This window comes from Streptosporangium sp. DT93 (assembly GCF_049844535.1).
GTDB lineage: Bacteria > Actinomycetota > Actinomycetes > Streptosporangiales > Streptosporangiaceae > Streptosporangium.
Genome location: NZ_JBNCLF010000021.1, coordinates 1 through 56,284, shown reverse-complemented (window position 1 = coordinate 56,284; position 56,284 = coordinate 1). Strand labels below are relative to the sequence as shown.

The following is a 56,284-nucleotide window of genomic DNA, read 5'->3' as shown; positions in this document are numbered from 1 at the left end:
ATCACCGTCCTGGACGGCGCCCCGCGGATCGGCGGCAAGCTGCACGCCGCCGAGGTGGCGGGCGTCACGGTGGACACGGGGGCCGAGGCGATGCTCGCCCGGCGTCCCGAGGGCAAGGACCTGGCCGGGGCGGTCGGACTGGGCGAGCAACTGCGGCTTCCCGGCACCACCCGGGCGAGCATCCTGAGCCGCGGGACGCTGCGGCCCATGCCGAAGGGGCACGTCATGGGCGTGCCGTCGGACCTGGTGGCGCTGGCCAGGTCGGGCGTCCTGTCCCCGGGCGGCCTGGCCCGCGCGGGGCTGGAGGCCGTCCTGCCGGCCACGCGCATCGGCGCCGACGTCTCGGTGGCGGCCTACATCCGCGCCCGGATGGGCGGCGAGGTGGTCGACCGGCTCGTCGAGCCGCTGCTCGGCGGCGTCTACGCGGGCAGGGCCGAACGGCTCTCGCTGGACGCCACCATGCCGAGGATCGCCGCCGCCGCCCGGTCGGAGCGGTCGCTGCTCGCCGCCGCCCGGCACATCTCCGCCGACGCGCCCAAGGACGCCGGGCCGGTCTTCACCACGCTGCGCCGGGGGATGGGCAGCCTCCCCGAGGCCGTCGCCGCGGCCTCCGGGGCGGAGATCAGGACCGGGGTCACCGTACGGGAGCTGCGGCGGACCCCGGAGGGCTGGCTGCTGGTGACCGGCCCGGTCCCCGCGCCGGAGACCGTCGAGGCGGACGCGGTGATCCTCGCCGTACCGGCCCCCGCGGCGAGCAGGCTGCTCGCCGGGGAAGCGTCCTCGGCCGCCGCCGAGCTGGCCCGCATCGAGTACGCGAGCATGGCCATCGTCACGCTGGCCTACCCACGCGAGGCGTTCCCCCGGCCGCCGGACGGCAGCGGCTACCTGGTGCCGGCCGTGGACGGGCGGACGGTCAAGGCCGTCACGTTCAGCTCGGTCAAGTGGCCGCACCTGGCCGAGACCGGCCCCGGCCTGATCCTGCTGCGCTGCTCGATCGGCCGGGTCGGAGAGGAGACGACGCTCCAGCGCGACGACGCCGAGCTCGTCGCGGCGGCCACGGCCGAGATGGCCGGCGTGATGGGCGTGCGCGGGCCGGTCCGCGACTCGCGGGTGACCCGCTGGGGCGGCTCCCTGCCGCAGTACGAGGTGGGTCACCTCGACAGGGTGGCCCGTATCCGCTCGGCCGCCGCGGCCCTGCCGGGGCTGGCCCTGTGCGGCGCCGCCTACGACGGGCTGGGCATCCCCGCCTGCGTCTCGACCGCCCGCACGGCGGCGGCCCGGATACTGGACCACCTGGATCCGACGGGAGAATGGCACGGCAGGACCGATTCGCTGACGAAGGGGTGAGGACGACGGACGTGAACCCGCGGCCCAAGGCACGCGACCTGAACGAGGTGATCCGTTACACGATGTGGTCGGTGTTCAGGATGAGCGAGCGCTGTCCCGGGCACCGTGAGGGCATCGCCGACGAGGTCGACGACCTGATGGACCAGATGGCGCGCAAGGACGTGGTGACCCGCGGCCTGTACGACGTGGCCGGCTTCCGCGCCGACGCCGACTTCATGTTCTGGTGGCACGCCCCGACGGCCGAGGACCTGCAGGAGACCTACTCCCGCTTCCGCCGCACCGGCCTGGGACGGCTGTCGGAGCCGGTGTGGTCGGCCATGGCGCTGCACCGCCCGGCCGAGTTCAACAAGTCGCACATCCCGGCCTTCCTGGCCGAGGAGGAGCCGCGCGCGTACGTGAGCGTCTACCCGTTCGTGCGTTCGCTGGAGTGGTACCTCCTGGACGACGCCGACCGCCGCCGGATGCTCGCCGAGCACGGCAGGATGGCCCGCGACTACCCCGACGTGCGCGCCAACACCGTCTCCTGCTTCGCGCTGAACGACTACGAGTGGATGCTGGCCTTCGAGGCCGACGAGCTGCACCGGATCGTCGACCTGATGCGCACCCTGCGCGGCGCCGAGGCGCGGCGCCACACCCGCGAGGAGATCCCCTTCTACACGGGCGTCCGCAAGCCCGCGGGCGAGCTGATCGCGGCGCTGCCCTAACCGGGCACCGCCGCCGGACGCCGCTCCGGCCGTGCCGCCGTGCCGCCGTGCGCCGGGGCGGCGAGGGCGGCGAGGGCGGCACCGTCCTCCGGCCCCGTCCCGCCGGTACGCGGCGGGACGGGAGGTGCTCCGGGGAAAGAACGCGCCCCCTGTGGCGACCGGACGAAAATAATCTCGCCAAGGTCTCTTTACCGTCCCGTGAATTTGCCATACTCGGGGAAAATCACCTGTCGATGTGAGGCCAAGGGTGAAAAGGGGCGAAGCTCTGGCACGATCCAGGCGGCGTGCTCGAGGGCGCCGGAGAAAGCAGTCACGCTCACGCGTCCTCGACGTCTCGGCGGGCATCGCCGCGCTGGCGGTGGGCGCCCTCGCGATCGGCGGGGTGTGGTTCCCCGACGAGGCGGTCCCCGGGAGCGGGACGGCCCGGGCGTCGGCCCCGAACGGCCCGGTCCCCGCGGCGGCGACGCCCGCGGCACCCGCGGGCGGCACCGTGGTCGCCGCCGAGGTGGACGGCCGGAACGCCGCGAGCGCGAAGAAGGACGCCGAGGAGCGGGCCAGGGCCGAGAAGAAGCGGCAGCGGACCAGGGAGACCGAGGCGTCGGGGCCGTCCAAGCACACCGACAGGGACGCGGTGGCCTACTTCAAGGGTCACAAGGCGAGCAAGAGGGTCAAGGACATCCGCATGGTCGGAGGCTATCTCCGGATATATACCGACCTGCCGGAGTCGGCGGACAACTCCAAGCAGGCCGTCAAGCTCTGCGAGGCGGGGGTCGACTACCTCGTCGGAGAGCTCGGCACGCCCAGCCCGGTGGTCTTCGTTCAGGCCGAGTTCGGGGAGAACGGCAATCCGGTCCTGGCCAACATGCTCGGCCCGGACGATCCCGACTGCCGCCTGACCTATCCACGGCCGGGGAAGTAGCCCGCGCCGCGCCGCGTGGAGGTCACCCGGACCCTGGTCCTGCCGCAGATCGCGCAGCGCTGGGTGATCACCTGGCCGATGGTCTCGACGACCTCCCACCTGTGGCGGAGATGCACGGAGACTCCTTAGGGAGACACGCTTCGGAGACCATCGAATACTACGCGTGATGTGGCCCGCCCTCTTCCGGACGGGACCGGCCTCCCGGCCGCTCACCGCCGGTGGACGCCGGCGGGCGAGCGGCGGTGGTTCACCCTGCGGGTTCCAGCCTCAGGGAGACCGAGTTGATGCAGTAGCGATCGTCGGTGGGCGTGCCGTAGCCCTCTCCGTGGAAGACGTGGCCGAGGTGCGAGTCGCAGGTCGCGCAGCGCACCTCGACGCGGGCCATGCCCATCGACCGGTCCTCGATCAGCGTCACCGCCTCCGACTTCGACGGCTCGTAGAAGCTCGGCCAGCCGCAGTGGCTGTCGAACTTCGTGTCGGACCTGAACAGCTCGGTGCCGCAGGCCCGGCAGCTGTAGACGCCCACGGTCTTGGTGTCGACGTACTCCCCGGTGTAGGCACGCTCGGTCCCGGCCTGGCGGAGAACGCGGAACTCCTCGGGGGAGAGCTGGACGCGCCACTCGGCGTCGCTCTTTAGCACCTTTTCCATCCCACCAGCCTATGCGGTGAGCCGGATGCCCGGCGGAACCACCCGGGGGCGCGAGGCCCTGAAGAGGCGCCCGGGGCGGGATGCGGGAAAATCTTGACGGGTGAGGCATCCTTTGGTGCCCGTTCCCGCGTCTTCCCTTATGGGGAGGTGTATCACCTTCCCGTTGAGGGGTCAGACCATCTGTCCGGCGGTTCGCGCTCTGCGGACCGGCCGGAGCCGCCGTCCGGGTGGCGCGCCAGCGCCTGAGCCCGGCGAGCAACAGGTGGCCGTGCGTCCGTCCCGTCGAGTGCCCGGTCCCGCCGCCGTGGCGGCTCCGGGGCGGACCTACCCGTCACAGGCCCACCCGGACGATCACGGCCCCTTCCGCGGACCAGGTCCGGACGATCGCGGCCTCTCGCGCGGGTCAGGTCTGGATGATCGCGGCCTTCTCCCTGGTGTACTCCAGCACGGCGTCGTGCCCGTACCCGGAGTCCTTGACGCCGCCGAACGGCAGCCCGGGGGGCATCTGGCGGAAGGTGTTCACCCAGACCGTGCCGGTCCGCAGCTCGCGGACGAACCGGTGGGCGCGGGCCAGGTCGCGGGTCCACACCCCCGCCGCGAGCCCGTACGGGGAGTCGTTGGCGATGGCCAGCGCCTCGTCCTCGGTGTCGAAGGGGAGGGCCACGGCCACCGGGCCGAAGATCTCCTCCTGGCAGACGCGCAGCCGGTTGTCCGAGGTCGTCAGGAGCGTGGGCGACACCCAGTACCCGCCGGGCAGCGACGGGACCACGTCGGCCCCGGTCCGCCCGCCGAACACCTGCTCGGCGCCCTCCTTCTCGGCGATCTCCAGGTAGGAGACGACCCGCTCGTACTGGTCGGCGGAGACGATCGGGCCCATCGTGGTGGCCATGTCCATCGGGTCGCCCAGCCGGACGTTCGAGGCGATCTCGGCGATCCGCCCGATCATCTCCTCCCAGATCGGCCGGTGGACGAGGATGCGGGACCCGGCCACGCAGACCTGCCCGGCGTTGCCGGTGTAGACCGAGTCGACCGTCACCCCCCGGGCGGCGGCGTCCAGGTCGGCGTCGGAGAAGACGATGTTCGGCGACTTGCCGCCGAGTTCGAACGTCAGCGGCTTGAGGTTGTCGGCCGAGGCCCGGGTGATCGCCTGCCCGGTCCGGGTGGAGCCGGTCAGGCTGATCCTGTCGACCCCGCGGTGGCGCACCAGCGGGTCGCCGACGTCCTCGCCGAGACCGCTGACGATGTTGAGCGTGCCGGGCGGGAGCACCTCGGCCAGCAGCTCCCCGAGCCGCAGCACCGAGGCGCACGCCTGCTCGGCGGGCTTGACGATCACCGTGTTCCCCGCCGCCAGCGCGTAGGCGGCCTTGGCGGAGAACGTCGAGATGGGGGAGTTCCACGGGATGACACAGAGCGCGACCCCGTACGGCTCGCGCCGGGTGAGCCCGAGGCTGTTCGGTCCCAGGATCACGGTCTCGCCCTTGACCGCGTCGAGCGCCTGGCCGGCCGCGATCTGCCACAGGTGGGTCATGCCGGGAAGGTCCCTGTTGAGGGTGTCGCGCAGGATGCGCCCGTTGTCCCTGGTCTCGATCCTGGCCAGTTCCCCGGCGTGCCGGGCGAAGACCTCCGCCACCTGGCGCAGGTGGTGCGCCCGGCGCAGCGCGGGCAGGGCCGACCAGGCGGGGAACGCCTCCCGTGCCGCCGCGACGGCGGCCTCGGCGTCGGCCCTGCCGCTCGCCGGGACGCGGGCCCAGACCTCGCCGGTGGCCGGGTCGACCGAGTCCAGCGTGCGGCCGCCGGCCGCGGCGACCAGCCGGCCGCCGATCAGGTTGCGGTACTCGTTCACTCGTCACTCCCGCGTCAGCCGTACCGGAAACTTGCCCAAGCGTACGCTTGCTCAAGGGAGGAGCGGAAGCTCGGCGTGCGGAGAGGGCTCGGCGCGGGATGGCGTGGGGCCGGTGCGAGAGACGGCGTGGAGGCGGTACGGGGGCGGTGTGAGGGGGGGTCAGCCCCGGCGGCGCCCCAGGACGAACGACACGTTCACGGCGACGATTCCGACCCACAGGAGCACCAGGATGAACGCGAGCAGCGACTCGCCCAGGTCGGAGTAGGTGATGCCGATCGTCGCCGGCACTCCGGCCACGAGGGAGACGATGGCCAGCGCCAGCCGCTGCCCGGCGTCCACCGAGGGAGCGACCGCAGGGGCCTTGGCGGGGGCACGCGCGGCGAGCCGCTCGTCCACCCGCCTGTCGATCTCCTGGTCCATCTTCTCCAGGAAACCCTCCACGAGAGAGTCTTCGTAGTCCGGGCCGAGATCCCGGCGGGCCGCGAGCGAGGCGCGGAGTTCGTCACCGGAGGAGGATGATGATCGTTCCATGGTCGAGATATATCGTTTCGACAGTGATATGTCCAGCCGGCACCGTTCCAGCGCGGACGCCGGGGAGCCGATGCCCACCACATGCCACGCCATCGGCCTCCTCCCCGCCCCGGCCGCCGGCTCCGCCGTCGGCGTCACCGTCACCGATCTCGCCGCCGGTCGTGCCGGCGACCCCGACGCCCGCCCCGCCCCGTCGCTAGCCCGTCTCGGCGCCGTCGTGTCCCGAGGGCTCCGCGCCGCCGCGGACGTAGCGCAGGAAGAGGAACCCCTCGTCCCGCAGGACGTGCGCCAGGCGCAGCCGGACGAGCGAGGACGGGCCGTCCAGGAGCCGGGCCGAGTCGCCGCCGATCAGCATCGGGCTCACCGTCAGGCAGAGCTCGTCGACCAGGTCCGCTCCGGCCAGTTGCGCGTTGATCCTGGGGCCTCCCTCGCAGAGCATCCGGCCCAGCCCGCGCCCGGCGAGCTCCCGTACCGCCAGCGCGGGGTCCACCCGGTCGTCCCCGGCCACGATCACCTCGGCGTGCCGGGCCGCCTCGCGCCGTCGCTCCACGGGCGCGGCCTCGCAGGTGACGACGATCGTCCGGGAGTCCGGTGCCGCCTCGGTGAAGAGCGGGCCCGACAGGTCCAGGTCGAGGCCGCGGGTGATCACCGCGACGGGCGGGACGGCCGGCCGGCCCTCGCGCAGCTCCCGCCACGACGGCTTCGGCCGGGCCGGGCCGTACCCCTCGGTCCGTACGGTCGCCGCCCCGGCCACGATGACGTCGGCCAGGCCGCGCAGCACGTGGAAGACCCGGCGGTCGCCGCTGCCGGACAGCTCGCCCGAGCGTCCCTCGAACCAGGTCCCGCCGTCGGCGCTGGCGACCATGTTGAGCCGCAGGCACGGGGCGGCCGGGTAGGCGTAGGCCCGGGCGAGGTCGATCTCCGTCGACGGGCCGGGATGGATGAGGCGCACCGTCCCAGCTTCGCACGGGAGGCCGCGGTGAGTTCTCCCGGCGCGGGCGATACCGGATGTGATGGCCGGTAGTGACTTCGGGCGCCGGAAGATACATGATTCCTCCACCGGGAAGAGGGAGAAATGCGTGGGCCTGGTCGCGATCGTGACATGGTTGATCACCGCGATGGTCGGTATCTACCTGCTGTACGTGTGGCTCTCCGGGGGAGGGCTCCGACAACAGGCGACCAAGGTCACCCGTTTCCCCACGCTGCTGATCTTCACCCATCCGGTCCTGGCGATCTCCGCCCTGGCCTGCTGGGTGGTCTACGTGCTCACCCTGGAGCGGATCTTCGCCTGGCTCTCGTTCGGGGTGCTCACGGCCTCCGCGCTGCTGGGGTTCACCATGTTCACCCGCTGGCTGGGCGGCGGACGGCACGCCCGCGGCGCCGAGCAGCGCTTCCCGGTCGTCGCCGTCGTGCTGCACGGCGTGGCCGGGGTGACGACGTTCGTCCTGGTCCTGCTCACCGCCGCGGTCGCGTCCGGGGCCTGAGAGAGACGGTCGCGTCCGGGGTCTGAGAGACGGTCGCGCCCGGGGCCGGAGCCGCGGTCGTCTCCGGCGTCCTGGGCCCGACCGCGTCCGGTGTCCGGGGTCCAGGGCCGCGCGGGGCTCCGGGACCCGTCCCGGGGAGCTCAGGACCTGCCGCGCGCGCAGCTCAGGATCTGCACCGAGCGGGAGGTCACCTTGACCGAGCTCTCGGCCGGCCAGTGCTCCTCCGAGGCCGGAGGACCCTGCGGGGAGCCGACGACGACGCCGACGGCATCGGCGCCGTCAACGACGTCGGCCGCGCCGACGGTGTCGTCGGTGTCGTCGGCGGTGTCCAGCACGCGGTGCCACCGCTCGCCGTACCTGCCCTGGGGGAGGGCGAAGATCATGTCCTCGTGGTGGGCGTTGATCAGCAGCAGGAACGAGTCGTCCACGATCCGCTCGCCGCGCGTCCCCGGCTCGGTGATGGCGTCGCCGTTCAGGAAGACGGTCAGCGACTTGGCGTACCCGGTGTGCCAGTCGCCGGCCGACATCTCCTCCCCGGCGGGGGTGAACCACACGATGTCGCGGGTGCCGTCGGCGGCCTTGTGCCCGTGGAAGAAGCGGCGCCGCTGGAACACCGGGTGCTCGCGCCGCAGCGCGGACAGGCGCCTGACGAAGCCGAGGAGGTCGCCCTCCCGCTCGGCCAGCGACCAGTCGATCCAGGAGATCTCGTTGTCCTGGCAGTAGGCGTTGTTGTTGCCGTGCTGGGTCCGGCCGAACTCGTCCCCGGCCAGCATCATGGGAACGCCCTGGGAGATGAACAGGGTGACCAGGAGGTTGCGGCGCTGGCGGCGGCGCAGGCTCATGATCTGCGCGTCCTCCGTCGGCCCCTCGACCCCGCAGTTCCACGACCGGTTGTCGTCGGTGCCGTCCCGGTTGTCCTCGCCGTTGTCCTCGTTGTGCTTGTGGTCGTAGGAGACGAGGTCGTTCAGGGGGAACCCGTCGTGGCAGGTGACGAAGTTGATCGAGGCCACGGGGCGGCGGCCGGAGACGGCGTAGAGGTCGGCGGACCCGGTGAGCCGGGAGGCGAACTCGGGCAGCGCGGACCCGCTGCCGCGCCAGAAGTCGCGCACGCTGTCGCGGTACTTGCCGTTCCACTCCATCCACAGCGGCGGGAAGTTGCCGACCTGGTAGCCGCCGGGACCCACGTCCCAGGGCTCGGCGATCAGCTTGACCTGGGAGATCACCGGGTCCTGCTGGATCAGGTCGAAGAAGGCGCTCAGCCGGTCGACGTCGTGCAGCTCCCGGGCGAGCGCGGAGGCCAGGTCGAACCTGAAGCCGTCCACGTGCATCTCCAGGACCCAGTAGCGCAGCGAGTCCATGATCAGTTGCAGGGCGTGCGGGGAGCGGACGTTGAGGGAGTTGCCGCACCCGGTGTAGTCGAGGTAGTAGCGCCGGTCCCCGTCGTGCAGCCGGTAGTAGGCCCTGTTGTCGATGCCGCGGAAGCCCAGGGTGGGCCCCATGTGGTCACCCTCGGCGGTGTGGTTGTAGACCACGTCCAGGATGACCTCGATGCCCGCCTCGTGCAGCGCCCGCACCATGGCCTTGAACTCCTGCACCTGCTCGCCGCGCAGGCCGGAGCGGGCGTAGCCGGCGTGCGGGGCCAGGTAGGCGATCGTGTTGTAGCCCCAGTAGTTGGTCAGCCCCCGGGCGACCATCGCGTGCTCGGGCACCGACTGGTGGACCGGCATCAGCTCCACCGCGGTGACGCCCAGGCTCAGCAGGTGCTCGATGACCGCGGGGTGGGCCAGGCCCGCGTACGTGCCGCGCCGGTCCTCGGGGACCGCGGGGTGGCGCATGGTCAGCCCGCGCACGTGCGCCTCGTAGATCACGGTCTGGTGGTACGGGGTGCGGGGGGAGCGGTCGTCGCCCCACTCGAAGAACGGGTTGATCACCACGTTCTTCGGCATGAAGGGAGCGGTGTCCTCGTCGTTGCGGCTCCCCGGATCGGTGAACCGGTAGGAGAACATCGCCTCGTTCCACACGACGTCGCCCTCGACGGCCTTGGCGTAGGGGTCCAGCAGCAGCTTGGAGGGGTTGCACCGGTGCCCCTGGGAGGGGTTGTACGGGCCGTGGACGCGGTAGCCGTACCGCTGGCCGGGCTGGACGCCCGGGAGGTAGCCGTGCCAGACGAACGCGTCCACCTCGGTCAGCTCGACGCGCTCCTCGGGGCCGTCGTCCGGGAAGAGGCAGAGCTCGACCCGCTCGGCCACCTCGGAGAAGAGGGAGAAGTTGGTTCCCACGCCGTCCCAGGTGCTGCCGAGCGGATAGGACTGCCCCGGCCAGACTTCGCGCATATGACCCTATTCTCCTCTGATCCGCCCCCCGTGCGAAGGGTGTTCTTGCTCCTGTCACTTTAAGGTGGCAATGAGGAGTTTTGTCCGGGTATTTAGGTATGTTCTCCGTGACCTCGCCGGACCACCCGTATCCCTGGGGCACGAGCGGCCGTACGGGCGCCGCGATCGGGCCGGCCCGGACCGCCCCGGACCTCGCAGGACCTCGCCGGACCTCGCCGGAACGGCCCGGACCGGACCGGCCTCGCCGGGCCAGACCGGGCAGGACCGGACCCGATCGGGCCGGCCTGGGCCTGAACAGACCGGGCCGGGCCTGAACAGGCCGGATCCGGCCGAGCCGGCCTGAGCCGACCCGGACCGGCCGCGGGCGGGGAAAGCCGCTCTCAGCTCAGCAGCTCGGCGTTGAGCGTGATCGTCGTGCCGGTCAGGGCCTTGCTCACGGGGCAGTTCGTCTTGGCGGTCTCGGCCGCCTCCTGGAACTGCTCGGCGGTCAGGCCGTCGACCTGGGCGCGGACCGACAGGACGATCCCGGTGATGCCCTCGCCCGGCTGGAAGGTCACGTCGGCCTTGGTCTCCACCGTCTGGGGCGGCGTGCCGGCCTGGGCGAGCCCGTGGGAGAGGGCCATCGAGAAGCACGAGGAGTGCGCCGCGGCGATGAGCTCCTCGGGGGAGGTCTTGCCGTCCGGCTCCTGGGAACGCGAGGCCCAGGTCACGTCGAAGGTGCCCACCCCGGAGGTGTCGAGGGAGACGTTGCCGGAACCGTCGAGCAGCGCGCCCTTCCACTGGGTCGTCGCGGTACGTGTCGTCGCCATGGCGATTGTCCTTTCGATCATGAGGCGTTGGCCATGAACGACCCTACCGCCGGGCCCCCCGGAGACCGTCGGCCGGTCGAAGGACCGCGCGCCCGACGAGCGTGTCCAGGTCCACGCCGGTCAGAAGCCGCGCCCGACGAGCGTGTCCACCTCCAGGTCGATCGGAAGCCCGCGTCCGATGAGCGTCTCCAGGCCCAGGCCCGTCAGAGGACCGCGCGCCCGACGAGCGTGTCCAGGTCCAGGCCGGCCGGGAGCGTGCCGAAGGCGTGACCCCCCTCGCCGGACAGCCGGGAGACGCAGAACGCGTCCGCGACGGCCGCCGGGGCCAGCCGCACGAGCAGCGAGCCCTGCAGCACCAGCGCCATGTCCTCGGCGACGCGCCGGGCTCGGACCTCCAGGTCGGTGGGGTCGTCCAGCGCCTTGCGCAGCCGGTCGGCGGCGCCGTCCAGGTGCCGGTCGGCCCCGGCGGCGAGCGAGACCTCGTCGAAGAACGCCTCCCGCGCCTCGGGCTCGCGGCCCAGGGCGCGCAGCACGTCCAGCGCCGCGACGTTCCCCGAGCCCTCCCAGATGCCGTTGAGCGGGGAGTCGCGGAACAGCCGGGGCATCTGCGACTCCTCCACGTAGCCGTTGCCGCCCAGGCACTCCAGCGCCTCGGCCGCGTGCACGGGCGCGCGCTTGCAGACCCAGTACTTGCTCACGGCCAACGCGGTGCGGCGGAGCGCGGCCTCGGCCCGGTCACCGGCGATCGCCCGGTCGGTGGCCCCGGCCAGCCGCGTCATCAGCACGGTCGCCGCCTCCGACTCCAGCGCCAGGTCGGCCAGGACGTTGCGCATCAGGGGCTGGTCGGCCAGGTGCCTGCCGAACGCCTTGCGGTGACGGGCGTGGTGGACCGCCTGCGTCACGCCGTACCGCATGCCGGCCGCCGAGCCGATCACGCAGTCCAGCCGGGTCATGTTGACCATCTCCAGGATGGTCCGCACGCCCCGGCCCTCCTCGCCCACCAGCCAGGCCGTCGCGCCGTGGTACTCCACCTCGGCGCTCGCGTTGGACCGGTTGCCCAGCTTGTCCTTCAGCCGCATCAGGTGCACGGCGTTGCGGGTGCCGTCCGGCAGCACCCGGGGGAGCAGGAAGCACGACAGCCCGCCGGGCGCCTGGGCCAGGACCAGGAACACGTCGCACATCGGCGCGGAGTTGAACCACTTGTGACCGGTCAGGACGTAGCTCCCGTCGCCCGCGGGCTCGGCGCGGGTGGTGCCGGCCCGCACGTCGGAGCCGCCCTGCTTCTCGGTCATCGCCATCCCGGCGAGCACACCGCGCTTGCCGAGCGGCGGGCGCAGCCCGAAGTCGTAGCTCCGCGAGGCCAGTGCCGGCTCCCACTCGGCCGCCAGCGCGGGACTGTGGCGCAGGGCCGCGATCGAGGCGTACGTCATCGAGATCGGGCAGCCGTGCCCGGACTCGACCTGGCTCCAGACGTAGAACTTGGCGGCGCGCGCCACGTGCGCGCCCGGCCGGGGACTCGCCCAGGGGGTGGCGTGCATGCCCGCCTCGACCGCCACGGTCATCAGCTCGTGCCAGGCGGGGTGGTACTCCACCTCGTCGATCCTGTGGCCGTACCGGTCGTGGGTCCGCAGGACGGGAGGGTGCTCGTTGGCCAGCCGTCCCCACTCCTGGGCCTGCTCGGAGCCGGCCTGAAGGCCGAGCCGCCGCAGCTCCCCGGTGGCCCAGTCCGCACCCTCCCGGATCACGCCGTCCATCAGCGCGGCGTCGGCGGACACGTCGTGCCCGGCGAGCGGGCGGGCCTGGTTGAAGACGTCATGGGTCACGTTCGGCCTCCGCTGAACTTGTCCGGCACTTCACCGGTCTCTCCCTATCTCAACACCCTTTCGCAGGACCTACGTATGCGGTTGTGGCGATGTGTCCCGTTCGGCGGAGAGGGGAGGGCGGGGCCGTCCACGGGCCCCTCCCTCCCCCTCCGGGACCGGCGCCGCCGCCGGATCGGGCGGCGGCGGCCGGGTCAGAGATTCTTCACCAGGTCGCGGGCGTAGTCGTCGTCCTCGTCGCTCTCGGCGAGCACGCGCTCGACGCCCCGCCGGGCACGCTCGTCGCCCCGGGTGGCCAGGCCGCGGGTGGCCTCCGCGACAGTGTTCAGATCCTCGTCCTCCAGCCGGGCGGCCAGCGCCTCGCGGATCTCCTCGCCGTCCTCGGCCAGCCCCGCCAGGCCCATGGTCGCCCAGTCGCGGACCTCCGGGTCGGGGTCGCGCGTCATCGAGACGAGCAGCGCCAGCCCCTCGGCGTGGCCCGGCGGCAGCACCGCGGCCAGCGCGGCCGGGTCGGCCTGGGTACGGGTCCAGCCGCCGGCGGTGACGATCTCCAGTACCTCGGGCAGGGCGCGGGGGTCGGCGTGGTGGCCCAGGGCGCCGAGCACCGAGCGCAGCACCCGCTCGTCGCCCTCGGTGGCCGCCATCCGCCGCAGCACGGGCAGGGCCTCCTCCAGGTAGGGCTTCTCGCCCTCGGCGAAGCCGAACTCGGCGAGCACGTCCACGGCGAACTCCCGCTTGCGGGGGTCCTCGCTCGCGCACAGCCGCACCGCCGCCTCGAAGGTGTCCCGGTCGCCGCGCCGGCTCAGCGAGCTCGCCACGGTCCACCAGGTCTCGGCCTCCTCGTCGACGTCCCGGTACGGCATCGCCCGCTCCACCAGGTCGTCGAAGGGGAGCCGCTCGCCGGTGGCGTCCTCCAGCAGGGTCGCGACGGCCGCGTGCCCGCGCTGGCAGGTGAGCTCGGCCTCCCGGGTCCCGTCCGGGCCCACCGCCGCGACCGTGACCAGGTCGGTGCCGTCCTTGGCGCGGCTGCGGCCCACCACGAACTGCGAGCCCTCCGGGGCCTGCTCGGTGAGCTGCTCCAGCAGCGCGCTCTCCAGCTGGGTGCCGAGCCAGTCGTAGGCGATGGAGAGCGGGGTGTCGCCGTCGCCGTCGGGCCGGCCGGCCTCGGCGTCGTGCTCCAGCAGCGCCCGCACCACGCCGAGCGCGCCGCGCCGGGAGGCCAGGGTCAGCGCGGTCTCGCCGCTGTCGTTGGCCTCCTCGGGGCTCGCCCCGGCCGCGAGCAGCACCCGCGCGGCGTCGGCCCGCCCGTTGGCGGACGCCCACAGCAGCGCGGTCCAGCCCCCGGCCTCCCGTCCGGCCACGTCGGCGCCGGCGGCCAGCAGGGCCGTGACGACCTCGTCGTGGTCCCAGGCGGAGGCCACGCAGAGCGGCAGGCCCTCGTCCTCGCCGCCGCTGATCCGGTTGGGGTCGGCCCCGTGGACCAGCAGCGCGCGCACGACGGCGACACGGCCCCGGTTCGACGCCAGGTACAGCGCGGTGGGCTCTTCCGCGCCCTCGGGGTCGGCGCTCGTCCCGCCCTGCAGCAGCAGCTCGGTCCGCTCGGCGTCGTCGGCCGCCACCGCGTCCAGGAGTTCTCGGTACATGCCTCCGGATCATAGGGCGTGTCCCGGTGTCCGGGCCGTACGCCGGGGCCGGTGGCGGCGAGGGGAGGACGGCGGGAGGAGGCCGGGATCAATCATGGTGCATCGACCTTCATTCGTCTGAAGGATCCTCTATCGAGACAACTCGCGATATGTTGTGAGTTATGAATGATTCCGGGGAGATGCGGGTCTCGGACGCCGAGCGCGAGTCCGCCGTCGAGTGGCTGCGGGTCGCCTCCGTCGAGGGGCGGCTGACCCTCGGGGAGCTGACCGAGCGCACCGAGGCCGCCTACACCGCGCGCACCCAGGCCGAGCTCGCCGTGGTCACCTCGGACCTGCCGGGCGTCCGTCCCGCCGCGCCCGCCCACCCGCCGGCCCCGCGGCCGGCCGGCCAGGCGCGCCGCTGGTTCGTGGCGGTGATGGGCAGCTCCAAGCAGCGCGGCACCTGGCGGATCGACAAGCCGCTCGGCGCCGTCGCGCTGATGGGGGACGTCGTGCTGGACCTGCGCCAGGCCGAGGTCCGCACCGGCGGGGTGGACATCATGGCCACCGCGGTCATGGGCAACGTGAAGATCATCGTCCCGGACGGCGTGGACGTCGAGCTCGACGGCATCGCCATCATGGGGGACAAGAAGGTCCAGGTCGTCGAGGCCCCGCCGGGCACGCACGCGCCCGTCGTGCGGGTCACCGCCTACGCCGTCATGGGGGACGTCAAGGTGGTCGGCGACTCGCGGACCAAGCCCCTCAAGAAGGCCTGGTCCGCCTGGCGGGAGCAGTGGGAGGAGATGCGCGGTGAGCTCACCGGCGAGTCCCACCACCGCCCGATCCCGCCCCGCCCCGCGGGCTCCCCGCACTCCTGGCACGCCACCGGGCCGCAGCACCAGGCCCACCCCCCGGCGCAGCCCTCTCCGGACCCGTCGCGGCCCCCGTACCCGCCGCAGCCCCCGTACCCGCCCGGGCACTGACGGCGGCCCCGTCGCGCAAGGGCCCGGGAGAGCGCGCAAGAGCGCGGACGCGTGCAACGCCCCGGCGGCGCCGGGGCGTAGTGATCGGTGACATACACCGAGCAGTGAGGATCCCCGATGCGAGATCGGGCCGACTTCGAGCAGTACGTGAAAGAGCGTTCGCCTCGCCTCCTGCGAGCCGCCTACCTCCTCTGCCGGGACTGGGGAACCGCCGAGGACCTGCTGCAGACCGCGCTGGCCAAGGCGTGGCTCGCCTGGCGCAGGGTGGGCGAGAACCCCGACCCGTACGTCTACCGCATCCTGGTCAACACGCACGCCACCTGGTGGCGGCGCAGATGGCGGGGAGAGCTGCCCAGCGAGACGCTCCCGGAGACGCCGGACGCCGACACCGCCGAGGCGGTGGCCACCCGAGAGGCGGTCCGCCAGGCCCTGGCACGGCTCCCGGTCAGGCAGCGGGCCGTGATCGTCCTGCGGTACTTCGCCGATCTGCCCGACCGGCAGATCGCCGAGATCCTCGACTGCTCGGTCGCGACCGTGCGCAGCCAGGCCAGCCGGGCGCTGCGCAAGCTGCGCGTCGATCCGGTGGCCGGCGCCGTCATGACCATGGGGAGTTGAAATGGCGATCACCGAGTCCGAACTGCGCGAGATCCTCGACCGGGACGACGGCGGGGGGCACGCCGGCACGGTGACCCTCGCCGGCGTCCACCGGCGTGCCCGGGCGATCAGGCGGCGCCGGGCCGCGGCCGCAGTGGCCGCCGCCGGCCTCGCGGGGGCGCTGGCGTTCGGCCTGACCGGCGGGGACACCGCGACAGGGCGGGAGTGGACCGGGCTGATGGCACAGCCGCCGGGGGCACTCAAGATCGTCAAGGCTCCGGTCGGAGGGCTCAACGTCCACGAGCGGCTGGAGGCGATGACCTACCGCAGGGGCGGGGTGCGCGAGGAGCTCACCTTCACGCGGACCACGCCGCACATCCAGGTGACGCTGCGCTGCCACGGGCCCGCCGACGCCGCCGCGCTCTGGGTCGACGGCCACCTCGTCAGGGCCGGGGCCTGCACGCCCGGCGGGACCGTCCACCTGCTCTGGCAGGGGCTCAGGGGCGAGGTCGGCTCCCGGCACACCGTGACCGGCATCGTGCTGAGGACCAGGGACGACACCCCGGTGCCCCGGTCGATCGACGCCGCCACCGCGGGCCGCCTGATCGCCGACCAGTGGCCGTTCGACAGCGAATGGTCGATCCGGGTCGAGCGGCTCGCCGAACCCGAGTGCCGGGACAGGGTACGCCAGCTCGACCCGCGCACCGGGGAGATGGTCCAGCTCAGCTGCGCGGACGACGGCGGCACCCCGTCCAAACCCGCCCTCGGGTCCTCCTGAGGGCCGAGCCGAGCCGGGCCGGTGCCGGCGGGGCGGGTGCCGACGCGGCCCGCCGGGGCCGGGCAGCCGGGTCAGGCCGTGGCGAGCATCCGGGGCCGGTGCGCCGCCAGGTCGTAGCGTTCCAGCAGCACCGCCGCGACCTCGGGGGCGGCCCCCAGCACCTCGGCGACCACCTCGGCGCCCGCCGCCAGGGTCTCGCGGCGGATCCTGTCGGCGAAGTGGCCCGGGGCCAGCAGGTAGGGGGCGACGACGATCCGCGCTGCCCCCGACCGGCGCAGGTCCAGCACCGCCTCCTCGGGGGCCGGCCCCGCCGCCGAGGCGTAGGCGGCGACCACCCGCCCGCCGCGCCGCGCCTCCCACTCCCGGGCGATCCCGGCCACCGTCTCGTTGGCCCTGCGGTCACCGGAACCGGCCGAGACCAGCACCACCGCGGTACCGGGATCGTCCGCGCGCGCCCCCGCCTCGGCCAGGCGCCGCTCCAGGGCGTCGACCAGCAGCGGGTGCGGGCCCAGCGTGGTGCCCGTGCGCACCCGCAGCCGCGGGCGCCGGGCCGTCACCGCGGCCAGCGCGCCCGGGATGTCGACCCGGCTGTGGTAGGCCTCGGTGAGCAGCAGCGGCAGCACCACGGCCTCGGTCAGGCCGGAGAGCGCGGCCGGGAGCGTGGGGGAGGCGTGGTCGAGGTAGGCGGTGCGCACCGGCAGGTCCGGCCGCGCCCGCCGCACCAGGTCGAGCAGGTCCTGCACGGTCTCGGCGGCACGCGGGTCACGGGACCCGTGCGCCACGGCGACGAGCGGGACCGGCCGGACCGGGGGCGACGCGGCGGCGCCGGAGCGCCAGGTCATACGTGCAATCCGCATTCGATCTTGCCCATGCCGGCCCACCGGCCGCTGCGGGGGTCCTCGCCCGGCGCGACCTGGCGGGTGCAGGGGGCGCAGCCGATCGAGGGGTAGTCGTCGTAGTGCAGCGGGTTGACCAGCACCCCGTTGTCGGCCATGTAGTTGTCGACGTCCTGCTGCGTCCACCGGGCGATCGGGTTGATCTTGACCATCTGGCGCTTGGCGTCCCACTCGACGACCTTGACGCCGGCGCGGGTGACGGCCTCGTCGCGGCGGATGCCGGAGACCCAGGCCAGGTAGGGCTCCAGGGCGCGGTTGAGCGGCTCGACCTTGCGCAGGTAGCAGCACAGGTCGGGGTTGCGCCCGAACAGTCGCGGGCCCAGGTCGCGCTCCTGCTCGGCGACCGTGCGCGAGGGCTTGACGTCGATCACGTTGACGTCGTAGACCTGCTGGACGGCGTCGCGGGTGCCGACCGTCTCGGCGAAGTGGTAGCCGGTGTCGATGAACAACACGTCCACGCCGGGCTTGACCCGGCTGACCAGGTCGATCAGCAGGGCGTCGCTCATGGAGGCGGTCAGGCAGAGCCGGTCGCCGAACGTCGCCGCCGCCCAGCGGATGATCTCCAGGGCCGAGGCGTCCTCCAGGAACCGCGCGGCCGACTCGACGATGTCCTGCATGTCGAGCTCGCCCCGCTGCCGGCGTAACCCGACCTCGACGTCCACCACTGTCATCGCTCGCTCACCCAATCCTCGTTCGCCCCGCGGGCCGTGTTCGCCGTACGGGCCCGTGCGGCCCGGCCGGTCGTCGTGTCGATCGTCGTGTCGATCACCTGGGAGTGGTCGCGCCTCATGAGCGCGCCCCTATCCCGAGGAACTTCAGCTTGAAGGCGCGGATGCACGACCGGCAGTACCAGCCGCCGTCGCCCTCGTAGGGCTCCAGGTCCTCCTCGCCGCAGTAGGGGCAGTGGAAGGGGACCGCTCGCTCGCTCATCGCTTCCCCCCCGTCCCGCCCCGTGCCCGGCCCGTCCCGTTCACTTCAGGTCCGCGTCGTCGGCGCGCTGCACCCAGTCGGAGAAGTTCTCCCCGTCGTCCTTCTGCTTCTCGAAGTTGCGCAGCACCCGCTCCACGTAGTCGGGCAGCTCCTCGGAGGTGGTCTTCAGGCCGCGCACCTTGCGGCCGAACCCCGGGTTGACGCCGAGCGACCCGCCCAGGTGGACCTGGAAGCCCTCGACCTGCTCGCCCCGGTCGTTGACGACGAGCTGGCCCTTGAGGCCGATGTCGGCGACCTGGATCCGCGCGCAGGAGTTGGGGCAGCCGTTGACGTTGATCGTCAGCGGGCTGGAGAAGCCGGGCAGCCGCTGCTCCAGCTCGTCGATCAGGTTCGACGCCAGGGCCTTGGTCTCCACGATGGCCAGCTTGCAGAACTCGATCCCGGTGCACGCCATGGTCTGGCGGCGGAAGGTGGAGGGGGTGACCTGCAGGTCACCGGCCTCCAGCTCGGCGACCAGGCTCTCGACCCGGTCGGGCGCCACGTCGAGGATGACCATCTTCTGCTCGACCGTGGTGTGCACCCGGTTCGAGCCGTGCCGCTCGGCGATGTCGGCGATCAGGTGCAGCCTGTCGCCGTCGAGGCGGCCGACCTTCGGGGCGAAGCCGACGTAGAAGTTGCCGTCCTTCTGCGGGAAGACGCCCACGTGGTCCCTGCGGCCGCCGCGCGGATGCTCGGGGGCGGGGCCGTCGGGCAGCGCGTACCCGAGGTACTCCTTCTCCAGCACGTCGCGGAACTTCTCGGCACCCCAGTCGTTGATCAGGAACTTGATCCGGGCCCGGTGCCGCAGGCGGCGGTAGCCGTAGTCGCGGAAGATGCCGATCACGCCGCCGTAGGCCGGGGCGACCTGCTCGGGGGTCAGGAAGACGCCCAGCCGCTTGGCGAGCATCGGGTTGGTGGATAGGCCGCCGCCCACCCACAGGTCGAAGCCCCGCTCGCCGCTCTCGTTCACGACGCCCACGAACGCCACGTCGTTGATCTCGTGAACGGTGCAGTGCGCCGGGCACCCGCTGACCGCGGACTTGAACTTGCGCGGCAGGTTGGAGAAGGCCGGGTCGCCGATGTAGGTGTCGTAGATCTCCTGGACCAGCGCCGAGCCGTCGATGACCTCCTCGGTGTCGATCCCGGCCAGCGGGCAGCCCAGGATGACGCGCGGCGTGTCGCCGCAGGCCTCGGTGGTCGACAGGCCCACCGCCTCCAGGCGCTCCCAGATGTCGGGGACGGACTCGATCTCGATCCAGTGGAGCTGGATGTTCTGCCGGTCGGTGACGTCGGCGGTGCCCCGGCCGTAGAGGTTGGAGATGTCGGCGATCACCCGCAGCTGCGCCAGGTCGAGCCGTCCGCCGTCGATCCTCACCCGGAGCATGAAGTAGCGGTCGTCGAGCTCCTCCGGCTCCAGGATGGCGGTCTTGCCGCCGTCGATCCCGGGCCTGCGCTGGGTGTAGAGCCCGAACCAGCGCATCCGCCCGCGCAGGTCGGCGGGGTCGATGGAGTCGAAACCCTGCTTGGAGTAGACGTCGATGATCCGCTGACGGACGTTGAGCCCGTCGTCGTTCTTCTTGTTCTCCTCGTTCTTGTTCAGGGGTTCGCGGTAGCCGAGAGCCCACTGACCTTCGCCGCGCGGGCGCTTGTGGTGCCGGTTGACCGGCTTGGCCGGGGTCGTCATTGCGCGTCCTCTTGTGGCTCGATGAAGGGATGGCCGGACGCGCACCGGTGGCACCTCCCGCCTCATCGTCGAGTACGGGGGCCGGTCACTCAGAGGAGGACGCCGGTTACGCGGCCGAGCTGAAAGAGATCAGCAGGGGGCGACGATCAACGGACGTCACAACAGATGGCACTGCGGACACGCAGGAGGTCGACGTGGCGTCGCACGACGAGCAACGGGTCCGCTGGCATGTCTCCGACGATACCCCGGCGATCGCGGATGTCCAATGTCGGGTCCACGATCTGGACAGGCGGGCAAGATCCGGGCCCGCGCCGGCCCCGGCGGGACCGGGCGCGGCGGAGGCTCCCGCGGCTCGTCCCCGGCCCGGCTCCGGTTCGTCCAAGACCGCGCGGCCCGGCCGGCCGATGATCGTCACAGGGCGGGGCAGCATCCCGGACGAGAGGGCTTTCACGATATGACCGACATGACCGACACCGAGGACGACAACGACGAGCCGCGCCGCGGGACGTCGGAGTGGGAGGCGGCCTGGCAGGTCCTGGCGCCGGTGACGGACCTGGTCACGCCGATGGCGGTGCGGGTCGCGGCCACGCTGGGGCTGGCCGACCTGATGGCCGGCGACGCGGTGCCCGTGGAGGAGCTGGCACGCCGCTCCGGCACCGACGCGGACGCGCTGGGCAGGCTGCTGCGCCACCTGGCCCGCCGCGGCGTCTTCGCCGAACCGGAGCCGGGCAGGTTCGCCGTCAACGGGCCGGCCGCGCTCCTGGCGTCCGATCACCCCGCGGGGATGCGGACACGGCTCGACCTGGACGGCTTCGGCGGGCGGATGGACCTGGCGTTCACCGGCCTGCTGCACACGGTCCGCACCGGGCGGCCGGCGTGGGAGACGGTCTTCGGCGCCCCGTTCTGGCGGCACCTGGCCGCCGACCCGCGGATGGGCGCCTCCTTCGACGCGACGATGGCCTCCGGGGCGGACCAGGTCGCCGACGCGGCCGGGGGGTACGACTGGTCCGGCGTGCGGCACGTGGTCGACGTCGGCGGTGGCGTCGGCGCCCTGCTCGCCGAGGTGCTGGGCACCGGCCCGGATGTCCGGGCCACGCTCGTGGATCTCCCCGAGACGGTGGAGCGGGGCCGGGAGTACCTGGCCGGGCGCGGGCTGGAGGCGCGGTGCGCGTTCGCCGGCCGGAGTTTCTTCGACCCGCTGCCCGCCGGCGGTGACGTCTACGTGCTCAGGCGCGTGGTGCACGACTGGGGCGACGAGGACGCCGTGGCGATCCTGCGCCGGTGCGCCGAGGCGGCCGGGCGGCGCGGGCGGGTCGTCGTGATCGAGACGAACGGCGGCTCCGGCGACGATCCGGCCGCGTTCGCCGAGATGGACCTGCGGATGCTCGTGCTCAGCGGGGGCCGCGAGCGCACCGTCGAGGACCACGCCGCCCTCGCCGCCGCGGCCGGTCTCGACCTGGCCGGCGTCCACCTCACCCCGCTCGGGCAGGTCGTCCTCGACTGCGTCCCCGTGAGCCGGTGAGGGCCGATGGCGGGCAACGGGCGGGACGCGGGGTCACCGATCTCCGAACCCCGGTCCTCGCCACCGGTCATCGCTCCCGGGTCCGGTAGGCGTCCCGGCTGGCCTCGATGTGCGGGATGTGCTCGATGGCCCAGCCGGCGAGGGCCAGCGCGGGCGGGATGAGGCTCTTGCCGGCGGAGGTCAGCGCGTACTCGACCCGTGGCGGGACCTCGGCGTACACCGTCCGGGAGACCAGGCCGTCGCGTTCGAGGTTGCGGAGCGTCAGGGTCAGCATGCGCTGGGAGATCCCGGTCACCTGCCGGTGCAGGTCGGTGAAGCGCAGGCTCCCCCGGTCGAGGGTCGCCACGACCAGCAACGTCCACTTGTTGCAGATCCGGTCGAGGATGGCGCGGATGGCCCGCCCCCCGTCCCCCCGGATCATGCAGGTGTGCTCGTACTCCGACATGACATTCCCCTGTGTGTAACGCACATCTGTGTGCCTTTTGTACGGCTTTCAATAGTGACGCATCATGGGGCTCCTTACGAGTGGTAACCATCGTGGCCTGCGCCACTTCCGAGCTTCCGAGGTGCCTTTCATGGAGATCTCCTACTGGATCGTCGCGGCGCTCCTGGCCGCCCTCTACCTCTACGCGGGAGGCAGGAAGGTCCTCCAGAGCCGGGAGCGGCTCCAGCCGATGATGGGCTGGGTCGACACCGTCCCCATGCCGCTCGTCCGCTCGATCGGAATCCTGGAGATCCTCGGCGCCGCCGGCCTGGTCCTGCCGCCGCTGACCGGGATCGCGCCCCTGCTCGCCGTCGCCGCGGCGATCGGCCTCGTCCTGGTCCAGGTCGGCGGCATCGTGGTCCACCTGCGCCGGGGGGAGGTTCGGCTGATCGGCCTCAACGTCGTCCTCCTGGTCGCCGCCGCGGCGGCCGCCTGGCTCGGCACCGTCTGGCTCTGACCCTCCGCCAGGCTCCCGATCCGGTCGTCGGGGCGGGAGGATCCGGGTCCTCACCGTCGCCGGGCCGCCGCAGACCCCCTCCGGAGGAGCGGGGAGTGCCCGTGCGTCACCCCTCTCCGAGCCAGTTCATGCGGGGTTCGGCCGGCTCCGGCGAAGGTCGCCCGGAACCGCCGTCGCCGTCGCCGTCCTCCTCGCGCGCCCTCTCCTGGTGCTGGCAGTCGCACCAGGAGCCTCCGCGGCACTCCTCGTGCCGCCGCTCCCTGCAGTTCTCACAGATCATGCGACCATTGTGCGGCCGTCCTTCCCCGCAACGCCGTCCGCGCGCCCGTGGCCGGGCCGAACAGGCCGGCGCCATGACCCGATCGGGCCTTCGACTCCTCCGTACGCCGCCGTGATCCGGCCGGGTCGCCGGGTTCTCCGGGCGGCGCCGACTCGTGATCAAGCGCGGCGGGGAATACCGTTGTGTGGCATGACGTCCACTGATGCCCCGGCCCAGCGGCCGGGGCCGGAGCGCCGCCCGCCGCGCGGTCCCCGGGCGCGATGGCGTGCCGGGCTCGCGTGGGTCCGCGGCAGGGGCGTCTGGGCCCGGCTGCGGGCACTGCTCGCCTGGATCCGCGGGACCGACTTCTGGGTCCTCGTCGTCGCCACCACGAACGCGGGCATCACCTACCGCGTGACCGGCCTGGCCGGGGAGGCCGCCTTCTTCGCGCTGCTGTCGCTGCCGCCGTTCATGCTCGGCCTCATCGGCGTGCTCGGCCAGCTCACCCGGGTCTTCGGCCCGGAGACCGTCCAGGACGTCAGCGACTGGATCGACCGCCAGGCCCACCTGCTGTTCACCGACAGCGCCGTGGACAGCGTCGTCACCCCGCTCATCGAGGACGTGCTGAACCCCGCCAACCAGGCCTCGCTGATCTCCCTGGGCTTCCTGCTCGCCCTCTGGTCGGGCTCGCGGGCGCTCTTCGTCTACGTGGACCTGATCTCGGTCGCCTACGGCCTCGGCGAGGAGCGCGGCATCATCCGCACCCGGCTGATGTCGTTCGGGTTCTACCTGGCGGGCCTGCTGATCGGGCTGGTGGTGATGCCCGTGCTCGTCCTGGGCCCGGCCGCGCTGCGCGGCGCCCTGCCCGCCGACTACGCCGTGCTGGCCGACGTCCTGTACTGGCCGGTCGTCGTCATCGGCTCGGTGTTCTTCCTCACCCTGCTCTACCACGTGAGCGTCCCGGTCCGCACACGCTGGTGGCGGGAGCTGCCCGGGGCGCTGCTCGCGCTGCTGATCTGGATCGCCTGCGCCGCCGTGCTGCGCGCGGTGCTGGCCGCCTGGTTCTCGCCGGTGTCGATCTACGGCTCGCTCGCCGCCCCCATCGCGGTGCTGCTGTGGCTCTACATCACCGCGCTGGCCGTGCTGATCGGCGCCACGCTCAACGCCGAGGTCGACCGGCTGTGGCCGAGGGGCGGAACGGGCCGCCTCGGCCGGGCCGGTCCTTCCGCTATCGTCTAAGCCGTGACTGGCGCATAGGGTGGGAGCGACCACCGGGGAGCTGAACTGCGAGAAGGCCGAGCGCCTGGGTCTTCGCGCGATGTCGACGATGACAGGGGAGTGAAGGCGCATGAGCGCTCTTTCCAGCGTGGATCCGCAGATCGCCGAGCTCGTACAGGCCGAGGAGCGGCGGCAGGCCGACACCGTCAAGCTGATCGCCTCGGAGAACTACGTCTCCCGGGCCGTCCTGGAGGCCACCGGCACCGTCCTGACCAACAAGTACTCCGAGGGCTACGCCGGCAAGCGGTACTACGAGGGCCAGCAGGTGATCGACCAGATCGAGACCCTCGCGATCGACAGGGCCAAGGCCCTGTTCGGGGTGAACCACGCCAACGTCCAGCCCTACTCGGGCTCGCCCGCCAACCTCGCGATCTACCTGGCCTTCCTGAAGCCCGGTGAGACCGTGATGGGCATGGGCCTGCCGTTCGGCGGCCACCTGACCCACGGCTGGTCGGTCTCGGCCACCGGCAAGTGGTTCAACCCGGTCCGCTACGGGGTGCGCCGCGACACCGGCCGCGTCGACATGGACGAGGTGCGCGAGATCGCCCTCCGCGAGCGGCCCAAGCTCATCTTCTGCGGCGGTACGGCGGTCCCGCGCACGATCGACTTCCCGGCCTTCGCCGAGATCGCCCGCGAGGTCGGGGCCGTGCTCGCCGCCGACATCGCGCACATCGCCGGCCTGGTCGCCGGCGGGGCCCACCCGTCGCCGGTCGGCCACGCGGACGTGATCTCCACCACCACGCACAAGACCCTGCGCGGACCCCGGGGCGCCATGCTGATGGCCACCTCCGACGAGCACGCCACCGCCCTGAACAAGGCGGTCTTCCCCGGCCTGCAGGGCGGGCCGCACAACCACACCACCGCGGCCATCGCGGTGGCGCTCAAGGAGGCGTCGACCGACGACTTCAGGGAGTACGCCCGCCAGATCGTGGTGAACTCCCAGGCGCTGGCCGAGGAGCTGCTCGCCCGCGGCTTCGACCTGGTCTCCGGCGGCACGGACAACCACCTCATCCTGTTCGACCTGACGCCCAAGGGCGTCGGCGGCAAGCCCGCAGCGCAGGCCCTGGACAAGGCCGGGCTGGAGACCAACTACAACAGCGTGCCGTTCGACACGCGCAAGCCGTTCGACCCGTCCGGCATCCGGATCGGCACCGCGGGCGTCACCAGCCGCGGCATGGGCGTGACCGAGATGCGGCAGATCGGCGCCTGGATCGACGAGGTCGTGACCGCGCTGGCCAAGGGCGAGGACGAGGCCGCGCACGTCATCACCCGCGTGCAGGGCGAGGTCAGGGAGCTCACCGCCCGCTTCCCGGTCCCCGGGCTGTAGGACACCGGCGAGGCCCGGGACGCCACGGCTCCCGGGTCCGGAACACGACGAGGCCCCGGGAGCCATGGCTCCCGGGTCCGTGGAGCACGACGAGGCTCCGGGACGCGCCACCGCGTCCCGGAGCCTTTCGCCGTCCCGAGATGTCCTGAGTCGTTCTTGTGACGTCCTGAGTCGTCCCCGGGCCGTCCCTCGCCGGTCCGCGTCGACCTGTACCGGTCCGCGCCGGTTCACAGCGGCTCGTGTCATGCCCGTGCCGGTCCGCCGCATGCCGGTAAAAGGGTTGCCCTCCCTCGGAGGCGGTGCGTTAGAGTTCTCCCGAAGACGCCGTCCCGCAGGGGGCGGCCGCGAGGCACAGGAGGTGGGGACCATGCGGGTTGTTCTGACGAGCCTGCCGTTCATCAACCTCCGGGTGCCTGCCTGATCGATCTCACGACAGGGCACCCGCCTTCACCGAAGGTGTGACCACGTTGTCCTCGTCCTCATCCTCTTCATCGTTCTCCTCTTCGTCGTCCTCGCCGTTCGCGTCCCCGGCGCCGACGTCCCCGGCGCCGACGTCCTCGACCGCCGCCTCCTCGCCGTCACCCCTCGCCTCGCTCGGCTGGGACGACTCTCTGACCGCCGAGCTGCCCGACGGGCTGCTCCCCGCCCGGGTCTCCCGCGTCGACCGCGGCGCCGCCGAGGTGCTGGCCGCCGCCGGTCATCTGCGGGCCGACTACGGCGCCCGGGTGCGCAGGGCCGCCGCCGCCGACCCGGTGGCGCTGCCCTGCGTCGGCGACTGGGTGGGGATCCGCCGCCTGGCCGAGGGGCGCTTCGAGCTGGAGGCGCTCCTGCCCCGGCGTACCGCCTTCGTCCGGGGCGGGGTCTCCCGCGTCTCCCGGGGCGGCCTGTCCGGTGACTCCCAGGGGCAGGTACTCGCCGCGAACGTCGACGTCGTCTTCGTCGCCGAACCCGCCCTGCACGCCACCGACACCGCCGACCTTGGCCGGATCGAGCGATTGCTCGCGCTCGCCTGGGAGAGCGGGGCCCGGCCCGTGGTGCTCGTCACCAAGTCCGACCTGATCGGCGAGAGCCTCGGGGACCTCCTGGACGAGGTCGCCACCGCCGCGCCGGGCGTGGACGTGCACCCGGTCTGCTCCGTCAGCGGGGAGGGGGTCGACATCGTCCGCGGCTACCTGGAGGGCAGCCGCACCGCGGTGATCCTCGGCGCCTCGGGCGCGGGGAAGTCGACCCTGGTCAACGCCCTGGCCGGGCAGGAGGTCATGGAGACCCAGCACGTCAGGGCCGGTGACGGCCGGGGCCGCCACACCACCGTGCACCGCGAGCTCATCCCGCTCGCCGGGGGCGGGCTCGTCATCGACACCCCCGGCATCCGCCGCATCGGCCTGTACGACATGGGCGAGGGCGTCGACATGGTCTTCTCGGACCTGGAGGAGCTCGCCGGGAGATGCCGGTTCGGCGACTGCCACCACGACACCGAGCCGGGCTGCGCCGTGATCGCCGCCATCGAGGACGGCACACTGCCGGAGCGGCGGCTGGAGAGCTGGAAGAAGCTTCAGCGGGAGGCGGCGTGGATGGCGTCCCGGAGCGACGCCCGGCTCCGCAAGGAGATGCACAACAAGTGGAAGATCATCACCAAGGAGATGCGCAAGACGGGCCGGAACCGGCCCTGAGCGCGTGAGACGCCCGCGCCGTGCGGCCGCCCGTCCCGGGGGCCGCACGCGCGGGTCCCGACATGAAAACGTGTGATCTCGCGACAGGGGTGAGCGAGATCACACGTCTGGGGGAAGCCGGGTGGAGGAGGGGCTGCTCAGGCGACGGCACTGATGCCGGCGCTGGCAGCGCGGCGCATGCGACGACGACGCTCGGAGGCGCGCTCGTCCTCGTTCAGGCCGCCCCAGGTGCCGTACTTCTCCGGACGGGAGAGCGCGTAGTCCAGGCACTCGGCGCGAACCGGGCACTGGGCGCAGATCGCCTTGGCCTTACGCTCGCGGATGTCACGCTCGGGCTGACGCTCACCGTCGGGACCGAAGAAGAGCACGAGGTCCTCGCCCCGGCACGCGGCGTCATCCTGCCAGCCCCAGCTGGGCCGGGGCCGGGCGGTCTGCCGACGTACCTGAGACATGAGAAAACCACCTTATAGTGAGAGGTATTTCGGGTTTTATGCCGCATCGGACGCTTGTGACGTCCCTGGATCCAACGCCTGGATCGGCCGTGATGTTCCCTCAGGTCACGTCAGAGCGGACGTGGCATACAGCACAGGGGTTACCCTGTCCAGCGTTACCAGCCGATAGGTCGTGATCGTGTCGGCGCAAGCCGTACCACATGGCGTTGTCAGCGTCATGGGTTCAACCACTACCCGAAAACGAGCGCCATTACCGCGCACAACTGCCTCGGTGACGGCGCCGTCCAACCTGGAGGATTCCACGGCCACTCCGCCGACCGAAAGTTCACCCGTATGGACGCGGACGAAATGTTCGGCGGCCTGCAGTGGCTCAGGGATGCCCGCGCGTCCCCGGAAACGGTCGAGGATGACCTCACCGGACCGGTACGCGTCGGCTGCCGCGATCGCAGCAGCCTGAGACATGCTGCCGTAGTAAAGGCCGTGTGGCAAGCACACAAGGTTGGCGGCGTAGAGATCGCCACCAACATGTGATGTTTCCCATACTGTGTCCGGCAAATTTTTTGCCAAGGACCGAGCTATGGGTAGTCCAATGCGGGCGCAGCACGCGTTGCGCTTGGCATGCGTGCAGACCAGAAAAACCGGCTCACTCACAAGTATGCAGGACTCCGGGACCACTCCGGCCACCAGCTTGTCAAGGGCAAGATCGTCCGGACCTGCGATGATGCCCTCGGCGATCCAGGGCTCGGCGGCGGTGGAGTCCGCGACCATGACGTGGATGCCGCCGCCCGCGGAGTTCCTGCGGTCCGGGCGGCGGATGAGCTGGGCCCGCACGCCGAGGCGGCCGGCCCGTTTGATGAGGGTGTGGACGTCCTCGGGGAGGACGCAGTTCTCCAGGCGGTCGGCCCAGGGGCCCGAGTGCTCGATGAGCAACCAGAAGCGGGCCCCGACCGTGGCGCTGGCGAGCACGGGCATCTCGCCCGTGTGGCAGCCGGGAGGGTGCGTGCACCCTTTGCCCGGAATGCTCGCCCTGGACGCGCCGTTCCCCGTGCCCACGCTCTCCCCCTCGACTTAGGTAAGACTAACCTAACGCTTTGACGAGGGTAGTGGAGATGGAAACGATGTCGGGCCGGTAAAGCCGGGCGAGGGCGACCTGTCGGCGAGGACCCTTTCGGGGCGCCCCGGCGGGACCCGCCCTTCACGGGCCCGCCGCCCCTTCTGCCCGTGATCAACCAGATCATGCCTTCGGCGGTGATTCGGTCCGGACGCGCCGGAGGACCGGCCGCTCGTGGCGGCCGGTCCTCGGGGAAGGATCTCTCGCCGGTCAGGCCACGGTGCAGGGGATGCCGTTGAGGGTGAAGGCGGCCGGTTCGGCGGTGTTGCCGGTGTGGGTGGCCTGGAAGCCGATGTCGATGGTGGCCCCGGGGGCGAGCGTGCCGTTGTGGCCGACGTTGCGGGCGCTCACCTGGCCGCCGGAGGAGGTGTAGACGGCGTTCCAGCCCGAGGTGAGGGACTGGCCTGAGGGCAGCGTGAAGACCAGCGTCCAGCCGTTGATCGCCGAGGTCCCGGTGTTGGTGATGCTGATGTTGGCGGTGAAGCCGTTGTTCCAGGGGCTCATCGTGTAGGCGACCCGGGGCCCCGTGCCGGGGGTCGGCGTCGGCGTGGGCGTGGCCGTCGGGGTGGGAGTGGGAGTGGGGGTGGGGCCGTCGCCCAGGTCGGCCACGAAGGTCGTCACGCTCCGGGCGGGAAGCGTGACGACGAGGGAGCCGTTCGAGACGTTCACCGCTCCCTGGGGCGCGACGTTCCTGCTCGCGTCGGTCAGCCAGGACGAGGCGCCGGACACGGCGCTGTTCGCCACGGTGAACTGCTGGCTCACCGCGGAGGTCCCCTTGTTGACGGCGACGATGACGACCTTGGAGTCACCGCCCCGGTACGCCGAGACGTAGACGTTCGACGCCGGGTTCGCCGTGGCGTCGATCCGCACGTAGCCGGGCCGGACGAACCTGGCGAAGTGCGCCATCATCGCGCCGCGCTTGCTGATCTGGCCGTCCTCGCGCATGGGGCCGTAACCACGCCGGATGTACCACCAGACGTACATCTGGAACTCGGCGTCCACCATGGCGCGGTGGATGTGCTCCCCCACGTCGAGCGCCTGGGGCCACAGGTCCGCCGAATCGCTGCTGTTGGGGTGGTAGACCTCGGTCATCCAGAGTTCCTTGCCCGCGCCCTTCTGCTTGAAGAGGGGGTAGGGGAAGTTCGAGAACTGCGTCCCGTACAGGTGGGCCCCGATGACGTCCACGTTGGCGAGCGCCACGGGGTCGTTGAGGATCGGGTCCGAGATGTTCTTCAGGTACTGGAAGGACTCGGGCGCGATGACCCGGGTGCCGATCGAGCCGGCGTTCTCGCGCAGGAACCGGAGGATCTCGGCCGGGGTCCACCACGTCCAGGTGTGCGCGTAGTCGGGCTCGTTCTGGATGGATATGGCGTACAGGTTCACCCCGTTGTTCCGCATGTACGTGGTGAAGTCGTTCAGGTGCTGGGCGTAGGCGCCGTACGAGCCGTACTTGAGGCGCTTCGCGTCGGTCTGGCTGCCGCGGGTGAAGGTCTCGACCATGCTCGCGGGAGGGTTCCACGGCGACGCGAAGACGATCGCCCCGAGCTCGATCGCGCGCTTGGCCGTCGCCAGGTCGCGGCCCCAGTCCGCCTGGTTCTCGGGGACGGGGATCCTCAGCACGGAGAATCCCAGCCGCCCCTCGCCGGTGCCGAACGCCGTGTCCCGCTGTGCGGCCGTCAGGTCGCCGATCCAGGAGGCGAAGGCCATGCCGCCGAAGCCCCGGATCGTCTGCCGCCGCGCCGACGGATCGATGACCGCCGTGGCGGCCGCGGCCTCCGAGGCGCCCAGGACCGAGGCCGTGGCGGCGATGACCGGCAGGGCCCCCATCGTCGTCAGGACGGTCCTCCGGTTCAACGCCCTTCGCGCGCCGCTCACGGGCTCGTTCTGGTCCTGCGTCATGTCGTCTCCTTGCAGCTTTCGGTGCTCGTCCGCACCTTTTCGGTCCGCCCGGCCGGGGAGGCGCCGGCCTCCGGTGCCGCCGCCAGGGCGGACTCTGATCGCGTTAGCGTTAACATCTCCTCGTGCCGACCGGCGTGCCGGTGCGGCGGAGGCGCGGACCGCCCGCACACCCGCGGAAGGGTGGCACCCCGGCGGAGTCTGGCCCCGCCGTCGGCCGGGGGCAAGCGCGGGATGGTACGGCACGCGATGAGCTGTGGAAACGTTCGGCCGTACGGTGAAAATTTCACAACGGAGGACGCGGCCTCGTGCGGGCTCCGCCGTCCGGGAGCGACCGCGGACTCACGTCGGCACCCGGGAGCGACCGCGGACTCACGTCGGCACCCGGGAGGCCCGTGCGGCGACGGCGCGCCGCCCACGCCGTGTCCGGGGAACGCTCACGTGGTGCCGGCGGGCCGGGTCAGTAGGTCAGGGCCGCCCGTGCCGCGGGAAGCGCGGCCTCGCGGTCGGCGGGGACGAGGCCGATCCTGGTCCTGCGGTCGAGGAGGTCGTCCACGTCCAGGGCGCCCTCGTGCCTGACCGCCCAGACCAGTTCGGCCCCGGTCACCCCGGTCGGCCCGGTCTCCGCCAGCCAGGGCTCCTCGGCCATCAGCGCCCGTACCGCGCCCGCCTCGCTGCCGTAGCGCTCCAGCAGCCGGTCGGTACCCCCGCCGCCTCCGCCGCCGGCCCGGTGATCCCCGCCGTCGCGGCCACGCCTGCCGTTCCGCCCGCGCCCGCCGTTCCCGTCGCCTCCGCCGTCACGTCCGCGTCGGCGCCCGCCGTTCCGGTCGTCGCGGCCGTCGTCGCGGCCGTCGTCGGGGACGGCGCCGACGAGGGGCAGCGCCGCGGTGCGGCTCCGCCCGGCGTCGAGCCGGCTCAGGGACACGGCCAGGTCGACCGCGTCCTCGGCCATCCGCCGGTACGTGGTCAGCTTGCCGCCCACGACCGTCACCAGCCCGTCGGGCGTGGTCAGCAGCGCGTGCCGCCTGGACAGGTCGGAGGTGCGGCCCTCCCCGTCCAGCAGCGGGCGCAGCCCCGCGTAGGTGCCGGCCACCTCCTCGCGCCGTACCGGCTCCTCCAGCACGGAGTTCAGCACCGACAGCAGGAAGGTCACGTCCTCCTCGGGGGCCTGCGGGACGTCCGGGACGGGCCCGTCCACCGGCTCGTCGGTGAGGCCGACGTGCACCCGCCCGTCGGGCTGGGGGAGTACCAGGACGAACCGGTTGCTCTCACCCGGGATCGGCACGTGCAGCCCCGCGGTCAGTCCCGGCAGCGTCTCGGGCCGCAGCACCAGGTGGGTGCCGCGCGAGGGGCGCATCCGGATGCCCGGGTGCAGGCCGGCGGCCCAGACGCCGGTGGCGTTGACCACGGCCCTGGCCCGGACGGTGAAGGTCTCCCCGGCGAGCTCGTCGCGGACCAGAGCCCCGTCGCCGGAGACCTCCAGCGCCCGGCAGCGCGTCAGCACCCGGGCGCCGTGGGAGGCGGCCGTCCTGGCCACCGAGAGCACCAGGCGGGCGTCGTCCACCAGGCGCCCGTCCCACGACAGCAGGGCGCCGCGCAGCCCGCGCGAGCCCAGCGGGGAGGCCAGGGCGAGCGCCTGCTGGGCGGAGATCCACGAGGGGCCGGGAAGGAGGTGGCGCGGGGTGCGCGCCGCGGCCCGCAGGCCGTCGCCGAGCCGGTAGCCGGTCATCACCAGCGTCGCGTGCCGGCGGGAGACCTCCGGGAGGAGCGGCAGCAGGTACGGCTGTGCCCGCACCAGGTGCGGGGCGGTGCGCCCGAGCAGCAGGCCGCGCTCCACCGCGCTCTCGTACGCCACCCCGATCTGTCCTTTGGCCAGGTAGCGCAGCCCGCCGTGGATCATCTTGGAGCTCCAGCGGGAGGTGCCGAACGCCAGGTCGTGCGCCTCGATCGCGGCGACCGACAGGCCGCGCGAGGCCGCGTCCAGCGCCACGCCCGCGCCGGTGGCCCCCAGCCCCACCACCAGCACGTCGACCACGAGGTCGCGCGTCTCGGCCAGCTCGCGGGCCCGGCGGGCGGCGTTCAGAGAGGAGTTCACGGGCGCAGGTACCTTTCCAGAAGGGCGGTCAGCTCGGCGTCCAGGTCGTCCTCGGTGAGCGGGCCGAGCATGGTCGAGCCGGAGAGCAGGAACGACTGCGCGGTCAGCAGCACGGCCGCCGACAGCCTCGCCGCCTCACCCGCGCGCACGGTGCCGGCCCCCTGACCCCGGACGATCGCCGACTCGACCAGGGCGAGCATGGCCCTGTGGCTGGCGCCCCGGCGCCGCAGCAGGTAGGGCAGGAGCAGTTCCGGGTCGACCTCGACGATCTTCCGCCAGAGCGGGTGGCCGCGCAGCGCCCGTACGGTCGCCACCGCCGCGGTGACCGGGTCCTCGGTGGCGAACCCGTCCGCGACGCGCACCCACTCCCGGGTCATCAGGTCGGCCACCAGGCCGCGCACGTCGGGCCAGCGGCGGTAGATCGTCATCCGCGAGAGCCCGGCCCTGCGGGCCACGTCGGTGAGCGTGGTGCGCCGCACCCCGACCGCGAGGATCACCTCGCGGGCGGCGTCGAGGACCTGGTCGCCCGCTGCGGCTGAATTGTGACGGATGGACGTCATGTGTCACAGTGTAGACGTGGACAACCAGACCGCCGCCGCGGACCCCATGCTCTGGTCCGGCTGGGGCGACCCCGCTCGCGCCGCCGACCTGCCGGAACCGATCCGGAAACTGCTCGGCGACCTGCTGGGGGTACGCCCGCCCCGGTCGGAGGCGGCCGCCCTCGACGAGGTGCGGCTCCCGCCCGTCACGCTCCCCGCGCCGTTCCTCGCCGAGCTGCGCGACCTGGTCGGCGACGGCCACGTACGTCTCGACGACGAGACCCGCGTCCGGCACACCCGCGGCAAGTCCACCCCCGACCTGCTGCGGATGCGCGCCGGGGACGGCTCCGACGCGCCCGACGCGGTCGTGCTGCCCGCCTGCCACGACGAGGTGCTGGCCGTGCTGGCGGCCTGCGCCGCGCACCGGGTCGCGGTGGTCCCCTTCGGCGGCGGCACGTCCGTGGTCGGCGGCCTGGTCGCCTCCCGGCGGGGCTTCGCCGGGGTCGTCGCGCTGGATCTGGCCCGGCTCGACCGGCTGGTCGCCGTGGACGCCGAGTCGATGGTCGCCGAGCTGGAGCCGGGGCTGCGCGCCCCCCGGGCCGAACGGCTGCTGGCCGCGCACGGCTTCACGCTAGGTCACTTCCCCCAGTCGTTCGAGTACGCCACGCTGGGCGGTTTCGCCGCCGCCCGCTCCAGCGGGCAGGCGTCGGCGGGCTACGGCCGCTTCGACGACCTGGTCGTCGGGATGACCGTGGCCACCCCGCGCGGCACCCTCGACCTGGGCCGGGCGCCCCGCTCGGCCGCCGGTCCCGACCTGCGCCAGGTGATGCTCGGCTCCGAGGGGGCCTTCGGCGTGATCACCTCGCTCCGGCTGCGGGTCCGGCCCGTCCCCGCCGAGCGCGTCTACGAGGGGTGGCGGTTCGCGTCGTTCGCCGAGGGCTCGGCCGCGCTGCGGACCCTGGCCCAGCAGGACGCCGCGCCCACCGTGCTGCGCCTGTCCGACGAGACCGAGACGATGATCGGCCTGGCCAGGCCCGGGGAGATCGGCACGTCCTCGGCCGGGGCGGGCTGCCTGGCGATCGCCGGCTACGAGGGCACCTCCGCCGAGGTGTCCGCCCGGCGCGAGCGCGCCACGGCCGTGCTCTCCGGACTCGGCGGCGTCCCCCTCGGCACCGGTCCGGGCCGGGCGTGGGAGCACGGACGCTACTCCGCGCCCTACCTGCGCGACGCGCTGCTCGCCGCCGGGGCGACCGTCGAGACGCTGGAGACGGCGGGCTTCTGGTCGAACCTGCCCCGCCTGTACGACGCCGTGCGCCTCGCGCTGGGCGCCTCGCTCGGCTCGCCGCTGGTCATGTGCCACATCTCCCACGTGTACGGCACCGGCGCCAGCCTGTACTTCACGGTCGTCACCGCGCAGACCGCCGACCCGCTCGGGCAGTGGGAGGCGGCCAAGCGGGCGGCGAACGAGGCGATCATCGGGGCGGGCGGCACGATCTCGCACCACCACGGCGTCGGCCGCGACCACCGGGAGGCCCACGCCGCCGAGATCGGCGAACTGGGCGTGGAGATCCTGCGCGGCGTCAAGGACCGGCTCGACCCGGAGGGGATCCTCAACCCGGGAGTCCTGCTGGGCTGAGACCCCGGAGCGGGGAGGTCACCCCGCGACGACCAGGGTCTCCATGGCCCCGCGGAGCGGCCCGGGGATCTCCGCGGGCCGCCGGGATCCCCGGTCGACGAACACGTGGACGAAATGACCCTCCGCCACGACCGTCTCGCCGTCCTCGCGCAGCAGCCCCAGCTCGTAGCGGACGCTGGAGCGGCCCAGGTGGCCGACGCGCAGCCCGACCCGTACCGGCTCGGGGAAGGACACCGAGGACCGGTAGACGCAGTGCGACTCGACGCACAGGCCGATGACGTCACCGCCGTGGACGTCGAGCCCGGCGACGCCGATCAGCCAGGAGTTGATCACCGTGTCCATCATCGAGTAGTGGACGGCGTTGTTGACGTGGCCGTACACGTCGTTGTCCTTCCACCTGGTCGGAACCGTCTCCCAGTAGGCGTACACGGGAGAACCATATTCCAGGGGGCACGGCGGGAGATCCCCGGACCGGTCGCCTTCGCCCGGATCGGATGCGACTTCCTATGATCATTGCCAAGATATGGACATGGTCGATGCGGCGGGGCGGGCGGCGGAACGCGGGCGTGAGGTCTCCTCCCGGGTGTCGGAGGAGGGCGCGGGCTGGTCCTGTTCCCGGATCGGCACCTTCAGGGACCTGCTGCCCAGCGAGAAACCCTTCTCCTGGCTCGACCCGCGCACGATCTGGCGGTCGAGGAACGAGGTGCTGGCGATCCTGTTCGGCGACCCGTCCGGGCAGGTCCGCTCCCGGTGGACGGCCGCGCAGCGCGAGCGGGGCGTCGACGCCTCCTTCCGCATCCCGGTGGACGTCGGCCCGGAGTTCTCCTTCCTGCTCCTGGGCGACACCGGGGAGGGCGACTCCTCGCAGTACGCCGTCGTGCCGGGCATGCTGAGGATCGGCGAGGGCACCTCCTTCGCGGTCGTCGCCAGCGACGTGGTCTACCCCACCGGATCCGGCAACGAGTACGAGGACAAGTTCTTCCGCCCCTTCCAGGACTACCCCGCGCCGATCTACGCCGTCCCCGGCAACCACGACTGGTACGACGGGCTCGGCGGCTTCATGCGCGTCTTCTGCGACGCCCGCCCGCCCAAGGGGTTCAGCCCCGCGCCCTCGGGCCTGCGCGGGCTGCTGTGGAGCAGGCCGGAACCGATCGACGAGGCCCGGCTGGCCAGGGCGCGCGAGCGGCGCTCCCGGCCCGGCCAGCAGGCCGTCCAGCCCGCCCCGTACTGGGCGATCGAGACCCCGGGCCTGATGCTCGTCGGCGTGGACACCGGCATCCGCGGCGACATCGACGCCGAGCAGGCCGCCTGGCTGCGCGAGGTCTCGCTCGACCCCAGGCCCAAGGTGCTCGTCACCGGCAAGCCCATCTACACCCGCAACGAGTACAAGCCGTCGAAGCTGGCCGGCGGCGGCACCGTCGACGACATCGTCACCGACCCCGCGCACAACTACGTCGCGGCGATCGGCGGCGACGTGCACAACTACCAGCGCTTCCCGATCAGGGTGGGGGAGCGGACCATCCAGTACATCGTGGCGGGCGGGTCGGGGGCGTTCATGCACGCCACCCACACCATCCCCCGGGTCACCGTCGCCGGCCTGCACGAGGACGACTACCGCTGCTACCCGCTGCGCGGTGACTCGCTGTCGTTCTACAGCAGGCTCTACAGCGACCGGCTGCGCATGCGCTGGCTCTACCTCACGCCCGCCGAGAGCGCGGCGCTGATGTCCCGGCGGATCGGCAACACCCCGGTACGCGACATCCCGCCCGTGCCGATCACCTTCCGGATGCGCTGGGCGGCCCGGATCCTCGGCGGCTGGCCGATGCCGCTGCGGCTGCCGGTGGGCAGGACCTTCCACCGCTACCTGTCGGAGCTGTCGGACTGGGACACCCCGCCGTTCTTCAAGAGCTTCCTGCACGTCTCGGTGACGGCCGGCACCCTGAGGATCCGCTGCTTCGCCGCGACCGGCTGCCTGCCGCAGGAGCTCGAACCGCCGCTGGAGGACGAGATCGCCATCCCGCTCGCCGTCCCGCTCGCCTGACCGGCGACGCCGGGAACGCGGGGAACGCCGGGAACGCGGGGACACGGGGGAGGCGGGAATGTCGGGGCGGCGTGGCACTGTGGGGGGCATGAACGTGTCGGTCGCGCCCGCCGGTGCGGGCGGGGGCGTGCTCCGCGCCGACGGCGAGCCCGCCAGGGCCGTCGCCGACCTGGCCGCGGAGGTCCGCCGGCTGGAGGAACGGCGCCCGCGCTGGGTCTGGGCCGACACCCGCGAGATCTACCCGGCGCTGCTCGCCGCGGGCGTGCGGCCGGCGCGCTGTCACGACCTGGCGCTGACCGAGGGCCTGCTCCTGGCCCACGAGGGACGCTTCGGCGAGCCCCGCTCGGCCAGGGCCGCCTACGCGCGGCTGCGCGGCCTGCCCGTGCCGGACGACCCGCACGGCGCCCAGGCCCGGCAGGCGACCCTGTTCGAGGAGGAGACACCGGAGCCGGACGCGGACCTGGTCGCCGAGGTCCACGCCGACCAGTTGCGCCGCGTCGGGGAGACCGCCGACCCGCAGCGGTTCCGGCTGCTGGTCGCCGCCGAGTCGGCCGGGGCGCTCATCGCCGCGGAGATGGCCCGCGACGGCATCCCCTGGCGCGAGGACGCGCACGACGAGCTGCTGACCGGCCTGCTCGGCCCGCGCCCGGTGCACGGCATGCGGCCGGCCAAGCTGCAGGCGCTGGCCGACGAGGTGGCGGCCGCGTTCGGCACGTCGTTCAACCCCGACTCCCCGCAGCAGATCCTGCGCGCCTTCAAGGCGGCGGGCGTGCCCGTCGCCTCCACCCGGGCCGGCGACATCAGGCAGGTCGACCATCCCGGGGTCGCGCCCCTGCTGGCGTACAAGGAGATGGCCAGGTTCCACAGCTTCCACGGCTGGACCTGGGCCGGCCAGTGGGTCCGCGAGGGGCGTTTCCGCCCCGAGTACGTGGTCGGCGGCGTGGTGACGGGCCGCTGGGCCACCAACGGCGGCGGCGCCCTGCAGATCCACAAGCAGATGCGCAAGGTGATCGTGGCCGACGACGGCTGGACGCTCGTGGTCGCCGACGCGGCCCAGCTGGAGCCCCGGGTGCTGGCCGCGATGGCCGGGGACGGCGGGCTGGCCAGGGCGGCCGGGCAGAGCGACCTCTACCGGGCGCTGGCGCAGGTGTTCGGCGGCGAGCGCGACAACGCCAAGATCGCCATGCTCTCGGCGATGTACGGCGGCACCAGCGGGGACGCGCCCAAGCTGCTGGCCGTGATGCGGCGGCGCTTCCCGCTGGCCTACCGGTTCGTGGAGGACGCGGCCCGCGCCGGGGAGGAGGGCAAGGTGGTCCGCTCCTGGCTGGGCCGCACCTCGCCGCCGCCCTCGGCGGGCTGGCGGGAGCTGGTCTCCGGGCCCGAGGGGGGCCGGGCGGCCCGCGAGCGGGGCCGGTTCACCCGCAACTTCGTCGTCCAGGCGACCGCGGCCGAGTGGGCGCTCGTGCTGATGGCGGTGTTGCGCGGCCTGCTGCCCGACCCGGCCAGGCTGGTGTTCTTCCAGCACGACGAGGTCATGGTGCACTGCCCGGCCGACCAGGCCGACGAGGTGGTCGCGGCGGTCGGCCGGGCCGCCGAGGAGGCGGCCAGGCTGCTGTTCGGGGCGACGCCCGTGCGCTTCCCCATGCAGGCGGTCGCGGTCCGCTGCTACGCCGACGCGAAGTGACGTGCCGCATCGCCGGCCTGCTGCTGGAGAAGGTGACGGGCATGAGCGCCGAGCGGTACATCACCGGCCACGTCTTCAGGAAGGCCGGGCTGCGGCACACGTCGTTCCCGCGTACGCCGTACCTGCCCGGGCCGAGCTCCAAGGCGTACGAGGCACTCTTCGGGTTCTTCGACCCGCCCAGGGACTACGGCGTCTACGACATGTCCTGGGCCTGGACCTCGGGTGCGGTCGTCTCGACGATGGAGGACCTCGACCGCTTCTTCCGGCTGCTGCTGCGCGGCGAACTGCTCGACGCGGCTCTGCTCGCCGAGATGCGGAAGACCGTGCCCGTCCGGTCGTTCTCGGGCGCCGTGATCGACTACGGTCTCGGGATCTTCCCCATCGACCTGCCGTGCGGCAGGTTCTGGGGACATGACGGGAGCGTCCCCGGCATGCAGACCTTCGCGTTCTCCGACGCCGGCGGAGGCCGCCAGTTCGCCTTCGGCGTCAACCTGAGGAACTACCAGCAGCTCGACGAGAACGGTGTTCCCGTCCCGCACGCCATCGACTTCGCGATCGGGGACCACCTGCTGGAGGCGGCGTGCGGGCCCGGCGCGGAGGCGACGGCCAAGGCGGCGCGGCCGCCTGTGCCGATCGGCGTGGACGGGGGCACGGCCACACCGTGACCGGGCACGGCCGGCCCCGATGTGGCGGCCTTCTCGATCTCGCGGTGCTCGGGCGGGCCGAAGGTCGTGGGCCGCCCCGGACGTGGGGGCCGGGTGCCGAAACCGCCGGTGCCGGCGCGGTGGACGACGTCACGGACCAGGTCAGGACCGGCGAAGGTCACCTCGGCGACCTTCGCGGAACAGGGTCAGGACCAGCCAGAGACCGGTGACCGTCACCAGGACGCCGGTGGCGGCGCAGAGCGCCCCGTACGAGAGGCCGCCGACGATCACCCCGGCCAGCACGGTGCCGGTCGCGCCGCAGGCGTTCATCACCAGGTCGGACATCCCCTGCACGGCCGTGCGCCGCTCCAGCGGCACCGCCTCGCTCAGCATCGCCGAACCGGCGATCAGCGAGCAGGACCAGCCGACGCCGAGCAGGAACAGCCCGGCGGTCACCCGGCCGACGTCGTGCGCGCCGGCACCGCCCGCCAGGACGACGGCGGCCAGCAGCAGGCCCATGCCCAGGACCAGCACCGGCACCCGCCCGGCCCGGTCGGCCAGCCAGCCGATCACGGGGGAGAACACGTACATCCCGGCGATGTGCAGGCTGATCACGATGCCGATGACCGTGTACGTCGCGCCGCCGTGGTCGAGGTGGACCGGGGTCAGGGACATGACCGCGACCATCGCGGTGTGGCCGACCGCGATCGCGGTCATCGCGCGACCGGCGAGGGGCGTCCCGCGCAGCACCCGCCATCCCGTGCGGAACGTGCCCGCCGCCCGGTCCGCCGGTGCCGGTGAGAGGGGCGCGTCCGTCGCGGCGGGCGCCGTCGCCGGAGCGGGGGCGCCGGACGCAGGGGAGACGGCGGTGCCGGTCGGCGGGGTCGCGGAGCGGGCCGGCTCCGGCACCGTGGTGCCCGGCGGCGGGCCGGCCAGCGAGCGGGCCAGGAGCAGCGGGTCGGGGCGCAGCCCGGCGAGGACGACGGCCAGGGCGATCGCGAAGCTCAGCAGCGCGAGGACGAACGGCCCGCTGGCCGGGGCCAGGCCGAGTCCGACGCCGAACCGCTCGGCCGGTTCGGCGAGGTTCGGGCCGGTGACCGCTCCGACGGTGGTGGCCCAGACCACCAGCGACAGGTGCCGGGCCGAGTGCCCCGGCGGGGACAGGTCGGTCGCGGCGTAGCGCGAGGACAGGTTGCCCGCGCTCGCCGCGCCGAACAGCACCAGCCCGGCCAGCAGCAGCGGCCACGAGCGCACGGTCACGGCGAGCAGCGAGACCAGGCAGCCCAGCAGGGCGCACCCGTAGGCCAGGGTGAGCCCGGCCCGGCGCCCTCCGCGCCCGGACGACCTGGCGGTGGGGATCGCCAGCAGCGCGGCGCCCAGCACGGTCGCGGTCCCGGCCAGCCCGCTCAGCGCCGTGGAACCGGAGAGCTGCTCCACGGTCACCGAGCTGAACGTGGCCCCCACGGCGACGCCGATCCCGCCGCTGATCTGACCGGTGGAGAGCACCGCGAGCGTCCGCCGCTGCACGGAGGCGGCCCGCGTGCCCTCATCGGGTGATATGTGGTCGTCCGTGGCTTTCGTTGTCACGAGTGAAGTGTGTCATTACTCGTGATCGCTCCACCAACGGTGAACACGTCACGAGCGGCTCCGGGGCGGCCGGCCGGTTCCGCGAGGGGGCCGGGACGGTGATCGGCCGGATTCACAGGGCTTCGGAGACCGCCCCCCCGGAGTCGCGGGCGGCCCCGGGGCGCGGGCGCGTGAGGTTCCCGAGGCGTCGGCCGGACGGGGATTCCCGAGGCGTCGGCCGGACGGGGCGCGGGGCGTCAGCCGGACGGGGTGAAGGTGGCGAGGAAGGTCTCCATGGACTCCACGCTCCGCTCCCACCCGAGGTCCTGCGCCCTGAACGTGATCTGGTACGCGCTCCGGTCGTCCACGGCGACGTAGCGGGTCAGCCCGTGCATGGGGACGCCGTCGGACCGGACGTAGGTGTACTCCCAGTCGGCGGCCTTCCAGCCGCGGTAGCCGACCGCCGTCACGCCGACCTCGGTGTACTCGTCGAGGTCCTTCCTGCTGGCCCGGCCGAGCGCGGTCACCGGGTCGGCGACCGGCGCCGGGACGACGACGACGTTCTGCCCGCCGCGTTTGGGCCCGGAGAAGACGACCGCTCCGTCCCCGCCCGTCTTGACCGTCCAGTTCCCGGGCACGGCCCCGGAGACGCCTCCCGCGCTCAGCCGCGCGAAACCGTCGGGCACCTCCGCGGCGGCCCGCAGGGGGGCGGCGGAGACGGCCGGGGCCGAGGCGGCCGTGACGGCCTCCGTGCCCGCGGTGCCGGAGCCGCCGTCGGGCAGGAAGACCAGCAGCCCGGCGACCACGATGGCCAGCACGCCGCCCACGCCGAGCATCAGCAGGCGCAGGTCGGGCCGTCCGCTCGCGCGGGTACCGGCCCGGAACGGCGAGGGCTCCCGCGTCTCCCGCGCCTCACGTGACGACCGTGACGGCCGCTCGCGCAGAGCGCTCCCCGCCGTCGCCCGGGCGGACCGCCGCGACGCCTCGCGGGCCGGCGAGGCCGGTCCTGGCCCGCCCCCGGAACCGCGCGACGCGGCGGCGGACGAGCCGCCGAGCAGGTCGCCGGGGAACACGGGCGACGCGGTGAACGGGTCGCCCGAGAAGGGGGACGAGCTGAGGAACGGATCGTTCGGCAGCTCCACCGGCGCGGCGGACGGGGCGCCGCCCAGCCCGGTCGCCGGGGCGCGCAGCGCGTCGTAGCCGCGCAGGTGCCCTCCGGACATGCCGGTGAACGTCTCGGACGTCGTCTCGCCCGGCCGGGGGACGGCGGACCGGGAGGCCCGCGACGCGCCGGGGAAGGAGAGCGGTTCGGTGCCCACCGACCCCACCTGTCCTGCGAGCGCGTCGCGGGAGGAGGAGCGCGGCTCGAAGGAGACGACGTTCTGCTCGTACGGCACCCGGATCGGGCCGGAGGGCGTCTCGATGATCCGGGACGGCATCGGCCCCGGCGGAACGTCCAGCGGGGGCATCAGGTGCATCGGCATGGAGTCGCCGGGCATCGGCATCGACGAGGGCGACGAGGGTGCGACGCTGGGCGCGAGCGTGGTGCCGGAGCCGTGGCTGCGCAGCACCACCTCCAGCAGCTCGGCCACCTGCGCGGCGGTCATCCGCTCGGCGGGGTCCTTGCGGAGCAGGCCCTCGATGACGGTGATCAGGGCACCGGCCCGTGAGGGGCGGGCGGGCTCCTGGGTGAGGATCGCGCCGAGCACCGCCATCGCGTCCGGCCCCTCGTAGGGGGGCCTGCCCTCGACGGCCGCGTACAGCGTGGCGCCGAAGGACCACAGGTCCGAGGCCTGCGTGATCGGCAGCCCGGACAGCCTCTCCGGCGGCACGTACGCGGGCGATCCCATCATCAGGCCGGTCTGGGTGATGGCGACGTCGCCCTCGATCGCGGCGATGCCGAAGTCGGTGAGCACCACCCGGTCGGAGGTCAGCAGCACGTTGCCCGGCTTGACGTCGCGGTGCATGATCCCGGCCGCGTGGGCGTGGCGGAGCGCGTCGAGTACCCGTACGCCGATCTCGGCGGCCTGGATCACCGGCAGCGGCCCGCTCTGCCGTACGGCCTGCTCCAGCGACCAGGCGCGGACCAGCTCCATCACGATCCAGGGGCGGCCGTCCTCCTCGACGACGTCGTGCACGGTGACGATGCCGGGGTGGCTGAGCCGGGCCGCCGAACGGGCCTCGCGGAGCATCCGCCGGTGGGCCCCCTGCGTGCCGGCGTGGTCCAGCCCGAAGGGGAGGATCAGTTCCTTGACCGCGACGTCCCGGTCGAGCAGCACGTCGTGCGCGTGCCACACCATGCCCATCCCGCCACGGCCCACCGGCGACACCAGGCGGTAGCGCTTGCCCACCAGCCTGCCCTGGCCCTCCGGTACCGCTCCGGCGGAGCCGCCGCTCTCGGGCCCGTGGGGGGATCTGCCGAGTAAGCGATCGGTCATAGTACCCCGTCCCCCATAACCCAGCTTTTCGTGAGGATCGACACGATAGCGGGATGATATTCCGTTATGGAAGTTTGACATGGAGATGAGCGCTTCGTGACATTTGTCAGGGACGGGTGTTAACCCGTCGCCGAGCGTGAGCCCCCGCCGACGTCGCCGCACGCCCCCGGCGGACGCGAGCGTTGTCGGCCTCGCCCGGTCCGCGGGGGCCGTCGACCCGGTACGTCCCCGGGCGGGACGACAGGCCGGTCCTCGCCCGGAAGGGGTGGCAGGCCGGCCCGTTCCCGAAAGGCCGGCCCGTTCCCGGACGGGACGACAGGCCGGCCCTTGCCCGGCAGGGACGTCAGGCCGGTCCGTCTCCGGAGTCGGCCGCGCGGGCCAGCGCGGACAGTGCCGCGGTGAAGGCCGAGGCCGGTGGGCTGACCAGTCCCGCGCCGACCTGGCCGGTCCCCGCCACCCGACCGGCGATGCCGGTGTTCACGGTGGGCAGCAGTCCCGTCCTGGCGACCAGCGTGACGTCCACGCCGACCGGCGTGCCCCGGAAGTCCAGCCCCGGGATCTGGTACGCCGGATGCTCGGCCAGGGTGATCTCGTACATGGACCGGGTGGCGGCGGTCGCGTCCGCCACGTCGCCGCCGACGAACCGGACGATCGCCGGGGCCGCGGCCATCGCGAAACCGCCCAGCCCCGCCGTCTCGGTGATGGTGGAGTCGCCGATGTCGGGGTTGGCGTCGTCCGGCCCGTACGCGCCGAGGTAGAGGCCGTCCGGCACGCCCGCGGGACCGGTGAACCAGCGATCCCCCAGCCCGGAGACCTGCACCCCGAAGTCGGTGCCGTTGCGGGCCATCGCGACGACCATCGTGGAGCCGGGGACGTCCCTGGCGGCGTCAGCGGCGACCTTGCAGGCGGCCATGCCCGCGTTGAGGAAGAAGTGGTCGTTGCCGTTGATGAACCGCAGCACCTCGGCGGCGCGGCCGGAAGCGACCTCCACGACCTCGGGGGCCAGCTCGCGCACCAGCAGCGAGGTGGCGGCGCGGTTGCGGTTGTGCAGCTCGTCACCCATCTGCAGGGCCTGCGCGGTCAGCGACCGCAGGTCCAGCGGGCCGCTCCGCTCCAGGGTCGCCCGCAGCACCGGGCCGAGCACCTCGCCCATCCAGCGCAGCCGCTCCAGCACCTCGGGGCCGTACGCGCCGTAGCGCAGCACCTTGCCCAGGCCCTCGTTGAGCGAGCAGTAGGAGGTGCCGCCGTGCTCGGCGTCGCGTACCTCGAACATCCACATCGACGGCGTGACCACGCCCGCCATCGGCCCGACGGTGCGGTGGTGGTGGCAGGGTTCCAGCCGCGCCCGCCCGGCGGCCAGCCGTTCCGCGGCCTCCTCGGCGTCGGAGGCCAGCCCCTCCAGGAGCATGGCCCCGATCAGCGCGCCACGCAGCGGACCCGAGGCGCGTCCCCACTCGATCGGCGGCCCGGCGTGCAGGAACGTCCCCTCGGGCAGGTCGAGCACCTCGCGGGCGGGCCGCACACCGACGAGCTGCGGGCGGGCCGAGACCAGGCGGCCCACGGCCGTGGCGTTGGCGCGCTCCCTGCGCGGGTCGGCCAGCACCCGGGCCAGGTCGGCCTCGGTGCCGGGCATCGGCGGGCGCCAGTCCACCCGGGTGAGGGGGACGGCCTGCGCGTCGAGGGCCTCGCCGAGCAGGCCCGTCCCCACCGCGATCACCTCGGGCTCGCCGGAGAGCATGGACAGTGTCATGGGCGGCCTCCTGAACGGGTGGCGGCGTCGGCATCGGCAGTGGCGTCGGTGGCGTCGGTGGCGTCGGTGGCACCGACGTCACCGACGGCGTCCGCGGGGGCGGCGGCGTCATCGGCGGGGGCGGGGGCGGCTGCGACATCCGCGGGGTCGGCGGAGGCGGTGGAGTCTGTGGTCCCGGTGGTCCCGGTGGCGCCCGCGAGTCGTGCGGCGTGCGCGGCGGCGCGGGCGTTGGAGGTGAACACCGCGGCGCCCGCCGCGTTCAGCGCCTCGGCCTGGGCGTTGAGCCCCTGGGGGTCGCCCTCGGAGCCGACCAGCGCGACGACCACGGCGACGCCGCGGGCGACGGCCTCGGCGACCGCGGGCGCCAGCCGGCCGGAGGGGTCGGGGTCGGCGCCGTGACCGAGGACCACGTCGAGCAGGACCACGCCACCTTCCGGCACCCCGGCCAGGGCCTCCAGTCGGAGCGCGGGGTCGATCATCGGGTGCGCCCGGCCGGCCGTGTAGGCGTCGTCGCCGAAGTCGGTGAACTCCCCGGTCCCGGCGATCAGCCGGGCCTCCACGCACAGCGTCCCGCCCGAGTAGATCCCCCACAGCCCGCCCGCGTCACCGTCACCGGACAGTGCCGCGATCCCCGCACCACCGTCACCGGACAGGCCCGTGGTTCCCGAGCCGCCGTCCGTGAACGGGGACGGGGACGGGGACGGGGCCGGGGACGAGGAGGGGGACGGGGACGGGGACGGGGACGAGGAGGGGGACGGGGACGGGGACGGGGACGGGGACGGGGAAACGGGCGGAGGCGGAGATACGGATGGGGACGAGGACACGGGCGGAGCCGAAGACGCGGACGCCGGAGAGGCCACGGGGGGGAAGGGTGCGGGCCAGTGGGGCCAGGTGGGGACCGGGACCCCCAGGGTGCGCAGCGCGGCCTCGGCCGCCGAGGTCAGGTCGGCCCGATCCGGCCCCGCGGAGCCGAGCAGGGCGTTCACCACGGGCGTGCGGAGCCGGGCGACCGCCTCGCCGACGATCCGCGCCACCTCGGGGGCGGGAGGCTTGGAGATCAGCACGATCAGCTCGGTCGCGGGGTCGGCGTCCAGCGCCTCCAGGGCGCGCAGCGTGGACAGGCCGCCCACCTCCGCCGACAGGTCGCGTCCCCCCACGCCCAGCACGTGCGAGACGCCCACGCCCGCGATGTCGAGCAGGCAGGTCACCTGCTGCGCGCCCGTCCCGGAGGCGGCCACCACCCCGACCGGGCCCGGCCGCAGCACGTTCGCGAAGCCGAGACCGGCCCCGCCGATCACCGCGGTACCGCAGTCGGGGCCCATGACCAGCACGCCGCGCTCGGCGGCCCGCCGCTTGAGCAGCACCTCCTGGGCGACCGGCACGTTGTCACTGAAGATCATCACGGACAGGCCGGCCTCGACCGCGTCCAGCGCCTCGGCGAACGCGTGCGGGCCCGGCACCGAGACCAGCGCCAGGGTGGCGGCGCGCCCGCTCGCCGTCCTGGTCGCGGACCGGACCGTACGCGGCGGGTGCTCGGTGCCCGCCCCGCCGGCGGCCGGGACGGAGAGCCCGTCCAGCATCCCGTCCAGCTCGGCGGCGGCGGCCTCCAGGGCGTCCGCCTCGCCGCGCAGCGCGATCAGCAGGTCGCCGGGACCGGCCCGGCCGGCCGGGCCGGTCGGGCCTCCAGGACCGTCGGTGCCGGTGGAGTCGTCGCCGGGCGTGGCGAACCCCAGTTCGGCGGCGATGCCCAGGTTGAGCTCGGTGGCCATGGCCACCACGGCGACCTCCACCCCCGGCAGGGCCGCCGCCGCCCGGCTGACGCGCATCAGGCTCACCGAATCGTGGTAGACGCCCGTCCGTACCCGGACCACATCGATGCTCAACCGCCCCCGCCTTCCAGATCGATCACCGCCGCGAGGCCGATGCCCAGCCCCCACGCCAGGTCCGCCCCGGAGGTGTGCCCCAGCCGGAGCAGCCGCTGCAGGGCGGGCTCCAGGGACTGCCGTCCCGCCAGGCCCCGCAGTACGGCCAGCACCTCGCCGCTGGCCTCGCCCCGGGCGGCGCAGTGCAGCAGCGACGCCGAGATGGGGGTGGTCCTGCCGCGCACGTCGAAGGTGACCGCGGCGGCCAGCCAGTCGGCCAGCCACACGGCCCGCGCCGCCCCCGCAGCCCCGCCCAGGTGGCGCAGCGCGACCAGCAGCCCGGCGAGCACGTCGTCCCCGCTCGGGGTGAGGCCGGGTCCCAGGCCGACCAGTTGCTCGGCGGCCATCACGCTCTTCAGCAGCGAGCCCTCGGCGCACCCCTGCGCGAGCAGCCCGGCCGCGCCGTTGCCCTCCAGGCCGGGACGCCTGTCCGAGCGCGCGCACAGTTCGGTGAGCGCCGGCAGCGAGCGCGCCAGCCTCTCCACCGGCACGGGGCCGAGCGGCGGGGCCGGGTCCCACCAGCGGTGCGCCCGCAGGCTCAGCCGTCCCAGGTCGATCGAGCCGTCGCCGACGCACGCCTCGTCGCCCACCGAGACCCGTGGCATCGGCTCGTTCACCACCATGGCGTTGGGCAGGCGGGTGGCCTGTCCGGTCACCACCGCGATGACCTGCGGTTCCAGCGCGGTGCGTACCTCAAGGTAGACGCCGTAGGGGAAGGCCGCCAGCACCCGCGCCGGGCTGCGGGGCGCCTCCAGCATCCGGCGCAGCGCCGTGCTGGCCGCGCCGGTCCCGTGCGTGCGGATCGGCGGGCGCTGAGCCCTGTGACGCGTTCCAACGGTCATGAGCGCTCCCTCGCCGGCCCCGCGGACATGGAGGTACTCCCAGCGGCTCGCTCGGTCACGGACTCCCCCATCCATTGAAGCCGACCGTAGAGCGGGCGTAGGGGTGGCCGTACGGAGAAAGATGACAACAGTCCGCCCAAAGGTTGGCTCTTCCTGACAGACCCATCCATCAGTCACAATCACCTCATGGAACCTCCCGTGCGGCCGGCGAGTACCGGAACGATCATTCACGGCGTCGCCGTCCGCGAGGTCCTCGGGGTGTCGACGCTGGCGGGCGCCCGGCTGATCGCGGGGGAGGGGGGACTGGACCGCGTCGTGCAGCGGCTCAACGTGATGGAGGTCCCCGACGTCCTCGCCTGGGTCAAGCCGCACGAACTGCTGCTCACCACCGGATACCCGCTGCGCAACACCCCCCAGTCGCTCGGCCGCCTGGTGGCCGACCTGGACGAACGGGGCCTGGCCGCGCTGGCCGTCAAGCTCGGCCGATACCTCGACGAACTGCCCGAGGAGATGGTCGAGCAGGCCGACCGGCTCGGCTTCCCGCTGATCCAGCTCCCCGACGACGTCGGCTTCGACGACATCCTCAACCAGGTCCTCACCGACATCCTCAACCGCCAGGCCGCCGCCCTGGCCAGGGCCGAGGAGGCCCACCGGGCACTGGTGCAGGTGGTGCTCGCCGGAGGCGGGCTGCGCGAGGTCACCGCCGAGGTGGCCGGGCTGCTGGACGTGGCCGTGGCCGTCCTCGACGGGACGGGTCACGTGCTGGCCGCGGCCGGGCCCGCCGAGCACGTGGCCGTGCTCCGCGCCGCCCCCGAGGGACGCCACACCTCCGTGCCGGTGGTGGCGGGCGGGCACCACCACGGCCGGATCGTCGCCTGTGGCCCTGTCGGGTCGATCGCCGACAGCGACGTCGGCATTCTGGAACGTGCCGCCACGGTCGCCGCGCTGGTCGTGACCCGTCAGGAGGCGGTCAACGCCGTCGAGAGCAAGTACCGCGCCGACTTCCTGCGCGACGTGCTCACCGGCAGGGCGGGCGGCTCCGAGCGGATCGCCTCCCGCGCCAGGGCCTTCGGCTGGGACCTGCAGCGCCCGGTCACCGTCCTGGTGGCCGAGCTCGACCCCGAGGGCGACGAGCGCGTCGCCCAGGACCGCCTGGTGAGCTGCTGGACCGGGGCGATGCGCCGCCACGACGTGCGCGGCGCCGTGGCGGGCTTCTCGCACGAGGTGGTCACCATCGTGGACGCGGGCGTCGACGCGGGCCGCCTGGCCAAGGACGCCGCCACCGCCTTCGCCGAGTCCCTGCCCGCCACCTTCTCCACCGGCGCCAGCCGCACCGCCGTCGGGGCCGAGGCGCTGCCGGACGCGTACGGGCAGGCGCTCAAGGCGGCGCGGGTGGGACGCCAGCTCCACGGGCCCGGCGCGGTCGCGCACTTCGACCAGCTCGGCGTCTACCGGCTGCTCTCCCTGGTCAGCGACACCGCCGAGCTGCACGCCTTCGTCCGCGAGACCCTCGGGCCGCTCGCCTCCGACGACGACGCCGAGAACTCCGACCTGCGCCGCACCCTCCAGGTGCTGCTGGAGACCAACCTGAACGTGGCCGAGACCGCGCGCAGGCTGCACTTCCACTACAACACGCTGCGCTACCGGATCGGCAAGCTGGAACGCATGCTCGGCGGATTCACCGAGGACGCCCACCTGCGGCTGAACCTCACGCTGGCGCTGCACGTCCTGCGGATGCGCGGCATCTGAACCGGGCCCCACGCCGGTGCGACACGGCATCCGAGCCGGGTCCCGTCGCGGTGCGGCGCGTTCCACGGGGCCGGGGCGGGACCCCACGCCGGCGCTGCACGTCCTGCGGACGCGCGGGATCTAAGCTGGTCGCCGTGAACGAGACCTTCGCCCTGGAAACCGAGTACATCCCGCTGTGCGACCTGCTGAAGTACACCGGCGTCACCGACACCGGCGGCCAGGCCAAGCACTTCATCGCCGACGGCAACGTGCTGGTGGACGGCGAGGTGGAGCTCCGCAAGACCTGCAAGATCCGCGGCGGCCAGGTGGTCAGCGGCGACGGCTTCGAGATCCGGGTCGTCGGCGCGGGAGGCTGACCCCTCCCTCTCACCGGTCGTCACGGTGGATGTGCGCGAGCCGTTCACTGGTCCGCCGCCCAGATTTGGCAGATCATGACGGTGTCCGGGTATGACGTCTTTCCTAATGTGCCCGCAACGGTTGTGAGGGATCGCCGGAGGACGCCCGCGGGGGTGGACACCGGCCGGTGGCCCGGTGAAAGGTGGGGCTCGATGCTTCCAAGGTGGACCAGGCACGGCGACGGCAGGACGCTCGCCCCGGGCGAGGTGGTCGGCCCCTCCGAGCGGCTGTCGTGGCCGCGGATGGTGGGCTTCGGGGCGCAGCACGTCGTCGCGATGTTCGGCGCCACGTTCGTGTTCCCCCTGGTGATGGGGCTCGACCCCAACGTCGCGATCATGTTCTCCGGCATCGGAACGATCATGTTCCTGCTCATCGTGAAGGGGAGGGTCCCCAGCTACCTGGGGACCAGCGCCTCCTTCGTGGGCGGGGTGCTCGCCATCCGGGGGCTCTTCGGCGGGGACACCCCCGCCGCCGACGCGATCGTCACCGGCGCCATCCTGGTCGTCGGCCTGGTCGTCGCGCTGGTCGGCCTGGCCGTGCACGTCCTGGGCGTACAGGTGATCAACAGGGTCTTCCCGCCCGTGGTCACCGGCGCCGTCGTCATGCTGATCGGCTTCGGCCTGGCGTACGTGGTCGCCGACGTCTACTGGCCGCAGGACCAGTGGATCGCGCTGATCACGATGGTCGTGACGTTCGTCCTCATCGTGGCCTTCAAGGGCTTCGTCGGCAGGATCGGCATCCTGCTCGGCCTGGTCGCCGGCTTCCTGCTCTCCTGGGTGGCCGACCGGCTCTTCGGGAACATCACCGCCTTCAACGCGGGCACCGGCGCGGTCGACACCCACCCGCGGGTCAGCTTCGACGCGGTGGCCTCGGCCGACTGGATCGGCCTGCCGGACATGCACTTCCCCGACGTCCGCTTCTCCGCCGTGCTGCTGGTCCTGCCGGCCGTGATCGCGCTGGTCGCCGAGAACGTCGGCCACGTCAAGGCCGTCGGCGAGATGACCCGCACCGACGTCGACCCGTACATGGGCCGGGCGATCGTCGCCGACGGCGCCGCCACCGCCCTCGCCAGCGGCTTCGGCGGCTCGCCGACCACCACCTACGCCGAGAACATCGGCGTCATGGCCGCCACCCGCGTGTACTCCACGGCCGCGTACTACATCGCCGCGGTCATCGCGATCCTGTTCGGCCTCTGCCCCAAGTTCGGCGCGCTGGTCGCGGCCACCCCCGGCGGCGTGCTCGGCGGCATCACCGTCATCCTGTACGGCATGATCGGCCTGCTCGGCGCGAAGATCTGGGTCGAGAACCGGGTCGACTTCTCCGACCCCGTCAACCTCGTCCCCATCGGGGCGGGCATCATCCTCGCCATCGGCCCGGTCAGGCACATGATCGGCTCGGACTTCTCGCTGGAGGGCATCGCCCTGGGCACCATCGTGGTGGTGGCCGGCTACCACCTGCTCCGGGTCATCGCGGGCCGGGACGGCGGTCACGGCGACGGCGCCGATCCGAGGGTGTCCGAACCACCACGAGAGGTCACCGGGTGAAGCCACCCCCCTTCGAATACCACGCCCCCCGCTCCCTCGGCGAGGCCCTGGAGGTCCTCGCCGACGCCGGGGAGGGGGGCAAGGTGCTCGCCGGAGGGCAGAGCCTCATCCCGCTGCTGAACATGCGGCTGGCCGCCCCCGCGCACCTGGTCGACATCAACCGGCTGGACGAGCTGGCGTCCGTCGACATCGAGCCGGGCGGTGACGCCGAGCCCGGTGGTGACGTCGGCCCCGGTGGTGACGTCGGCCCCGGTGGTGACGTCGGTCCCGGTGGTGGCGCCGAGCCCGGTGGCGTCCGGGTCGGCGCCCTGGCCAGGCACGCCCGGGTGGAGCGCTCCGCGCCCGTCGCCGCCGCCCAGCCCCTGCTGCGCCGGGCACTGCGCCTGGTGGCCCACCCGGTGATCCGCAACCGGGGCACCGTCGTCGGCAGCCTGGCCCACGCCGACCCCGCCGCCGAGCTGCCCGCCGTGCTGAGGCTCCTGGGCGGATCGGTACGGCTGGCCCGCCCCGGCGCCGTCAGGGACGTCCCCGCGAGCGCCTTCTTCACCGGCCCCCTGGAGTCGGCGATCGAACCGGGGGAGCTGGCCGTCTCGGCGTTCTTCCCGGCGCCGCCCCCGCGCTCGGGCACCGCCTTCCACGAGCTGGCCCGCAGGCACGGCGACTACGCGCTGGCCGGGATCGCGGCGCTCGTCGTCCTCGACGACGACCACCGGATCGCCTCGGCCACGGTCGCGGGCGTGAGCCTGGGCCCGGTACCGGTCCTCCTCGACGTCACCGACGCCCTCGGCGGCAAGCCGCCCGACTCGGCCGACTGGGCCTCGGCGGCCCGCGCCGTACGGGACGGCATCGACCCCGACGCCGACATCCACGCGACCGCCGACTACCGGCGCCACCTCGCCGGGGTCCTCGCCGAGCGGGCACTGCGGGACGCCGCCAGGGAGGCCGCGAATGCATGAGGTCACGTCGTCAAGGAGGCCGCGGATGCGTGAGGCCTCGCCGGCCGGGAGGTCGCGGATGCATGAGATCACGCCGGCCGTCGATCCGGCGACGACGCCGCTCCTCTCGACGCCGGTGCCTGGAGGCGCGGATGTATGAGATCACGCTGACCGTCAACGGGACCGTCCGCCAGACCGCGGTCCCGGCCCGGCGGCTGCTGTCGGACTGCCTGCGCCACGACCTGGGCCTGACCGGCACCCACGTCGGCTGCGAGCACGGCGTCTGCGGCTGCTGCACGGTGCTGCTGGACGGCGAGCCCGTCCGCTCCTGCCTGACGTTCGCCGTCACGGTGGACGGGCGCGAGATCACCACCGTGGAGGGGCTCGCCGCGCCGGACGGCACGCTCTCGCCGGTGCAGCGGGCCTTCGCCGAGTGCCACGGCCTGCAGTGCGGCTTCTGCACGCCGGGATTCCTGTGCACGGTGACCGCGCTGCTGCGGGAGAACCCGGCGCCGACGCGGGAGGAGGTGGTGGAGGGCGTCTCGGGCAACCTCTGCCGGTGCACGGGGTACCAGAACATCGTCGCCTCCGTCCACCGCGCCGCCGAGATCATGGCGGAGGAGTCCTCGGCGTCCGAAGAGCCCTTGGCGTCCGGGGAGTTCCCCGCGTCCAGGAAGCCTTTGGCGTCCGGGAAGTCCTCGATGTCCGGGAAACCCTCGGTGTCCGGGAAGCCCTCGGCGTCCGAGGAACCCTCGGCGTCCGGGAAGCCCTCGCCGTCCGAGGAGAGCGAGGGGCGGGTGCGTCGGTCGTGACCACGAAACTGTTCGGCGAGCCGGTCAAGAGGCGCGAGGACCCCCGCCTGCTGACCGGCCGGGGCCGCTACGTCGACGACCTCGGCGCCGGATCGCTGGAGGCGGCCTTCGTCCGCTCCCCGCACGCGCACGCCCGGATCCGCGACATCGACGTCTCGGCCGCCCTCGACGTCGACGGGCTGGTGGCGATCTACACCTGGGAGGACCTGCCCGGCGCGCTCGCCGAGCCGCTCCCGCTGCTCATCCCGCACCCGGCGCTGACCCACGGCCGCACCGCGTACCCGCTGGCCCGCGAGATCGTCAGGCACGTCGGCGAGCCCGTCGTGATGGTCGTCGCCCGCGACCGCTACCTCGCCGAGGACGCCTGCGCGCTCATCGCGGTCGACTACGAGGTCCTCGCGCCGGTGGTCGGCGTGGAGGAGGCGACCCGCTCGGAGCTGCTCGTCCACGCCGACGTGCCCGGCAACGTCGGCGCCCACCTGGTGCAGGAGGTGCCCTCGGCGACCGGCCTCGGCGCGCGCGAGGCGATCGACGCCGCCCCGCACACGCTCTCCTTCCGGCTCGACATCGAGCGCAGCGCGTCCATGCCGCTGGAGGGACGCGGCGTGCACGCCCGCTGGGACGCCGACGACCACTCGCTGCGCGTCCACTCCAGCACCCAGACCTCCACCAGCGTCCGGATGGCCATCGCCGCCAAGCTCGGCCTGCCCCTGCCCAAGGTCGAGGTGATCGCCCCCGACGTGGGCGGCGGCTTCGGCGTGAAGATCGTGCACCCCTGGCCGGAGGAGGTGCTCGTACCGTGGGCGGCGATCACCCTTCGCCACCAGGTCAAGTGGACCGAGGACCGGCGCGAGCACTTCGTCTCCTCGGCCCACGAACGCGCCCAGGTGCAGAGCGTCCGGGTCGGCTTCGACGACGAGGGCCGCGTCCTTGGCCTGGACGTGGAGATCCTGCACGACCACGGCGCCTACACGCCGTACGGGATCATCGTGCCGATCATCACCGCCACCCAGCTGCTGGGCCCGTACCGGATCGGCGCCTACCGGGTCGAGTTCTCCTCGATCTACACCAACACCGTGCAGGTCACCCCGTACCGGGGGGCGGGCCGCCCGCAGGCGGTCTTCTGCATGGAGCGGACCATGGACCACATCGCCGCCTACCTGGGTGCCGACCGCACCGACGTGCGCGCCGCCAACTTCATCCAGCCCGACGAGTTCCCCTACGACCAGGGCATGATCTTCCAGGACGGCCGCCCGCTCGTCTACGACAGCGGCGACTACCCCGAGTCGCTGCGGATGCTCAAGGACCTCATCGGCTGGGACGCCTTCGGCGAGCTCAAGGCCCGCGCCGCCGCCGAGGGCCGCACCATCGGGATCGGCATCGGCTGCTACGTCGAGGGCACCGGCGTCGGCCCGTACGAGGGCGGCCACGTCCAGATCACCTCCGACGGCCGGGTGCACGTCTCCACCGGCCTCACCTCCCAGGGCCAGGGCCACGAGACCGTGTTCGCGCAGATCGCCGCGACCGAGCTGGGCGTGCCGATGGAACGCGTCTCGGTCGTCACCGGCGACACCCGCAGGTTCGGGTACGCGGTCGGCACGTTCGCCTCCCGGGCCGCGGTGATGAGCGGCAACGCGATCGCGCTGGCCTGCCGCAAGGTCAGGGAGAAGGCGCTGCGGATCGCCGCCGACGCGCTGGAGGCCGACCCCCGCGACCTGGAGATCGTCGACGGCGAGGTGCGGGTGGCCGGGTCCCCGGGCGCGACGATCCCGCTGGCGACCGTGGCGGTGCTGTCCAACCCGCTGCGCTATGCCTTCGACGCCGAGGCCGCCCGCGCCACCCAGTTCGCGGGCGTGTCGTCCTTCGACCGGCCGCCGGTGGCCGAGGGGGAGGAGCCGGGCCTGGAGGGCCGCGACTACTACTCGCCGATCCGCTCCACGTTCGCCTCCGGCATGCACGCGGCCATCGTCGAGACCGACCCGCTGACCGCCGAGATCCGCATCCTGCGCTACGCGGTCGTCCACGACTGCGGCAGACTGATCAACCCGATGATCGTCGAGGGGCAGATCCACGGCGGCGTCGCCCAGGGCGTCGGCGGCGCCCTGTACGAGAAGATGGTCTACGACGACCACGGCCAGTTGCTGAACGCCTCGTTCATGGACTTCCTGATGCCGTACGCCACCGAGGTGCCCTTCGTCGAGACCGCCCACCTGGAGACCCCGTCCCCGCTCAACCCGCTGGGCATCAAGGGCGCGGGGGAGGCGGGGGTGATCCCGGTCTCGGCGGTGATCGCCTCCGCGATCGAGGACGCCGAGGGCATCGGGATCGACAGGATGCCCATCTCCCCGTCGGACCTGTTCGCCCTGCGCCGTACCGCTTCCGGCTGATCCGATGCCGTTCGGCACAATCGTCGGTGTGAATCTACGTCTTGACGAGGCGAGCCGGCGCGCCACATGGCCCGGTTACGCCGCCGCGGTGTGGGGTTTCCTGTTCGCCGTTCCGAGCTTCTACTGGGCCCTGGGCGGTACGGCCGGTGTCGAGTCCACCATCTCACCGCAGCTGGTCGAGCTGGCGCGGCAGCAGGACTCCGGCATGCTCGCGGTGCTGTGGGTGACCGGGGCGCTCAAGGTCGTCGGCGGGCTGCTGGGCCTGGCCCTGGTACGCCGCCGCCCGTGGGGACACGGCATGAACTGCCTCCTGCAGCTGATGGCGTGGGGCGCGGGAGTGCTGCTGGCCTGGCACGGAGCGCAGTTCATCGTGCAGGGTCTGCTCGTCCAGGCCGGTCTCGTCGAGATCCCTTCGGAGTCGTTGCCGATCCTGCGCTGGTACACCTACCTGTGGGGGCCGTGGTTCGTGGCCGGGGGAATCGCCTTCGTGCTCGCCGCACGCGCCCACCTGAGGACGGTGCCCGACCATCGTCACCCCAGGATCGCGGGGGTGGTGGGCGGACTCGGTGCTCTGGCTCTCTCCGCCGTCGCCCTGATGACGGGGATCGGATGAACCGTTCGGGATCGTTGACGGTCCGGCGCGATGGGCGCGCACGCACGAGCGAGCTGCGGACGTGTGCTGACCGGCCGAGCGGTTCAGTCCCCGGCAAGGACCGTTGCCGGGCTGGACGGCGCCGTGTTCTTCATGTCGCGCCGGGTGCGTCCGCTTTGAGAGGAAGAACAAGGAGATACGTCAGAGGCAGCTTTAGGAGCTGTTCGAGGTTCGGATCTACGTGAGGTCCGGTAGTGGGCTGGTCGTGGCTGGTAGAACTCGGACGTGGCG

The 56,284-nt window shown here is 73.1% G+C and carries 49 protein-coding genes, 1 pseudogene and 1 riboswitch (1 of these 51 cut by a window edge); of the genes and pseudogenes, 23 read left to right on the top strand and 27 right to left on the bottom strand.

Translation table 11 applies throughout. The annotated features are described in order from the left end of the window. The 3 genes from hemG to ACLQ2R_RS33010 form a co-directional block, all read left to right on the top strand. On the top strand, positions 1 to 1,347 hold the 3' portion of the coding sequence (gene hemG / locus ACLQ2R_RS33020; protein ID WP_425965281.1) for a protoporphyrinogen oxidase. 96 nt of this gene lie to the left of the window's left edge; only the last 1,347 of its 1,443 coding nucleotides appear in the window; its start codon lies beyond the left edge, outside the window; it ends in the stop codon at positions 1,345 to 1,347. A 62-nt stretch (positions 1,348 to 1,409) separates the two neighbouring features. Beyond that, positions 1,410 to 2,051: a hydrogen peroxide-dependent heme synthase gene (gene hemQ / locus ACLQ2R_RS33015; protein ID WP_386245052.1), complete on the top strand. Its 642-nt coding sequence runs from the start codon at positions 1,410 to 1,412 to the stop codon at positions 2,049 to 2,051. A 358-nt stretch (positions 2,052 to 2,409) separates the two neighbouring features. Further along, positions 2,410 to 2,970, top strand: coding sequence for a hypothetical protein (locus ACLQ2R_RS33010; RefSeq protein WP_425965279.1), 561 nt, complete (start codon positions 2,410 to 2,412; stop codon positions 2,968 to 2,970). Here the strand turns inward: ACLQ2R_RS33010 and ACLQ2R_RS33005 are convergent. The 5 genes from ACLQ2R_RS33005 to ACLQ2R_RS32985 all read right to left on the bottom strand — a co-directional run bounded on the left by ACLQ2R_RS33005 (position 2,949) and on the right by ACLQ2R_RS32985 (position 6,945). Then, positions 2,949 to 3,086, bottom strand: a complete 138-nt coding sequence (locus ACLQ2R_RS33005) for a hypothetical protein (protein WP_425965277.1) — start codon at positions 3,084 to 3,086, stop codon at positions 2,949 to 2,951. The two genes, ACLQ2R_RS33010 and ACLQ2R_RS33005, sit on opposite strands and share 22 nt — an antisense overlap. A gap of 131 nt (positions 3,087 to 3,217) precedes the next feature. Beyond that, positions 3,218 to 3,619, bottom strand: coding sequence for a peptide-methionine (R)-S-oxide reductase MsrB (gene msrB / locus ACLQ2R_RS33000; protein ID WP_425965275.1), 402 nt, complete (start codon positions 3,617 to 3,619; stop codon positions 3,218 to 3,220). A gap of 403 nt (positions 3,620 to 4,022) precedes the next feature. Continuing rightward, the gene (locus ACLQ2R_RS32995; protein WP_425965273.1) at positions 4,023 to 5,462 is read right to left on the bottom strand and encodes an aldehyde dehydrogenase family protein; all 1,440 of its coding nucleotides are present in this window, start codon (positions 5,460 to 5,462) and stop codon (positions 4,023 to 4,025) included. Between the two features lie 159 nt (positions 5,463 to 5,621). After that, positions 5,622 to 6,086 (bottom strand): hypothetical protein, encoded by a 465-nt coding sequence (locus ACLQ2R_RS32990; protein WP_425965271.1) that lies wholly within the window; start codon positions 6,084 to 6,086, stop codon positions 5,622 to 5,624. A 103-nt stretch (positions 6,087 to 6,189) separates the two neighbouring features. Beyond that, the gene (locus tag ACLQ2R_RS32985) at positions 6,190 to 6,945 is read right to left on the bottom strand and encodes a pyrimidine reductase family protein (protein WP_425965269.1); all 756 of its coding nucleotides are present in this window, start codon (positions 6,943 to 6,945) and stop codon (positions 6,190 to 6,192) included. Positions 6,946 to 7,072: 127 nt separating this feature from the next. Here ACLQ2R_RS32985 and ACLQ2R_RS32980 point away from each other — a divergent pair, with 127 nt between their 5' ends. Continuing rightward, entirely contained in the window at positions 7,073 to 7,477 is a 405-nt protein-coding gene (locus tag ACLQ2R_RS32980; RefSeq protein WP_425965268.1) for a hypothetical protein, read from the top strand. A 140-nt stretch (positions 7,478 to 7,617) separates the two neighbouring features. Here the strand turns inward: ACLQ2R_RS32980 and glgX are convergent, their stop codons facing one another. The 4 genes from glgX to ACLQ2R_RS32960 form a co-directional block, all read right to left on the bottom strand. Continuing rightward, complete coding sequence (gene glgX / locus ACLQ2R_RS32975; protein WP_425965266.1) at positions 7,618 to 9,810, bottom strand: glycogen debranching protein GlgX; 2,193 nt, start codon at positions 9,808 to 9,810, stop codon at positions 7,618 to 7,620. Positions 9,811 to 10,190: 380 nt separating this feature from the next. Beyond that, complete coding sequence (locus tag ACLQ2R_RS32970) at positions 10,191 to 10,619, bottom strand: OsmC family peroxiredoxin (RefSeq protein WP_425965264.1); 429 nt, start codon at positions 10,617 to 10,619, stop codon at positions 10,191 to 10,193. 203 nt (positions 10,620 to 10,822) lie between these two features. After that, a complete protein-coding gene (locus ACLQ2R_RS32965) occupies positions 10,823 to 12,442 on the bottom strand; it encodes an isovaleryl-CoA dehydrogenase (protein WP_425965263.1) in 1,620 nt (539 codons plus the stop codon). A 191-nt stretch (positions 12,443 to 12,633) separates the two neighbouring features. Then, positions 12,634 to 14,082 (bottom strand): ankyrin repeat domain-containing protein, encoded by a 1,449-nt coding sequence (locus ACLQ2R_RS32960; protein WP_425965261.1) that lies wholly within the window; start codon positions 14,080 to 14,082, stop codon positions 12,634 to 12,636. A 161-nt stretch (positions 14,083 to 14,243) separates the two neighbouring features. On the opposite strand from ACLQ2R_RS32960, the gene ACLQ2R_RS32955 reads away from it, so the two are divergent. The 3 genes from ACLQ2R_RS32955 (at position 14,244) to ACLQ2R_RS32945 (ending at position 16,416) form a co-directional block, all read left to right on the top strand. Then, positions 14,244 to 15,044: a DUF1707 SHOCT-like domain-containing protein gene (locus tag ACLQ2R_RS32955; protein WP_425965259.1), complete on the top strand. Its 801-nt coding sequence runs from the start codon at positions 14,244 to 14,246 to the stop codon at positions 15,042 to 15,044. Positions 15,045 to 15,161: 117 nt separating this feature from the next. Further along, positions 15,162 to 15,659, top strand: coding sequence for a SigE family RNA polymerase sigma factor (locus tag ACLQ2R_RS32950; RefSeq protein ID WP_425965257.1), 498 nt, complete (start codon positions 15,162 to 15,164; stop codon positions 15,657 to 15,659). Between the two features lies 1 nt (position 15,660). Beyond that, positions 15,661 to 16,416 (top strand): hypothetical protein, encoded by a 756-nt coding sequence (locus tag ACLQ2R_RS32945; RefSeq protein ID WP_425965255.1) that lies wholly within the window; start codon positions 15,661 to 15,663, stop codon positions 16,414 to 16,416. A gap of 71 nt (positions 16,417 to 16,487) precedes the next feature. On the opposite strand, the gene ACLQ2R_RS32940 is transcribed toward ACLQ2R_RS32945, so the two are convergent. The 5 genes from ACLQ2R_RS32940 to ACLQ2R_RS32920 are packed head-to-tail and all read right to left on the bottom strand — an operon-like array spanning position 16,488 to position 19,965. Further along, on the bottom strand, positions 16,488 to 17,258 hold the full coding sequence (locus tag ACLQ2R_RS32940; RefSeq protein ID WP_425965253.1) for a sirohydrochlorin chelatase: 771 nt from the start codon (positions 17,256 to 17,258) through the stop codon (positions 16,488 to 16,490). Continuing rightward, on the bottom strand, positions 17,255 to 17,983 hold the full coding sequence (locus ACLQ2R_RS32935; protein WP_425965251.1) for a phosphoadenylyl-sulfate reductase: 729 nt from the start codon (positions 17,981 to 17,983) through the stop codon (positions 17,255 to 17,257). Before ACLQ2R_RS32935 ends, ACLQ2R_RS32940 begins: the two co-directional genes overlap by 4 nt. Further along, entirely contained in the window at positions 17,980 to 18,102 is a 123-nt protein-coding gene (locus tag ACLQ2R_RS32930; RefSeq protein ID WP_425965249.1) for a hypothetical protein, read from the bottom strand. Before ACLQ2R_RS32930 ends, ACLQ2R_RS32935 begins: the two co-directional genes overlap by 4 nt. Then, a complete protein-coding gene (locus tag ACLQ2R_RS32925; protein ID WP_386244844.1) occupies positions 18,099 to 18,242 on the bottom strand; it encodes an Insertion element protein in 144 nt (47 codons plus the stop codon). Before ACLQ2R_RS32925 ends, ACLQ2R_RS32930 begins: the two co-directional genes overlap by 4 nt. A gap of 40 nt (positions 18,243 to 18,282) precedes the next feature. Beyond that, positions 18,283 to 19,965: a nitrite/sulfite reductase gene (locus ACLQ2R_RS32920; RefSeq protein WP_425965247.1), complete on the bottom strand. Its 1,683-nt coding sequence runs from the start codon at positions 19,963 to 19,965 to the stop codon at positions 18,283 to 18,285. 463 nt (positions 19,966 to 20,428) lie between these two features. Here ACLQ2R_RS32920 and ACLQ2R_RS32915 point away from each other — a divergent pair, with 463 nt between their 5' ends. After that, complete coding sequence (locus tag ACLQ2R_RS32915) at positions 20,429 to 21,487, top strand: methyltransferase (protein WP_425965245.1); 1,059 nt, start codon at positions 20,429 to 20,431, stop codon at positions 21,485 to 21,487. 67 nt (positions 21,488 to 21,554) lie between these two features. Here the strand turns inward: ACLQ2R_RS32915 and ACLQ2R_RS32910 are convergent, their stop codons facing one another. Then, on the bottom strand, positions 21,555 to 21,932 hold the full coding sequence (locus tag ACLQ2R_RS32910; protein WP_425965243.1) for a winged helix-turn-helix transcriptional regulator: 378 nt from the start codon (positions 21,930 to 21,932) through the stop codon (positions 21,555 to 21,557). A gap of 130 nt (positions 21,933 to 22,062) precedes the next feature. Between ACLQ2R_RS32910 and ACLQ2R_RS32905 the strand changes: the two genes are divergently transcribed. Beyond that, positions 22,063 to 22,428 (top strand): DoxX family protein, encoded by a 366-nt coding sequence (locus ACLQ2R_RS32905; protein ID WP_425965242.1) that lies wholly within the window; start codon positions 22,063 to 22,065, stop codon positions 22,426 to 22,428. A 106-nt stretch (positions 22,429 to 22,534) separates the two neighbouring features. Here the strand turns inward: ACLQ2R_RS32905 and ACLQ2R_RS32900 are convergent, their stop codons facing one another. After that, positions 22,535 to 22,708, bottom strand: a complete 174-nt coding sequence (locus ACLQ2R_RS32900) for a hypothetical protein (protein WP_425965241.1) — start codon at positions 22,706 to 22,708, stop codon at positions 22,535 to 22,537. A 189-nt stretch (positions 22,709 to 22,897) separates the two neighbouring features. Between ACLQ2R_RS32900 and ACLQ2R_RS32895 the strand changes: the two genes are divergently transcribed. The 3 genes from ACLQ2R_RS32895 to rsgA all read left to right on the top strand — a co-directional run bounded on the left by ACLQ2R_RS32895 (position 22,898) and on the right by rsgA (position 26,962). After that, positions 22,898 to 23,926, top strand: coding sequence for a YihY/virulence factor BrkB family protein (locus ACLQ2R_RS32895; protein WP_386244820.1), 1,029 nt, complete (start codon positions 22,898 to 22,900; stop codon positions 23,924 to 23,926). Continuing rightward, positions 23,920 to 24,003: riboswitch (ZMP/ZTP riboswitch) on the top strand. It overlaps the preceding gene by 7 nt. A 32-nt stretch (positions 24,004 to 24,035) precedes the next feature. Next, on the top strand, positions 24,036 to 25,292 hold the full coding sequence (gene glyA, locus ACLQ2R_RS32890) for a serine hydroxymethyltransferase (protein WP_425965238.1): 1,257 nt from the start codon (positions 24,036 to 24,038) through the stop codon (positions 25,290 to 25,292). Between the two features lie 467 nt (positions 25,293 to 25,759). Then, a complete protein-coding gene (gene rsgA / locus ACLQ2R_RS32885) occupies positions 25,760 to 26,962 on the top strand; it encodes a ribosome small subunit-dependent GTPase A (protein WP_425965236.1) in 1,203 nt (400 codons plus the stop codon). Between the two features lie 137 nt (positions 26,963 to 27,099). On the opposite strand, the gene ACLQ2R_RS32880 is transcribed toward rsgA, so the two are convergent. The 5 genes from ACLQ2R_RS32880 to ACLQ2R_RS32860 all read right to left on the bottom strand — a co-directional run bounded on the left by ACLQ2R_RS32880 (position 27,100) and on the right by ACLQ2R_RS32860 (position 33,076). After that, complete coding sequence (locus ACLQ2R_RS32880) at positions 27,100 to 27,414, bottom strand: WhiB family transcriptional regulator (protein WP_012893126.1); 315 nt, start codon at positions 27,412 to 27,414, stop codon at positions 27,100 to 27,102. A 105-nt stretch (positions 27,415 to 27,519) separates the two neighbouring features. Next, positions 27,520 to 28,386: a sucrase ferredoxin gene (locus ACLQ2R_RS32875; RefSeq protein WP_425965233.1), complete on the bottom strand. Its 867-nt coding sequence runs from the start codon at positions 28,384 to 28,386 to the stop codon at positions 27,520 to 27,522. 349 nt (positions 28,387 to 28,735) lie between these two features. Then, a complete protein-coding gene (locus ACLQ2R_RS32870; RefSeq protein WP_425965231.1) occupies positions 28,736 to 30,424 on the bottom strand; it encodes a cellulose binding domain-containing protein in 1,689 nt (562 codons plus the stop codon). 457 nt (positions 30,425 to 30,881) lie between these two features. Next, positions 30,882 to 32,516, bottom strand: a complete 1,635-nt coding sequence (locus ACLQ2R_RS32865) for a glycerol-3-phosphate dehydrogenase/oxidase (protein ID WP_425965229.1) — start codon at positions 32,514 to 32,516, stop codon at positions 30,882 to 30,884. Further along, positions 32,513 to 33,076 carry a TetR/AcrR family transcriptional regulator gene (locus ACLQ2R_RS32860; RefSeq protein ID WP_425965227.1) on the bottom strand — a complete coding sequence of 188 codons (564 nt, stop codon included), beginning with the start codon at positions 33,074 to 33,076 and terminating at the stop codon, positions 32,513 to 32,515. The genes ACLQ2R_RS32865 and ACLQ2R_RS32860 overlap by 4 nt, the downstream gene beginning before the upstream one ends. Positions 33,077 to 33,122: 46 nt before the next feature. Between ACLQ2R_RS32860 and ACLQ2R_RS32855 the strand changes: the two genes are divergently transcribed. After that, positions 33,123 to 34,691 (top strand): FAD-binding oxidoreductase, encoded by a 1,569-nt coding sequence (locus ACLQ2R_RS32855; RefSeq protein WP_425965377.1) that lies wholly within the window; start codon positions 33,123 to 33,125, stop codon positions 34,689 to 34,691. An 18-nt stretch (positions 34,692 to 34,709) separates the two neighbouring features. Here the strand turns inward: ACLQ2R_RS32855 and ACLQ2R_RS32850 are convergent, their stop codons facing one another. Further along, positions 34,710 to 35,120, bottom strand: coding sequence for an acyl-CoA thioesterase (locus ACLQ2R_RS32850; protein WP_425965225.1), 411 nt, complete (start codon positions 35,118 to 35,120; stop codon positions 34,710 to 34,712). Between the two features lie 100 nt (positions 35,121 to 35,220). Between ACLQ2R_RS32850 and ACLQ2R_RS32845 the strand changes: the two genes are divergently transcribed. From ACLQ2R_RS32845 to ACLQ2R_RS32835, 3 genes are all read left to right on the top strand, one after another. Beyond that, positions 35,221 to 36,732 (top strand): metallophosphoesterase family protein, encoded by a 1,512-nt coding sequence (locus ACLQ2R_RS32845; protein WP_425965223.1) that lies wholly within the window; start codon positions 35,221 to 35,223, stop codon positions 36,730 to 36,732. Between the two features lie 88 nt (positions 36,733 to 36,820). Further along, positions 36,821 to 38,416, top strand: a complete 1,596-nt coding sequence (locus tag ACLQ2R_RS32840) for a bifunctional 3'-5' exonuclease/DNA polymerase (RefSeq protein WP_425965221.1) — start codon at positions 36,821 to 36,823, stop codon at positions 38,414 to 38,416. Beyond that, complete coding sequence (locus ACLQ2R_RS32835) at positions 38,413 to 39,081, top strand: serine hydrolase domain-containing protein (protein WP_425965219.1); 669 nt, start codon at positions 38,413 to 38,415, stop codon at positions 39,079 to 39,081. Before ACLQ2R_RS32840 ends, ACLQ2R_RS32835 begins: the two co-directional genes overlap by 4 nt. Before the next feature lie 141 nt (positions 39,082 to 39,222). On the opposite strand, the gene ACLQ2R_RS32830 is transcribed toward ACLQ2R_RS32835, so the two are convergent. From ACLQ2R_RS32830 to ACLQ2R_RS32810, 5 genes are all read right to left on the bottom strand, one after another. Further along, complete coding sequence (locus ACLQ2R_RS32830) at positions 39,223 to 40,647, bottom strand: MFS transporter (protein WP_425965217.1); 1,425 nt, start codon at positions 40,645 to 40,647, stop codon at positions 39,223 to 39,225. Between the two features lie 236 nt (positions 40,648 to 40,883). Beyond that, a complete protein-coding gene (locus ACLQ2R_RS32825; RefSeq protein ID WP_425965215.1) occupies positions 40,884 to 43,064 on the bottom strand; it encodes a serine/threonine-protein kinase in 2,181 nt (726 codons plus the stop codon). A gap of 343 nt (positions 43,065 to 43,407) precedes the next feature. Continuing rightward, the gene (locus tag ACLQ2R_RS32820) at positions 43,408 to 44,814 is read right to left on the bottom strand and encodes a DUF1116 domain-containing protein (protein WP_425965213.1); all 1,407 of its coding nucleotides are present in this window, start codon (positions 44,812 to 44,814) and stop codon (positions 43,408 to 43,410) included. After that, on the bottom strand, positions 44,811 to 46,697 hold the full coding sequence (locus tag ACLQ2R_RS32815; protein WP_425965211.1) for an FdrA family protein: 1,887 nt from the start codon (positions 46,695 to 46,697) through the stop codon (positions 44,811 to 44,813). Before ACLQ2R_RS32815 ends, ACLQ2R_RS32820 begins: the two co-directional genes overlap by 4 nt. Then, positions 46,694 to 47,578 (bottom strand): DUF2877 domain-containing protein, encoded by an 885-nt coding sequence (locus tag ACLQ2R_RS32810; protein WP_425965209.1) that lies wholly within the window; start codon positions 47,576 to 47,578, stop codon positions 46,694 to 46,696. Before ACLQ2R_RS32810 ends, ACLQ2R_RS32815 begins: the two co-directional genes overlap by 4 nt. 186 nt (positions 47,579 to 47,764) lie before the next feature. On the opposite strand from ACLQ2R_RS32810, the gene ACLQ2R_RS32805 reads away from it, so the two are divergent. From ACLQ2R_RS32805 to ACLQ2R_RS32775, 7 genes and pseudogenes are all read left to right on the top strand, one after another. Then, a complete protein-coding gene (locus ACLQ2R_RS32805; RefSeq protein ID WP_425965207.1) occupies positions 47,765 to 49,327 on the top strand; it encodes a PucR family transcriptional regulator in 1,563 nt (520 codons plus the stop codon). A gap of 134 nt (positions 49,328 to 49,461) precedes the next feature. Continuing rightward, entirely contained in the window at positions 49,462 to 49,683 is a 222-nt protein-coding gene (locus ACLQ2R_RS32800; protein ID WP_425965206.1) for an RNA-binding S4 domain-containing protein, read from the top strand. A 192-nt stretch (positions 49,684 to 49,875) separates the two neighbouring features. Beyond that, positions 49,876 to 51,267, top strand: a complete 1,392-nt coding sequence (locus ACLQ2R_RS32795; protein WP_425965204.1) for a uracil-xanthine permease family protein — start codon at positions 49,876 to 49,878, stop codon at positions 51,265 to 51,267. After that, positions 51,264 to 52,223, top strand: coding sequence for an FAD binding domain-containing protein (locus ACLQ2R_RS32790; RefSeq protein WP_425965202.1), 960 nt, complete (start codon positions 51,264 to 51,266; stop codon positions 52,221 to 52,223). Before ACLQ2R_RS32795 ends, ACLQ2R_RS32790 begins: the two co-directional genes overlap by 4 nt. Before the next feature lie 131 nt (positions 52,224 to 52,354). Next, positions 52,355 to 52,828, top strand: a pseudogene (locus tag ACLQ2R_RS32785) ((2Fe-2S)-binding protein); the annotation flags it as partial. Positions 52,829 to 53,010: 182 nt separating this feature from the next. Further along, the gene (cutA, locus tag ACLQ2R_RS32780; RefSeq protein WP_425965201.1) at positions 53,011 to 55,401 is read left to right on the top strand and encodes an aerobic carbon-monoxide dehydrogenase large subunit; all 2,391 of its coding nucleotides are present in this window, start codon (positions 53,011 to 53,013) and stop codon (positions 55,399 to 55,401) included. A 28-nt stretch (positions 55,402 to 55,429) separates the two neighbouring features. After that, entirely contained in the window at positions 55,430 to 56,014 is a 585-nt protein-coding gene (locus ACLQ2R_RS32775; protein ID WP_425965199.1) for a DUF3995 domain-containing protein, read from the top strand. The last annotated feature ends 270 nt before the right edge of the window (positions 56,015 to 56,284 follow it).

Bases quoted from the DNA above. Each gene is read 5' to 3' on its own strand.
- ACLQ2R_RS32900 (WP_425965241.1), bottom strand. From the start codon at position 22,708: ATGATCTGTGAGAACTGCAGGGAGCGGCGGCACGAGGAGTGCCGCGGA.
- ACLQ2R_RS32840 (WP_425965221.1), top strand. From the start codon at position 36,821: ATGAACGTGTCGGTCGCGCCCGCCGGTGCGGGCGGGGGCGTGCTCCGC.
- glyA (WP_425965238.1), top strand. From the start codon at position 24,036: ATGAGCGCTCTTTCCAGCGTGGATCCGCAGATCGCCGAGCTCGTACAG.
- ACLQ2R_RS32930 (WP_425965249.1), bottom strand. From the start codon at position 18,102: ATGAGGCGCGACCACTCCCAGGTGATCGACACGACGATCGACACGACG.
- ACLQ2R_RS32825 (WP_425965215.1), bottom strand. From the start codon at position 43,064: ATGACCGATCGCTTACTCGGCAGATCCCCCCACGGGCCCGAGAGCGGC.
- glgX (WP_425965266.1), bottom strand. From the start codon at position 9,810: ATGCGCGAAGTCTGGCCGGGGCAGTCCTATCCGCTCGGCAGCACCTGG.
- ACLQ2R_RS32870 (WP_425965231.1), bottom strand. From the start codon at position 30,424: ATGACGCAGGACCAGAACGAGCCCGTGAGCGGCGCGCGAAGGGCGTTG.
- ACLQ2R_RS32950 (WP_425965257.1), top strand. From the start codon at position 15,162: ATGCGAGATCGGGCCGACTTCGAGCAGTACGTGAAAGAGCGTTCGCCT.
- ACLQ2R_RS32880 (WP_012893126.1), bottom strand. From the start codon at position 27,414: ATGTCTCAGGTACGTCGGCAGACCGCCCGGCCCCGGCCCAGCTGGGGC.
- ACLQ2R_RS32915 (WP_425965245.1), top strand. From the start codon at position 20,429: ATGACCGACACCGAGGACGACAACGACGAGCCGCGCCGCGGGACGTCG.
- ACLQ2R_RS32940 (WP_425965253.1), bottom strand. From the start codon at position 17,258: ATGACCTGGCGCTCCGGCGCCGCCGCGTCGCCCCCGGTCCGGCCGGTC.
- ACLQ2R_RS32845 (WP_425965223.1), top strand. From the start codon at position 35,221: ATGGTCGATGCGGCGGGGCGGGCGGCGGAACGCGGGCGTGAGGTCTCC.
- ACLQ2R_RS32910 (WP_425965243.1), bottom strand. From the start codon at position 21,932: ATGTCGGAGTACGAGCACACCTGCATGATCCGGGGGGACGGGGGGCGG.
- ACLQ2R_RS32920 (WP_425965247.1), bottom strand. From the start codon at position 19,965: ATGACGACCCCGGCCAAGCCGGTCAACCGGCACCACAAGCGCCCGCGC.
- ACLQ2R_RS32805 (WP_425965207.1), top strand. From the start codon at position 47,765: ATGGAACCTCCCGTGCGGCCGGCGAGTACCGGAACGATCATTCACGGC.
- ACLQ2R_RS32935 (WP_425965251.1), bottom strand. From the start codon at position 17,983: ATGACAGTGGTGGACGTCGAGGTCGGGTTACGCCGGCAGCGGGGCGAG.
- ACLQ2R_RS32905 (WP_425965242.1), top strand. From the start codon at position 22,063: ATGGAGATCTCCTACTGGATCGTCGCGGCGCTCCTGGCCGCCCTCTAC.
- ACLQ2R_RS32990 (WP_425965271.1), bottom strand. From the start codon at position 6,086: ATGGCGTGGCATGTGGTGGGCATCGGCTCCCCGGCGTCCGCGCTGGAA.
- ACLQ2R_RS32795 (WP_425965204.1), top strand. From the start codon at position 49,876: ATGCTTCCAAGGTGGACCAGGCACGGCGACGGCAGGACGCTCGCCCCG.
- ACLQ2R_RS32970 (WP_425965264.1), bottom strand. From the start codon at position 10,619: ATGGCGACGACACGTACCGCGACGACCCAGTGGAAGGGCGCGCTGCTC.
- hemQ (WP_386245052.1), top strand. From the start codon at position 1,410: ATGTGGTCGGTGTTCAGGATGAGCGAGCGCTGTCCCGGGCACCGTGAG.
- ACLQ2R_RS32960 (WP_425965261.1), bottom strand. From the start codon at position 14,082: ATGTACCGAGAACTCCTGGACGCGGTGGCGGCCGACGACGCCGAGCGG.
- ACLQ2R_RS32860 (WP_425965227.1), bottom strand. From the start codon at position 33,076: ATGACGTCCATCCGTCACAATTCAGCCGCAGCGGGCGACCAGGTCCTC.
- ACLQ2R_RS32945 (WP_425965255.1), top strand. From the start codon at position 15,661: ATGGCGATCACCGAGTCCGAACTGCGCGAGATCCTCGACCGGGACGAC.
- msrB (WP_425965275.1), bottom strand. From the start codon at position 3,619: ATGGAAAAGGTGCTAAAGAGCGACGCCGAGTGGCGCGTCCAGCTCTCC.
- ACLQ2R_RS32955 (WP_425965259.1), top strand. From the start codon at position 14,244: ATGAATGATTCCGGGGAGATGCGGGTCTCGGACGCCGAGCGCGAGTCC.
- ACLQ2R_RS32875 (WP_425965233.1), bottom strand. From the start codon at position 28,386: ATGCCCGTGCTCGCCAGCGCCACGGTCGGGGCCCGCTTCTGGTTGCTC.
- ACLQ2R_RS32820 (WP_425965213.1), bottom strand. From the start codon at position 44,814: ATGACACTGTCCATGCTCTCCGGCGAGCCCGAGGTGATCGCGGTGGGG.
- ACLQ2R_RS32895 (WP_386244820.1), top strand. From the start codon at position 22,898: ATGACGTCCACTGATGCCCCGGCCCAGCGGCCGGGGCCGGAGCGCCGC.
- ACLQ2R_RS32810 (WP_425965209.1), bottom strand. From the start codon at position 47,578: ATGACCGTTGGAACGCGTCACAGGGCTCAGCGCCCGCCGATCCGCACG.
- ACLQ2R_RS32925 (WP_386244844.1), bottom strand. From the start codon at position 18,242: ATGAGCGAGCGAGCGGTCCCCTTCCACTGCCCCTACTGCGGCGAGGAG.
- ACLQ2R_RS32855 (WP_425965377.1), top strand. From the start codon at position 33,123: ATGCTCTGGTCCGGCTGGGGCGACCCCGCTCGCGCCGCCGACCTGCCG.